This window comes from Streptomyces sp. NPDC057623 (genome assembly GCF_042800355.1).
Lineage (GTDB): Bacteria > Actinomycetota > Actinomycetes > Streptomycetales > Streptomycetaceae > Streptomyces.
The window spans coordinates 1-56,686 of the sequence record NZ_JBHVGZ010000046.1 but is presented as its reverse complement, the minus strand read 5'-3'; the positions used below and the strand labels follow the sequence as shown (position 1 = coordinate 56,686).

The 56,686-nt window shown below is 71.0% G+C and carries 50 protein-coding genes and 2 pseudogenes (1 of these 52 cut by a window edge); 26 read left to right on the top strand and 26 right to left on the bottom strand.

Features of this window, described 5'->3' with window-relative positions; all coding sequences use genetic code 11:
* The 5 genes from tgmC to ACFU95_RS34240 all read right to left on the bottom strand — a co-directional run.
* A protein-coding gene (gene tgmC, locus ACFU95_RS34260) for an ATP-grasp peptide maturase system methyltransferase (RefSeq protein WP_383835931.1) crosses the window boundary here: on the bottom strand, positions 1 to 517 show its 5' portion. 650 nt of this gene lie to the left of the window's left edge; the window shows 517 of its 1,167 coding nt (coding positions 1–517); it begins with the start codon at positions 515 to 517; its stop codon lies beyond the left edge, outside the window.
* Positions 501 to 1,475: an ATP-grasp ribosomal peptide maturase gene (gene tgmB / locus ACFU95_RS34255; protein WP_383835928.1), complete on the bottom strand. Its 975-nt coding sequence runs from the start codon at positions 1,473 to 1,475 to the stop codon at positions 501 to 503. The genes tgmC and tgmB overlap by 17 nt, the downstream gene beginning before the upstream one ends.
* Positions 1,476 to 1,480: 5 nt before the next feature.
* A complete protein-coding gene (gene tgmA / locus ACFU95_RS34250; protein WP_383835925.1) occupies positions 1,481 to 1,738 on the bottom strand; it encodes a putative ATP-grasp-modified RiPP in 258 nt (85 codons plus the stop codon).
* Between the two features lie 126 nt (positions 1,739 to 1,864).
* Positions 1,865 to 2,119, bottom strand: a complete 255-nt coding sequence (locus tag ACFU95_RS34245) for a hypothetical protein (RefSeq protein ID WP_383835922.1) — start codon at positions 2,117 to 2,119, stop codon at positions 1,865 to 1,867.
* Complete coding sequence (locus tag ACFU95_RS34240; protein WP_383835919.1) at positions 2,113 to 2,487, bottom strand: ATP-binding protein; 375 nt, start codon at positions 2,485 to 2,487, stop codon at positions 2,113 to 2,115. Before ACFU95_RS34240 ends, ACFU95_RS34245 begins: the two co-directional genes overlap by 7 nt.
* 299 nt (positions 2,488 to 2,786) lie before the next feature.
* On the opposite strand from ACFU95_RS34240, the gene ACFU95_RS34235 reads away from it, so the two are divergent.
* The 5 genes from ACFU95_RS34235 to ACFU95_RS34215 all read left to right on the top strand — a co-directional run bounded on the left by ACFU95_RS34235 (position 2,787) and on the right by ACFU95_RS34215 (position 6,090).
* Positions 2,787 to 3,209 carry a helix-turn-helix domain-containing protein gene (locus tag ACFU95_RS34235; RefSeq protein WP_383835915.1) on the top strand — a complete coding sequence of 141 codons (423 nt, stop codon included), beginning with the start codon at positions 2,787 to 2,789 and terminating at the stop codon, positions 3,207 to 3,209.
* Between the two features lie 8 nt (positions 3,210 to 3,217).
* Entirely contained in the window at positions 3,218 to 4,054 is an 837-nt protein-coding gene (locus tag ACFU95_RS34230; protein WP_383835912.1) for a hypothetical protein, read from the top strand.
* Positions 4,051 to 4,557, top strand: coding sequence for an NUDIX domain-containing protein (locus ACFU95_RS34225; protein WP_383835909.1), 507 nt, complete (start codon positions 4,051 to 4,053; stop codon positions 4,555 to 4,557). Before ACFU95_RS34230 ends, ACFU95_RS34225 begins: the two co-directional genes overlap by 4 nt.
* A gap of 27 nt (positions 4,558 to 4,584) precedes the next feature.
* On the top strand, positions 4,585 to 4,776 hold the full coding sequence (locus ACFU95_RS34220; protein WP_383835906.1) for a DUF397 domain-containing protein: 192 nt from the start codon (positions 4,585 to 4,587) through the stop codon (positions 4,774 to 4,776).
* Between the two features lie 279 nt (positions 4,777 to 5,055).
* Complete coding sequence (locus ACFU95_RS34215) at positions 5,056 to 6,090, top strand: hypothetical protein (RefSeq protein ID WP_383835903.1); 1,035 nt, start codon at positions 5,056 to 5,058, stop codon at positions 6,088 to 6,090.
* Here the strand turns inward: ACFU95_RS34215 and ACFU95_RS34210 are convergent.
* On the bottom strand, positions 6,069 to 9,080 hold the full coding sequence (locus ACFU95_RS34210) for a glycosyl hydrolase family 18 protein (protein ID WP_383835900.1): 3,012 nt from the start codon (positions 9,078 to 9,080) through the stop codon (positions 6,069 to 6,071). The genes ACFU95_RS34215 and ACFU95_RS34210 overlap by 22 nt on opposite strands.
* A 603-nt stretch (positions 9,081 to 9,683) precedes the next feature.
* On the opposite strand from ACFU95_RS34210, the gene ACFU95_RS34205 reads away from it, so the two are divergent.
* Entirely contained in the window at positions 9,684 to 10,469 is a 786-nt protein-coding gene (locus tag ACFU95_RS34205; RefSeq protein ID WP_383835897.1) for a hypothetical protein, read from the top strand.
* A gap of 7 nt (positions 10,470 to 10,476) precedes the next feature.
* On the opposite strand, the gene ACFU95_RS34200 is transcribed toward ACFU95_RS34205, so the two are convergent.
* A complete protein-coding gene (locus ACFU95_RS34200) occupies positions 10,477 to 12,063 on the bottom strand; it encodes a hypothetical protein (RefSeq protein WP_383835894.1) in 1,587 nt (528 codons plus the stop codon).
* Between the two features lie 386 nt (positions 12,064 to 12,449).
* Here ACFU95_RS34200 and ACFU95_RS34195 point away from each other — a divergent pair, with 386 nt between their 5' ends.
* Together ACFU95_RS34195 and ACFU95_RS34190 are read left to right on the top strand one after the other, a co-directional pair.
* Entirely contained in the window at positions 12,450 to 14,027 is a 1,578-nt protein-coding gene (locus ACFU95_RS34195) for a hypothetical protein (protein ID WP_383835891.1), read from the top strand.
* 55 nt (positions 14,028 to 14,082) lie between these two features.
* Positions 14,083 to 16,149 (top strand): DNA/RNA non-specific endonuclease, encoded by a 2,067-nt coding sequence (locus ACFU95_RS34190; protein WP_383835888.1) that lies wholly within the window; start codon positions 14,083 to 14,085, stop codon positions 16,147 to 16,149.
* 83 nt (positions 16,150 to 16,232) lie between these two features.
* Here the strand turns inward: ACFU95_RS34190 and ACFU95_RS34185 are convergent, their stop codons facing one another.
* The 5 genes from ACFU95_RS34185 to tnpA all read right to left on the bottom strand — a co-directional run bounded on the left by ACFU95_RS34185 (position 16,233) and on the right by tnpA (position 20,169).
* Complete coding sequence (locus tag ACFU95_RS34185) at positions 16,233 to 16,508, bottom strand: ribosomal protein L7/L12 (RefSeq protein WP_383835885.1); 276 nt, start codon at positions 16,506 to 16,508, stop codon at positions 16,233 to 16,235.
* 21 nt (positions 16,509 to 16,529) lie between these two features.
* Positions 16,530 to 17,273: a GAF and ANTAR domain-containing protein gene (locus tag ACFU95_RS34180; RefSeq protein ID WP_383835882.1), complete on the bottom strand. Its 744-nt coding sequence runs from the start codon at positions 17,271 to 17,273 to the stop codon at positions 16,530 to 16,532.
* A gap of 132 nt (positions 17,274 to 17,405) precedes the next feature.
* The gene (locus ACFU95_RS34175; protein ID WP_383835879.1) at positions 17,406 to 18,224 is read right to left on the bottom strand and encodes a TIGR03943 family putative permease subunit; all 819 of its coding nucleotides are present in this window, start codon (positions 18,222 to 18,224) and stop codon (positions 17,406 to 17,408) included.
* Complete coding sequence (locus tag ACFU95_RS34170) at positions 18,221 to 19,225, bottom strand: permease (protein ID WP_383835876.1); 1,005 nt, start codon at positions 19,223 to 19,225, stop codon at positions 18,221 to 18,223. The genes ACFU95_RS34175 and ACFU95_RS34170 overlap by 4 nt, the downstream gene beginning before the upstream one ends.
* A gap of 521 nt (positions 19,226 to 19,746) precedes the next feature.
* Complete coding sequence (tnpA, locus tag ACFU95_RS34165; RefSeq protein ID WP_383835873.1) at positions 19,747 to 20,169, bottom strand: IS200/IS605 family transposase; 423 nt, start codon at positions 20,167 to 20,169, stop codon at positions 19,747 to 19,749.
* An 18-nt stretch (positions 20,170 to 20,187) separates the two neighbouring features.
* Here tnpA and ACFU95_RS34160 point away from each other — a divergent pair, with 18 nt between their 5' ends.
* Complete coding sequence (locus ACFU95_RS34160) at positions 20,188 to 21,420, top strand: RNA-guided endonuclease InsQ/TnpB family protein (protein WP_383835870.1); 1,233 nt, start codon at positions 20,188 to 20,190, stop codon at positions 21,418 to 21,420.
* 118 nt (positions 21,421 to 21,538) lie between these two features.
* Here the strand turns inward: ACFU95_RS34160 and ACFU95_RS34155 are convergent, their stop codons facing one another.
* The 3 genes and pseudogenes from ACFU95_RS34155 to ACFU95_RS34145 all read right to left on the bottom strand — a co-directional run.
* Entirely contained in the window at positions 21,539 to 22,129 is a 591-nt protein-coding gene (locus ACFU95_RS34155) for a tellurite resistance TerB family protein (protein ID WP_383835867.1), read from the bottom strand.
* Positions 22,130 to 22,383: 254 nt separating this feature from the next.
* The gene (locus ACFU95_RS34150) at positions 22,384 to 25,842 is read right to left on the bottom strand and encodes a hypothetical protein (RefSeq protein ID WP_383835864.1); all 3,459 of its coding nucleotides are present in this window, start codon (positions 25,840 to 25,842) and stop codon (positions 22,384 to 22,386) included.
* Between the two features lie 106 nt (positions 25,843 to 25,948).
* A pseudogene (locus tag ACFU95_RS34145) lies at positions 25,949 to 26,005 on the bottom strand (hypothetical protein); the annotation flags it as partial.
* 468 nt (positions 26,006 to 26,473) lie between these two features.
* Between ACFU95_RS34145 and ACFU95_RS34140 the strand changes: the two are divergent.
* Both ACFU95_RS34140 and ACFU95_RS34135 read left to right on the top strand, forming a co-directional pair.
* Positions 26,474 to 27,298, top strand: a complete 825-nt coding sequence (locus ACFU95_RS34140) for an NPP1 family protein (protein ID WP_383835860.1) — start codon at positions 26,474 to 26,476, stop codon at positions 27,296 to 27,298.
* A gap of 233 nt (positions 27,299 to 27,531) precedes the next feature.
* On the top strand, positions 27,532 to 29,508 hold the full coding sequence (locus ACFU95_RS34135) for an Ig-like domain repeat protein (RefSeq protein ID WP_383835857.1): 1,977 nt from the start codon (positions 27,532 to 27,534) through the stop codon (positions 29,506 to 29,508).
* A gap of 16 nt (positions 29,509 to 29,524) precedes the next feature.
* On the opposite strand, the gene ACFU95_RS34130 is transcribed toward ACFU95_RS34135, so the two are convergent.
* Both ACFU95_RS34130 and ACFU95_RS34125 read right to left on the bottom strand, forming a co-directional pair.
* On the bottom strand, positions 29,525 to 31,285 hold the full coding sequence (locus ACFU95_RS34130; protein WP_383835854.1) for a hypothetical protein: 1,761 nt from the start codon (positions 31,283 to 31,285) through the stop codon (positions 29,525 to 29,527).
* 68 nt (positions 31,286 to 31,353) lie between these two features.
* A complete protein-coding gene (locus ACFU95_RS34125) occupies positions 31,354 to 32,550 on the bottom strand; it encodes a PP2C family protein-serine/threonine phosphatase (RefSeq protein WP_383835851.1) in 1,197 nt (398 codons plus the stop codon).
* 109 nt (positions 32,551 to 32,659) lie between these two features.
* Between ACFU95_RS34125 and ACFU95_RS34120 the strand changes: the two genes are divergently transcribed.
* Both ACFU95_RS34120 and ACFU95_RS34115 read left to right on the top strand, forming a co-directional pair.
* Complete coding sequence (locus ACFU95_RS34120; RefSeq protein WP_383835848.1) at positions 32,660 to 33,124, top strand: hypothetical protein; 465 nt, start codon at positions 32,660 to 32,662, stop codon at positions 33,122 to 33,124.
* Positions 33,125 to 33,314: 190 nt separating this feature from the next.
* The gene (locus tag ACFU95_RS34115) at positions 33,315 to 34,241 is read left to right on the top strand and encodes a hypothetical protein (RefSeq protein WP_383836025.1); all 927 of its coding nucleotides are present in this window, start codon (positions 33,315 to 33,317) and stop codon (positions 34,239 to 34,241) included.
* Here the strand turns inward: ACFU95_RS34115 and ACFU95_RS34110 are convergent.
* Positions 34,144 to 35,478, bottom strand: a complete 1,335-nt coding sequence (locus ACFU95_RS34110; protein ID WP_383836022.1) for a PLP-dependent aminotransferase family protein — start codon at positions 35,476 to 35,478, stop codon at positions 34,144 to 34,146. The two genes, ACFU95_RS34115 and ACFU95_RS34110, sit on opposite strands and share 98 nt — an antisense overlap.
* 97 nt (positions 35,479 to 35,575) lie before the next feature.
* On the opposite strand from ACFU95_RS34110, the gene ACFU95_RS34105 reads away from it, so the two are divergent.
* Positions 35,576 to 36,373, top strand: coding sequence for an alpha/beta fold hydrolase (locus ACFU95_RS34105; protein WP_383835845.1), 798 nt, complete (start codon positions 35,576 to 35,578; stop codon positions 36,371 to 36,373).
* Positions 36,374 to 36,568: 195 nt separating this feature from the next.
* On the opposite strand, the gene ACFU95_RS34100 is transcribed toward ACFU95_RS34105, so the two are convergent.
* From ACFU95_RS34100 to ACFU95_RS34090, 3 genes are read right to left on the bottom strand one after another with little or no spacing between them, the layout of a single operon-like run.
* Complete coding sequence (locus ACFU95_RS34100) at positions 36,569 to 37,054, bottom strand: hypothetical protein (protein WP_383835842.1); 486 nt, start codon at positions 37,052 to 37,054, stop codon at positions 36,569 to 36,571.
* Positions 37,055 to 37,072: 18 nt separating this feature from the next.
* Entirely contained in the window at positions 37,073 to 37,252 is a 180-nt protein-coding gene (locus ACFU95_RS34095) for a hypothetical protein (protein ID WP_383835839.1), read from the bottom strand.
* 26 nt (positions 37,253 to 37,278) lie between these two features.
* Entirely contained in the window at positions 37,279 to 38,526 is a 1,248-nt protein-coding gene (locus ACFU95_RS34090) for a helix-turn-helix domain-containing protein (protein WP_383835837.1), read from the bottom strand.
* A gap of 466 nt (positions 38,527 to 38,992) precedes the next feature.
* Between ACFU95_RS34090 and ACFU95_RS34085 the strand changes: the two genes are divergently transcribed.
* The 7 genes from ACFU95_RS34085 to ACFU95_RS34055 all read left to right on the top strand — a co-directional run bounded on the left by ACFU95_RS34085 (position 38,993) and on the right by ACFU95_RS34055 (position 45,044).
* The gene (locus tag ACFU95_RS34085) at positions 38,993 to 39,418 is read left to right on the top strand and encodes a DUF6415 family natural product biosynthesis protein (RefSeq protein WP_383835834.1); all 426 of its coding nucleotides are present in this window, start codon (positions 38,993 to 38,995) and stop codon (positions 39,416 to 39,418) included.
* A gap of 461 nt (positions 39,419 to 39,879) precedes the next feature.
* Entirely contained in the window at positions 39,880 to 40,008 is a 129-nt protein-coding gene (locus ACFU95_RS34080; protein ID WP_383835831.1) for a hypothetical protein, read from the top strand.
* Between the two features lie 93 nt (positions 40,009 to 40,101).
* Positions 40,102 to 40,350 carry a DUF397 domain-containing protein gene (locus ACFU95_RS34075; protein ID WP_383835828.1) on the top strand — a complete coding sequence of 83 codons (249 nt, stop codon included), beginning with the start codon at positions 40,102 to 40,104 and terminating at the stop codon, positions 40,348 to 40,350.
* Between the two features lie 72 nt (positions 40,351 to 40,422).
* The gene (locus tag ACFU95_RS34070; RefSeq protein WP_383835825.1) at positions 40,423 to 40,944 is read left to right on the top strand and encodes a hypothetical protein; all 522 of its coding nucleotides are present in this window, start codon (positions 40,423 to 40,425) and stop codon (positions 40,942 to 40,944) included.
* Between the two features lie 19 nt (positions 40,945 to 40,963).
* On the top strand, positions 40,964 to 41,860 hold the full coding sequence (locus ACFU95_RS34065; protein ID WP_383835822.1) for a JmjC domain-containing protein: 897 nt from the start codon (positions 40,964 to 40,966) through the stop codon (positions 41,858 to 41,860).
* 161 nt (positions 41,861 to 42,021) lie between these two features.
* Positions 42,022 to 43,035: an endonuclease/exonuclease/phosphatase family protein gene (locus ACFU95_RS34060; RefSeq protein ID WP_383835819.1), complete on the top strand. Its 1,014-nt coding sequence runs from the start codon at positions 42,022 to 42,024 to the stop codon at positions 43,033 to 43,035.
* A gap of 50 nt (positions 43,036 to 43,085) precedes the next feature.
* Entirely contained in the window at positions 43,086 to 45,044 is a 1,959-nt protein-coding gene (locus ACFU95_RS34055) for an FUSC family protein (RefSeq protein WP_383835815.1), read from the top strand.
* Between the two features lie 194 nt (positions 45,045 to 45,238).
* Here ACFU95_RS34055 and snpA read toward each other — a convergent pair whose 3' ends face one another.
* A complete protein-coding gene (gene snpA, locus ACFU95_RS34050) occupies positions 45,239 to 45,880 on the bottom strand; it encodes a snapalysin (RefSeq protein WP_383835812.1) in 642 nt (213 codons plus the stop codon).
* 178 nt (positions 45,881 to 46,058) lie between these two features.
* Between snpA and ACFU95_RS34045 the strand changes: the two genes are divergently transcribed.
* Positions 46,059 to 47,003, top strand: a complete 945-nt coding sequence (locus tag ACFU95_RS34045) for a LysR substrate-binding domain-containing protein (protein ID WP_383835809.1) — start codon at positions 46,059 to 46,061, stop codon at positions 47,001 to 47,003.
* 28 nt (positions 47,004 to 47,031) lie between these two features.
* On the opposite strand, the gene ACFU95_RS34040 is transcribed toward ACFU95_RS34045, so the two are convergent.
* Positions 47,032 to 49,104, bottom strand: a complete 2,073-nt coding sequence (locus ACFU95_RS34040) for a PhoX family protein (protein WP_383835806.1) — start codon at positions 49,102 to 49,104, stop codon at positions 47,032 to 47,034.
* Between the two features lie 277 nt (positions 49,105 to 49,381).
* Between ACFU95_RS34040 and ACFU95_RS34035 the strand changes: the two genes are divergently transcribed.
* From ACFU95_RS34035 to ACFU95_RS34025, 3 genes are all read left to right on the top strand, one after another.
* Positions 49,382 to 51,067 (top strand): VWA domain-containing protein, encoded by a 1,686-nt coding sequence (locus ACFU95_RS34035; protein WP_383835803.1) that lies wholly within the window; start codon positions 49,382 to 49,384, stop codon positions 51,065 to 51,067.
* 171 nt (positions 51,068 to 51,238) lie between these two features.
* Complete coding sequence (metG, locus tag ACFU95_RS34030; RefSeq protein ID WP_383835800.1) at positions 51,239 to 52,954, top strand: methionine--tRNA ligase; 1,716 nt, start codon at positions 51,239 to 51,241, stop codon at positions 52,952 to 52,954.
* A 71-nt stretch (positions 52,955 to 53,025) separates the two neighbouring features.
* The gene (locus ACFU95_RS34025) at positions 53,026 to 54,477 is read left to right on the top strand and encodes an ATP-binding protein (protein WP_383835797.1); all 1,452 of its coding nucleotides are present in this window, start codon (positions 53,026 to 53,028) and stop codon (positions 54,475 to 54,477) included.
* A gap of 202 nt (positions 54,478 to 54,679) precedes the next feature.
* Here ACFU95_RS34025 and ACFU95_RS34020 read toward each other — a convergent pair whose 3' ends face one another.
* From ACFU95_RS34020 to ACFU95_RS34010, 3 genes are read right to left on the bottom strand one after another with little or no spacing between them, the layout of a single operon-like run.
* Positions 54,680 to 54,901, bottom strand: coding sequence for a DUF397 domain-containing protein (locus ACFU95_RS34020; RefSeq protein WP_383835794.1), 222 nt, complete (start codon positions 54,899 to 54,901; stop codon positions 54,680 to 54,682).
* Between the two features lie 6 nt (positions 54,902 to 54,907).
* Positions 54,908 to 55,120: a DUF397 domain-containing protein gene (locus tag ACFU95_RS34015; protein WP_383835791.1), complete on the bottom strand. Its 213-nt coding sequence runs from the start codon at positions 55,118 to 55,120 to the stop codon at positions 54,908 to 54,910.
* Positions 55,117 to 55,992 carry a helix-turn-helix domain-containing protein gene (locus tag ACFU95_RS34010; RefSeq protein ID WP_383835789.1) on the bottom strand — a complete coding sequence of 292 codons (876 nt, stop codon included), beginning with the start codon at positions 55,990 to 55,992 and terminating at the stop codon, positions 55,117 to 55,119. Before ACFU95_RS34010 ends, ACFU95_RS34015 begins: the two co-directional genes overlap by 4 nt.
* Positions 55,993 to 56,135: 143 nt before the next feature.
* On the opposite strand from ACFU95_RS34010, the pseudogene ACFU95_RS34005 reads away from it, so the two are divergent.
* Positions 56,136 to 56,611: pseudogene (locus ACFU95_RS34005) on the top strand (ATP-binding protein).
* The last annotated feature ends 75 nt before the right edge of the window (positions 56,612 to 56,686 follow it).

The window sequence follows — 56,686 nt, the reverse complement described above, 5'->3', positions numbered from 1 at the left end:
CGGTCACCGTCCACGTGGAGTATCCGGCCTCTTCCAGGGCCGCGTCCGCACGGGCGGCCACCTGGGAGTCGACCTCGACGGTGGTGACGTTGTCCTCGCCGAGACGGTGGCACATGAGGGCGGTGGAGTAGCCGGTGCCGGTGCCGATTTCGAGGACGGAGTGGCCGTCGGCGACATCGAGCTGTTCGAGCATGCCGACGACGGTGGTGGGGGTGGTGGAGGAGGACGTGGGTACGCCGGTCACCGTCTCGGTCGCCTCGTCGGCGGTGAGGCGGCCGTCGAGCTGAGTGGCCAGCGACTCGTCGCGGTAGGCGATCTGCGCCCACTCCTCCGGGGGCGTGCCGAGGGCGGTGACCGGCTGCCAGCGTCCGCCGTCGACCGGCAGGAATACCCCCGGGTGCAGGAACAGTTCGCGTGGTACAGCTCCGAGCGCCGGCCGCCACGGTGAATCCGGGCGCAGGACTCCGGATGTGGTCAGCCGGTCCGCCAGCGCACGGCGTTCAGGGGCGGTGTCCATCAAGTTCTCCTCGGATCAGCAGATCTGCGATTGCGGCGGACATCTCCAGGCCGGTCTTCTCCTCCAGCCAACCCCACTGGCCGTTCGGGTTCAGCTCCAACCAGTGAAAGTCGCCCTTGCCGTCCAGGGCGAGATCGAAGGACCCGGAGACGAGGCCGAAGTGGTCCAGGAAGGCGAGCAGGACCTTCTCCAGACGCTCCGGAAGGTCGACGACGCTGTAGCAGAGCGCGTCGTAATCCGTGCGCCAGTCCAATAGGCCGGAGTCGATCCGGACAGCGAAGACTCGGCGGCCGACGATCAACACACGCAGGTCTGCGACCTTTTCGACACGGGCCTGGAACAGGTGCGGGGCTGCGCTGAGGGTGTCGTCGATCTCGTCGGTGACCACCGGTTCGGCCCATGAGGTCATGGGGACCCCGTCGCGCTCGTACGGTGTCCACCGCAGCGTCTTGGCAATGACCGGGCCGTACGCGGCGACGAACTGGCGGGCCCTGTCGGGATCGTTGGTGACCAGGGTGGGGGGCACGGTCAGCCCGAGGCGTTGGGCCACAGCGAGTTGGGCGGGTTTGTAGTCGGCGGCGGCCTCTCGGAGCGGGTGGTTCACCCACAGAGGGCCGTCGAGGGCATAGAGGATCCCGCCGAGCCCGTAGCGGACCTGCGCGGCGGCGTAGCGGGCGTCGGCGGCCTCCAGGTACGTGAAGGTCGGCCAGACGGGACGGCGCCAGTACACCGCCCGGACGCACTCCAGATCGGCGGTTCTCGACGGGGCCCGGAGCCGCCCGACCACAGGGGCCGGGCAGACACCGAACTGTGCCGAGACCATAAGGTCCGTGCCGATGTCGGCGGGGTTGAAGCGGACCACCGGAGCACCCTTGCGGTTCAGTTCCGTGATCACCATGTCGGCGGTCAGGTCGAGCGGTTCGGTGGCCACGAGGACGGGCCTGTCCGTCTCGGTCATGCGCGTCAGTCCTGCTGCGAGTCCTGGTCGGACCCCTGGTCGTTCTTCGAATCCAGGTTGGTCGTGGTCGTCGTCGAGGTGGCGGAGCTGGTGCCGTGCTTGCCCATCTCGACCACGTGGCCGTCGGCGTCGCGGAAGACACCGACCTGTGTGTCCGGGTCGACCGTGACTGTGGTGAACGGCAGCTTCACCGTCCTGGGATACGGCCCGAGTCGGCGAAGGCCCCAGGGGCGGTGTGCTGCTGTCCGCGTTGCGGTCTGCATGGTGCTCCTTTCATACGTAGCGAGTGGTGCCATAGGTGACGACGGTGACCCGCTGGGGACGTTTCCTCGTCGCCTTCCGCCCGGTGCCGAATGCCGATTCGTGTTCACGGGCGGAAGTCTGTGGATTCACGCGGGAGCGAAGCGGTCTTGGCGCAGACCCTCCAGGACGCGCTGCAGCAAGCCGACTTCGGGGGCCTGGGCCGCGCGGCGGCGGCGCTCGCGCTCCCACAGCTCCGCGTCCGCCTCGACGATGGCGCGGATCTGGGCCAGCGCATCGCCGGACTCGACATACAGACGGACCAGGTCGGCCGAGGTGAGGGGAAGGATCACGTCCTGCGCGACGAGTTCCACCCCGCCGTCGACCAGCCGCAGTGTCAGCATGCTGCCGGTTCCTCGACGCGTAGCTCCGCCCAGACCGTCTTGCCCCAGCGGTGCAGGTCGTAGCCCCAGCAGTCCGACAATGCCTCGACGAGGACCAGCCCACGGCCTTCCTCGGCGCCTTCGACCGGGCGGCGGTCCATCTCCGGCGGGGTACGGGATGTGTCGGTGACGGAAATGCGCACACGACCATCGCCGGCCCGGGTCACCCGCACCCGCAGCAGACGACACGACGTGTGCTGCACCGAGTTGGCGACCAGTTCGTCAACGACCAGGATCCCGGAGTCAGCCAGATCTCCTATACCCCATGTGTGCAGAGCGGCAGAGACCAACAGCCGTGCACGACGGGCGGATGCCCTCTCAGCGGGCATGTTCTCGGTGTACCCGGGCGCACCTGTCGCGGCGGGTCTCGCAATGGGTCGGGTCATGACGCTCACGGGGTCGTCTCCTCGGGGTGTGGGACGTCCAGCCCACGACAGGGGCATGGGCGGGGCTCTCCTCCACGCCGCCGGGTCGGGGAGTCTGCGGATCGGCGCCCGGCGGCTGATGATCAGTCAACGCCGGTAGGGGGTATGGAGGAGACTCCAGGAGGTGACCCCGAGTTGGAGTCACCACGCGTGCACGAGGGGTAGCGTCGGTGCCCGGTGCACGCGCATGGGGGAGATGACGTATGGACCGCCAGGTACAGGACCCGCGAGAGGTCGTCGCGGGGCTGCTCGACGACAGCCGGTTCCTCGGAGCATGCGCGGCACGGGACATGGGCGCGGTGTTCCGGATACTCAACCACCGTGGGATCAGCACGCGGCGCATCGCGGCGGCCGTCGACATCACCCAGGGGCGGCTCTACGACTACATGAACGGCAAGAGCCGCGTGGAGAAGCTTGTGATCTTCGAGCAGATCGCGGACGCCTTCCACATCCCCGGCCATCTCCTCGGCCTCGCCCGCCGGTCGTGGGAGCCTGCTGTCGATGCGCAGCCCCAGCCCCAGCCGCAGCCGCAGCCCCAGCCGGAGGGGGACGATCTGACGGCCATGGACGCATTCCGGTCTGCCGACCGTCAGGCGGGGGGGGAGGGCGGTTGTACGGGGCCGTAGTCCGGCATTTGAAAGACCGCGTCGCCCCCCGCCTGGTCGACATCTCCGGCGGACACGGCGTGTTCGCCGCTGCGGCGGCCCTGACGGAGATGGCGGGCTGGATGGCGCACGACTCCGGCCAGGATGACCTGGCCCTGGGACATTTCCAGCGTGCGCTTCCGCTCGCGCAGACCTCCGGCGACCTGCCCCTGGCTGCACACATCGCAGCGTCCAGCAGTCACCTCGCTCTCCAGACCGGCGACGTTGCAGGGGCCGTGCACTGGGCTCAGGTAGGGCTCGACCTCGCCGGCCGAGGCCCGCGGATTCCCGCACTGGCATCCCGACTCCACACCATGCACGCCCGAGCCCTGGCCGTGGCCGGGCAGCACACGGTCGCCCATCGCGCCCTTGACCAAGCCCGCCGCGACCTCGTCGCCTCCGCCGACGCCGGACACCCCTGGCTGAGCCCCTTCGATCCGGGGCGTCTGGCGAGCGAGGCGGCGCTGATCCTGGTCGATCTCGGCGAGCACGACGCCGCCCTGGACACTGCCAAGGATGCCGTCGCACTGCGGGGTGCCGACCGTACGCGCTCCCTCGCGCTGAGCCGGATCACCCTCGTCGACATCCACGTCCGGCGAGGTGACCTCGACGCCGCCCTTGACGTCGGCCACGCCCTGCTCAGCACCAGTCCCACCCTTGGCTCCGTCCGTGTCGTCCGCCAACTCGACGACCTCCGCACCGCCCTGGAACCCCACAGGACCTACGGACCGGTGCGGGAGTACCTGGGGAGATTCGACGACGCGCGGAGGGCCAGAATGCTGCTGCTCGCCGATCTCATCCCGTCCCCGGGAGGCACCCGCACATGAAGCCCACACCCGCAGACCCCGACGCCTGGAACGCCTACCTGGCCGAGGGCAACGCCAAGCAGGCCCGTAAGCGTGTGGCGGCTGACGTCTTGCTCCGCGACCGCTCGGGGCGGGTCCTGCTGGTGAACCCGACCTACAAACCGGGGTGGGATCTACCGGGCGGCATGGCGGAGGCGAACGAGCCGCCGGAGAAGACGGCGGTACGGGAGCTGCGCGAGGAGCTGGGCCTGGACGTCGTCGTGCGCGGCCTCTTGGTCGTCGACTGGGTGGCGCCGCACGGGCCGTGGGACGACCAGATCGCGTTCATCTTCGACGGTGGCGTCCTCGACGTGGACGAGGCACTGGAGCCTCACGACCAAGAGCTGTCCGCGGCTGGGTTCTACAGCATGTCCGAGGCCAGCCGGATGGTGCGGGATCGTATGCGGCGGCGGTTGGCTGCTGCGGTGCAGGCTCTGCGTGAGGGGCGGACGGCGTACCTGCACGACGGGGACGCGGTCTGGTGATTTACATCAGGAAGGTGGCGGAGAGCTATGAGCACTGAGCTGTCGTGGTTCAAGTCCAGCTACAGCGATGACCAGGGCGGCGAATGCCTCGAAGTCGCCGCCTGCCCCCACAGCATCCACGTCCGCGACTCGAAGCTCGGCGCTCGCAGCCCCCAGTTCAGTGTCACCTCCGACACATGGACCGCCTTCGTCACGTACGCGCACGACACCGCGGCCTGAGCCCCGGGCGTCGGACCCCGACATTCGAGCCCCTTTTGCAAGGAATGGGCGGGAAGAATTGAACCCACCCTCCCGCCCTCCCCGTGCCGTCGCGCACACGCCAACTCCCGCGCATACCAGCGCACATGACTTTTCGTAACCGGCTTGCGACACGACGTCACGACCCTCTAGCGTTCGCGGCAACAAACAACCCCGGTCGGGTGTTAGCAGCACCCGCCGGGGTCTCACCTCAAGATCGGAACAAGCGATCCCGTGGTTTACGAAAACTCTAACGCCCCCTTGCCCGCGCCCGCAGCCCACCCCTTGGCCAAACCCGGCTACGGCAAGCGCTCCGCCCCGGACCAAGTGCCGCCCCGCGCCGACGACTTCGCCCACCTCCCGCCCCGTGAGGCGTACCTCGCCGGATTCCTCGACCGGCTCAGCGACAACGCGGCCATGGACGCCAAGACCATCGCCAAGGCGCAGCCACTGTACGGCCAGCAAGCCGTTCGCAGCGCACTCAACGAGCTCAGCAGGCACGGCCACCTGCGCCGAGTACGCCGACGCGCCCAGCCCGGTGAGACCGGCGTCGACAACGCCACCCGTTGGGTGTTCCACACGTACTGGTCGCGTACCGCACGTTCCAGCGATTGGTGGGCACGGTTCCTCGCGGGTGACGAGCCGGTAGCAGAAGAGGTAGCTGACGTAAGGCCCCAGACCGCTCCCGGCGGCGTACCCCCGCAGGCCGAGACCGAGCCGCCGCCCAACCCTCCCGCGCGCCCCCACCCCACCCCCGCCTACACCGCCCTCGCCCGGCTCGGCCTCCATGACCCGCGCCTCGCCCTCTCCGCCGCCGACTGCGGGGCCCTGCAAACCCTCGCCGAGGAGTGGCTGGCCCGGGGCGCGACCCCGGATCACCTGACGGGGAGCCTCGTCGCGGGGCTCCCCGACCAGGTTCACTCGCCCCGCGCCTTCGTCCAGCGCCGCCTTCGCGACAAGGTGCCGCCAGCGCTGCCCGCAGCGCCCAAAGAGCCCGCGTCGCCCGGCCCCCGCCGCCTCATGGAGTGCACCGACTGCGGAGTACCGGGCCGCCCGGAAGCCCTTCCAGGGGGTCTCTGCCGGGGGTGCCGGGGCGATGGGATGCAAAGGGCCCGAGGAGGCGAGGGGAGCGCCGTAACGCCTGTAACACCCGAAAGGCTCCTCTCGCCGCCCACCCGCCCCGCAGCGACCCCCGACACCGTGCGCGCCCTCGCGGAGCAGTTGCGGAGCGCCGTACGCGCCAGTCGGGCACGACTATGCCGAGGCCCTGGGGATCAGGTCGGGTCGCCCTCGTAGTCGGGCCGGATGGCGATCCTCATCGGGTCGCCGGGCGGGTAACTGGTCCTTGTGTCCCAGAGTTCGAGGGTGCGCTTCAGGCAGTCGTTCTCGGAGGCCACCTCCATGGCGAGCTGCTGGCCGATCTTGTTGTTCTTCTCGTCCGCCTCGTTGTCCGCGTCCGTACCCGGCCTGCCGGCCTCGTGCGCATCGCCCATTTCGGTCGCGAAGTCCTTGCCCAGCCTCTTGGTGAGCATGCACTGCCAGAAGACGTGACGGACGGAGTTCTGCTTCTCCGGGTCCGTCATGTGCTCCACGACCTTGTACACCTGGATGTGTACGCCGATCCACGGGTAGATCTTGTCCAGGTTCTCCGGCCTGCGGATGACCTCGACTTCCTCCTTGCTGATGTTCTTTCCGATCAGGTACACGGACTCCAGGACGCCATCGAACCCCTGGTTCCGGACCTTGTCGCCGATCTTGCTCACGATGGCGGCGACCGTGCCCATCTTCTCCGCGCTGTCCTTCTTCCTGACGGCGTTGTAGCCCATCCCGACAAGCCCCGCCCCGGCGACGGCGACGGTCAGAGCGGTGGTGACGACCGCCTCGGGAATGAGGACCACGGCGATGGCGACGCCGAGGAATGCCGCGAGGATGTCGCCGCCGACGCTGCGGGGGCCGATCCCGCCGGCCCCTCCGTCCCTCCGGCGGACGGTCTCCAGCAGGGTGTTGTAGACATCCTTGCTCGGAACCGTGTTGCACTCGCAGTGGAACTCGGCGTCGGAGGACACGCTCATGGTCATCGTCCAGTCGCCCGCCTGCGGATCCTTGACGACCACGAGGCGCACCGAGTCGCCCGACATCTTGACGAGTCGACCGGCCTCGTCGACGTCCTTGTCGTACGCGTTCCCGTCGGGGTCCTTGAGGCTCATGACGACCCCCTCGGGGAAGTCGACCGAGTCGTCGTCCTTCGTGACCACCGCATAGAGGAACGGCGCGTCCTCACCGATGGTCATCGTGTTCGTGAGGTTGAACCGCTCCACGTTGTCCCAGCCGTCCGGGGACGGAACGGTGTCGACCTGGCAGTACATGCAGTCGTTCTCACCCCGTGCCTGCTTCGTGGGCGCGGGTACCGGGCTCGGATCGTCGCTGACGTCGAAAATGCCCCAGAGTCCGCCGACTCCCTTGTCCTCGATCTCCGTCGGCTCGTCGAAGTACTGGCCCGCGATGAGCGCCGGGGTCTGCTTCGCGGCCTCTTGCCAGTCGTCGCTGAGGGAGAGGCCCCACAGGCGCGAGGCGTACCGCGTGTACCCGTCGGGCGCCCCGTCCTTCTCTTCCACGTGACCCCAGAACCAGTCCGGGACGTCGTCATTGTCGAGGACGTCGAACTCGCCCCAGAGTCCGAGAGCGCCCTTGTCCACAATGCGCGTCGGCCGGTTGAAGTACTGCCTCTTGACCACCGCCGGACAGTTCTGGGCGACGCTCTTCCAGTCCGCGTCGTCGGGGATGTTCCACAGCCGCGCCGAGAACTGCCGCATGCCGTTGTCCTGGGTGCCGTCGTCCTGGAACTGCAGGGCGCTGGTCGCGTGCCCAAGGAATCCGACGGAGTCCCACAGATAGGAATTGGCCACCGGGACCGGCGGGTCCGTGATGGGCGAGGCCTCGGGGACCGGGTTGCCGGAGGCGAGATAAAGGGCCTTGATGATGCTCTTGCCGTCTTCCCAGACGTCGTTGGAGAGTTCCCAGATGATGACGCCCTTGGCGCCGACCCCCTTGAGGAACTTCAGCTTGGTGACGGCGGTGTCCGGGGTCTCGAAATAGATGTTGTGGGCGTACGGGTACTCGCCCGGAGGAAGGGGTTCGGCGAGCTTGGGGCGGGGTGTCTTCCCGTCCACCTTGATGTTCGCGTCCTCGGCGTCCAGGGCGTCCGGGAATTCGTCCAGGATTTCCTTGTACCGCAGCACCTTGTAACCCGGGGGAACTTCACCGGTCAGGTCGTCCGGCTCCTTGGCCGCGGCGAAGTCATAGCCGTAGACCGGTACGCCGGCGGCGATCTTTCCGCGGTCCACCTCCTGTCCCTTGCCCTGCCAGTTCATGAAGAGCGGATTCGTCCAGTACCAGAGGCAGTCCTCGACCGACAGGATCGGATTGTTCTCCACGGCGTCGCCACCCGGGGCGTCCGAACCAGCGCCCGCCCTGGCCCCCGGCCAGCCGCCCTGCTGTTCGCGGAGGTACGACTCCAGATAGACATCCGCCTCACGGATCTTCGCCGTGTCCTTCCCGCGGATCTTGTGCAGGGCGGAATGCGGACCGACCGGGGACTTGTCCCACGACCCGGTGAGGTCGTAGGTCATCACGCCCACCCAGTCGAGGTGTTCGGCCATGTCCGGGTCGTAGTTGTTCCCGTACCACGACGTGCCGAAGACGGCCGCCGACACGATCTTGTCGGGCATGGCCTCCTTCAGCTTCTTGGCGAAGAGAGTCAGGCCCCGCCCCGCGGGATGCGGGCCGTCGCTCTTCATCCGGCCGCCCTGGTCCTGGGCGCCGGGCCGGCCCCACCAGCACTCCAGGTCGAGATCGACGCCGTCCAGGCCGTTGTGGGTGACGTAGTCCACGACGTTGCGCACGGCCTGGTCGAGCTTCGGCGAGGCCGGGTCGGTCCCGACGGCCGTCATCAGGTCAAGGAACGCGAAGTCGTTCGCGCCACCCAGCGCGACCATGATCTTGGTCCCGTACAGGTTCGCGGCCATGAGCACGTCCGCGAGAACGGAGCCGACCTCCCGGACCGACTTGGGGTCGAACGCGCCGGACTCCTGCTCGCTGAACGTCAAGAACGAAATGATGCCGTGCGTGATGTACTGATACATCTCGCCCTTGCCGTAGTCGAATCCCTCCTCTTTCCGCCAGGTAGGGATGTACGCGATGATGTTCGCCCGCTCGGTCTCCTTGTGCGGGGTCTTGTCGTACAACTCGTCGAAGAAGCGCCAGCCGTTCTTGTTCGGATCCCCCACCCCCGGCTCGTCGGCCCAGAAAGCGGCGCGGAAAATGTTTCCCTCGTACTTGGTGACGGAACCCGTCTTGTAGCCTTGGGGATTCTTTACCCACTTGGGTACGTCAGGGTAGTCCGAGGAATTTCCCACTTGAACTCACTCTCCATGGTGCGGTGTTCGTGCGGTCATGGCCAGCCAACTGGAGGCTATCTCGCCGTGCCAGACCAGAATCAGCCCCGCTGCCGGCTGTGAACAACGTCTCCGCTGGCGCGCCGACTTGAATCGCTTGAGGCACTACCTGCACGCCCCGAGACGGGGACAGCACAGTGCGGCGAAGGGAGTTCTTCAAGGACGACGTTCTCGGCGGCGGCGATACCTACCGCGTCCATCTCGGCGAGTACCACATTGCGGCAGCTCGGCCCCACCGTGACCTACCGGCGGTCGCCGAAGCCCTGGAACGGGCCAGGGCGGGACGGGCAGGGGCGGCGGGGGCGAGAACCTGTCCGGCGTGCACCCACGTCACCCGGACGGCCCGGCGCACTGGTGGTCGCCCCCGTGGGGTGGTGCCTTAAGAACACGTACCCGATCTTGAGGCGCACGCCACCCCAGCCCAGGAGGCCCGAGATGCCCCGTCCCCCGGCCCGAGCCGTCGTCGCCGTGGTGCTCTTGGCAGGCACCCTGCTGACCGCTCCCGCGTGCGACTCCATCGCCGGCCTGGGCAGACCGGTCTCGGCCCCCCGCGGCAGCGCCTCCGCCGCGAGCCCCAGTGCGTCGGCGACCCCCGCGGCCGCCCCCACCCTCACCGAGTCCCAGGCGCGGGCCGCGCTCGTCAGCGAGGCCGACCTGGGCGAGCCCTGGGTCGCCACCGAGGGCTTCGCCACCTGGCGGGAGTCCATGCTCAAGGCGAGTACCGAGTCGGCCGACGCGGAGTGCGGAAAACTGCTCGACGCGCTGTACGCGGAGGAACTCCTCGGGCCCGACGCCACCACGCGCGCGTCGGTCGGCCTGGACGACCCGGCCGACGAGGCCCAGCTGCGCTACCAGGTCGTGGCCCATCGCCCCGACGCCGTGGACCGGACGCTGGCGTGGCTGGGCCGCATGCCGCAGGAGTGCGGCCGGTTCACGGCGACCGCGGGCGGCGGGGAGATGGCCGTCGAGGTCACCGAGGCCGAGATGCCGGAGGTCGGCGATGCCCGGCAGGGCCTGCGGGTCGTCCTCAGCGCCGTCTCCGAGTACGAGGACGCGCCCGTCCTCACCCTCCACGTCGCCGCCGTCCGGGTGGACGACGACGCGATCGTCCTCACCAACGGCGGCCTCTTCGACGTACCGGCCGACGCCACCTGGGCGGCCGTCGAACTGGGCGCCCACCGGCTGACCGAGGTCCACAAGCGGGGACGGGCGGAGATCTGAGCCCGCCCTAGCCGACCGCTGCGACCGCTGTCGCCGGCCCCCCGATCCTGGTCCAGTCACCGCCGGGCGACCAGCGCCACACCGACCCGCCGTCCGCCGCGACCCGGTAGAGCGCGTGGCTGTCCATCGCCAGGGCCGCCGCCCCCGAATCGCCGATCTCCGACCAGATCCACGGCTCCCCCGTGTACTGCCACAGCCGCCCCGTTTCCGGGTTGACGGCGAAGAGGCCGAGTTCGCCACCGTAGATCGCCCGCGCGGGCCCGCCGATGACGTGCCACCTGTCGCCGCTCCCGGACCACTGCCAGACCTGGTTCCGGGCCGGATTGAGCCCGTAGAGGTGGCGGGGGCCGACGACGAAGTGCGCGCCGGGATTGCCCACGCGGGTCCAGGTCTCCCTGGCGGAGTCGTAGCCGATGAGGTGTCCGCCGGAGGGTTCGGTGGCGAAGAGCCCGGCCCCGCCCGCGTAGATGTGCCCGGCGGGGCCGCCGATCGAAGTCCAGCTTCCGGCACGGCCGTTCCAGCGCAGGACCTTGTCGCGCTTCGGGGTGAGGGCGTAGAGGGAGGAGCCACCGAGGGCGAGTTCGGAGGCGGTACCGATGACGGTCCAGGAGTTCGGGGTGCCGTCGTAGCGGGAGACGCGCCCGGTCTTCTCGTCGAGCGCGAAGACGCCGGACTCTCCCGCGTACGGCGCCCCCACCCCCTTCCCGACCGTGGCCCAGGTGTCGCCGGACCCTGACCAGCGCAGCAGGGTGCGGCCGTCGGAGGAGAGGGCGTAGGCGGGCCCGGTGGCGGCGGGGGCGGTACGGGACGGGGGCGGTGCGCTCCGTTCGGTGCCCCGGGACGGGATCGACGCGCCGCTCGGTGAGACGGCCGCCCGGCCGGGGGTGTGGGTGGCGGAGGGCGAGGGCTGACCGGCGGAGGGGCCGGTGGCCGCCTCGGGTCGACGGTCCGCCACCCCGTCGTCACCGCGCTGGAGGACAACGATCGTGCCCGCCGCGACCACGGCGAGGACGACAGCCGCGGTGATCGCGAGCCGGATACGGCGGGCCCGGGAAGACGTTGCGTTGCCGACAGTGCGGGTCTCGGTGGGACTGTCCGGGCTGGTCAACGGATTGTCCGGGGCGGGAGCGGAGGCAGCGGGAGCGGCGGAGCTGCCGGAGCCGGACACACCGGGGCCGTGTGCCAGGGGGGTCTCCGAGCCGGCCGGAGCAGTCCCGACACCAGCCGGGCCGACCGCGCTGGAGCCGTACGCGGCGGAGGCCGCCGGATCGGGGGCGGCGGGCCCGGCGGACACGGCAGACCCGGCCAACCCAGCAGACCCAGCCGAACCGGCCTCGTCGGCAGATCCAGCCGGGCCCCGCGGTGCCGGGGCGGAACTCCCGCCGGATCCGGCGCCCCCGCCCCCACCCGCGACCGCCGCCCGCTGCGCCGCCTGGTGCAGGCGCCGTGCCTCGTCCAGCCTCCCGCTCCGTACCGCCGGGTCGCGTACCTCCCGCTCCACCACCGTCTGCAGCCGCCGCCAGGGAATCACCCGCACCCCCGACCGGTACTCCCCCCACGTCGTCTTGCTGACCTCGCCGTATCTCTCGGCCAAGTCCCGCACGGTCCACCTGTCCGTCACTTCGCACAGGAACCGGGCCAGCGCGTTGGCCGCTTCACTCCGTCCTCTGAACTCACCCCGCTGACGACCGGCCACGGCCCCCGCACCCCCGTTTTTGTCCGGGCGGACAAACCCTGTCCGCCCACTTCCCTCGCTCTGACCTGCCCGGACGAACACACCCCTCGGGCGTCCAATGGCCCGCTCCGCCACGGTGGTTGGCGTGAGGGCGGCACCGCCCACATCACCTCTGGTGCATCGCCAGATCACACCACGTCCGTGCGTGGCCATGACGCCTGATGCGCACAACTCGCCGCACAGGCACGGAATCCAGCCAGCCTGCGCCGGTCAGCCGGCCGGCCCGTCCACTCCAGGAGCTTTCCTTGCCTCACACACGTATGCGTACGACAAGCCTCCGCGTCCTGTACGGGACACTCGGCGCCGCTCTCCTCGCCACCACCGTGGCCTCGAACCCCGTACAGGCGCAGACCGTCCAGGCGAGCGACCGGAAGGCCACCGGCACCGGGACCCTCGGGCGGGGTGCCGCGCCCGGCGGCAAGGTCACCCGCGAGCAGATCATCGAGCGCGCCCAGGCGTGGGTGACGCGGCAGGTCCCGTACAGCACGAACGGGCTGGCCTCCCCGTACAGCTGGTGGTCCGACGAGGCCACCGGCGGGCACTACCGGCAGGACTGCTCGGGCTTCGTCTCGATGGCCTGGCAGCTGCCGTACAGCCGCTCCACGTACACCCTCCGCGAGGTGTCGTCGAAGATCGGCAGCGCCGAGCTGAAGCCGGGCGACATCCTCGACTCCGACCAGCATGTGCTGATCTTCGGCGGGTGGACGGACCGCGCGGGCCGGGAGTTCACGTACTACCAGCAGAGCAGCCGCAAGCGCCCCGCCAACCGGGCCGAAGGCGACCTGGACGACGCCACTCTGTCGGGCCATCCCACCGGCGACTACGAGGCCCGCCGCTACCACAACGTGGTCGACACCCCCGCGAGGCCGTCCGACCCGGGCCCGCAGCCGCCCGCCCCGGCTCCCGAGCGCGCGGCGCCCCAGCCGGCCGCCAGGCCCACCGGCAAGTCCAACGCCAAGCCTGCCGCCAAGCCCGCCGCCGAAGCCAAGCCCGCCGAGTCCGCGCCTCCGCGGGCCGCCACCCGCAAAGCCGTCCGGCTGGGCGCGCTGGCGGCCCACAACCGGCGGCTCTACGCCCTCGCGGAGAACCGCGGCGCGGTGTACGAGCGGAGCGGCGGCGTCTGGCGGCGCGTCGGGGGCCCGGCCGGACGCCTGTATGCCGGCGGAGCCGGGGTGTTCGCGACCGACCCGGAGGACGGCCGGATCTTCAAGTACAACGGCACGCCGGGCTCCTGGACCTGGATCGGCACGTCCGGGGCGGAGTTCACGATCGCCGGAAACGCGCTCTACGGGCTCACGCCGAAGCGCGACGCGGTGATGCGGTGGACGGGGAGCGGGAGCCGCTGGACGAGGGTCGGCGGCCCCGCGCGGCACATCCACGGTGGCGGGGCGGGCCTGTTCGCCACCGACCCGGACGACGGGAGTGTCGTCAAGTTCCTCGGCCGCGCGGGTGCCTGGAAGCGGATCGGCGGGATGGGCCTGGCCTTCGCCGTCGACGGGCGCACGGTCTACGGGATCAGCCCGGACGGCTCGGCGGTGTACCGCTGGACGGGCTACGGGACGACGTGGACCCGCGTGGGCGGCCCGGCGGTGCGGCTGTACGCGGGCTGGGCCGGAGTCTTCGCCACGCACCCGAAGAGCGGGGACCTGTACCGCTTCGACGGGAGCGCGGACTCCTGGACGAGGGCCGGCGGCCCCGGGGCCACGTTCGCGGCGGGCGCGGACGGCGAGCTGTACGGACTGAGCCCGGACGGGCGGGCGGTCTTCCGCTGGACGGGCGGCGGGTCGGTCTGGACATCGGTGGGCGCACCGACGAGCGCCTGAGACCGGCCCCGCATCCCGCACCTCCGAACCCCTCCGAGAGGAGACGTGACCAGTCATGTCCAGAATCAACCACCGCATGGCCCTGCTCGTATCCACAGCAGTCGCCGCGAGCCTGCTGACGGCGGTCCCCGCGAGCGCCGACCCCGGGGAGCCGGGCGGACGGGCGATGGGGCAGGCCCGCGTGACACAGCCCGCGGCCTCCGCCACTGACCCCGTCGCCACTGACCCCGTCGCCGGCTCCGAGTCCGACCCGGAGACCGACCCCGCGCCCGACTCCGACCTGGGATACGGCGCGGAGCTCGCCGTGACCGGCAAGGGGGCCGTATACGCCCTCGCCGCCGACCACGGCAGCGTGTGGGAGCGGGAGGGCGACGGTACCGACTGGACCAGGATCGGCGGCCCCGCCGACTCCATCCGGGCGGGCCGGGCGGGCCTCTTCGCGATCAACCCGCAGACGCGCGAGGTATTCAGGTACGGGGGAGAGCCCGACGCCTGGACGCGGGTGGGAGACCCGTCGGCGGACCTCGTGGTGCACGGCGACGACGTCTACCGCACGGCCGCCGACCACAGCGGAGTCTTCAAGTGGTCGAAGAAGAGCGGCGACTGGGAACGGATCGGCGACTCGGCGAAGCGCCTGTTCCTGGGCGGCCCGGGCCTCTTCGCCACCAGCCCGGTCGACGGCTCGATCCACAGGTACCGCGGAGAGCCCGGCGAGTGGGAGCGCATCGGCGGCCCCGGCTCCACGTTCGCCGTGGACAACGACGACCTGTACGGGGTTTCGCCGGACGGCGGCGCCGTCTTCCGCTGGAAGCAGGACAAGCACGACCGTACCGCCTGGGAGAGGATCGGCGGCCCGGCCCTGGATCTCTACGCGGGCGGCGCGGGCCTCTACGCCACCAGTCCGGCGGACGGCTCGATCCACAAGTACGACGGCGAGCCCGAGCGGTGGCTCGCCGCGGGCTCGGCCGGCGCCGTCTTCGCCGTCAACGACAAGCACGCGATCGGGCTCTCGCCGGACCGCGGGGCGTTCTTCCAGAGCGGGGACGACGGCGAGCCCTGGAAGTACATCGGCGGCCCGTCGTCCGAACTCCAGGAGCTGAAGGACGAGCGGACACTGCTCCAGGAGCGCGGGCAGGAGTACGTCGACGAGTTCCGCAGGGCCAGGGACCTTGAGCGGATGTCGCTCAGCGGATGGCTCAAGGACCAGGGACTCGGTGTCCTGCTCGACGTCATCGGCGTCAATGACGTCGAGCAGTGTCTCTCCGCCGCCACGTCGTTCGACGTGGACGTGAGCAGCCTCTTCGCCTGTCTGTCCTCCGCGGTGAAGCCGGTCGGCGTGATCCGCGCCGTCACCAAGGCGGACAAGGTGGGCGGCGCGGTGAAGACGGCCGTCAAGAAGCTGCCCCACTACTCCAAGGACACGGCCAGGGCCCGCAACACCGTCAATGAGGCCCGCAAGATCCTGGACAAGGTCAAGGAGAAGCCGCAGGAGCGCGACTACAAGCCACCGATGTTCGACTGCCGCAGGGACGGCAGGGGCTGGCAGGACCCGGGTGCCACCGACCCGGCCAACGGTGACCGGTCGACCGGCAGGACGGCCTGCCTGGACACGGCCTACCTGGCGGAGGGGCTGGGTTCGGACGCCAAGGAGGTGAAGCCCCCGGGTTACTTCTGGGCGCGCCGCGCCATGGCGTACCACGGCAACTTCCCGCTCGGGTACTGGATCAACAACTGCCATCTGCTGGGCAGCCAGCTCAACGGCAGCGGTCTCGACCTGAAGAACCTGTCGACCTGCACCCGTGCGGCCAACGCCCAGAGGCAGGCCGGCACCGACCCGGGGCTCCCGCAGCACATGCTGACCTTCGAGACCCAGGTCAAGAACGCCGTCGACGCCGGTCAGGTGGTGTGGTACCAGATCACGCCGAAATACTCGGGAGCGCGCACGGTACCCGTCGCGTACGAGATGACCGCACGGGGTCTCACTCCGGACGGCAGGACGGGCCTGGTGCTCGACCAGATCGTCCCCAACTCCGCGTACAGCAACAAGTTCAAGAGCTACTTCAACCTGGGCCTGGTGACGGACCAGGCCGGTCTGCCCGTCCCGCTGGCCCCTCTTTCGTAAGGAGCCGGTACGTTCCGTTCGCTCGCGCAGCTCCCCGCGCCCCTTCCGGGGCGCGGGGTTCGGAGCATGTGGAGCAGCGGCGGCTAGCCCAGCCGCTCCACCGCCTCCTTGGCGTCCTTCAGGCCAGCCCCGGTGATCTCCCGGTAGACCTTGATGGCCTGGATCTTCTTGCCGGTCCGCACGAGCGACACGACCTCGCCCATGCGCGGGTCCGCGCCGTTCAACCCCAAGTGGTCGAGAACGAGGTCGAGTTTGCGCTCGACACGGGCAACTCGCTGATCCGCCTGGGAAATCCGGCCCAGGAGGGTGACGATGCCCCAGAAGGCGGCGAGCACGACGAAGAGAACGGCTATATCCATGGTCGGCGATCCTAGACGCCGCTAGTCCACGTCGAACCGCAACCGGTGCTCCACCACGTCCCGCGCCACGGCCACCGCCGTTCGCGCGTTCGCGAACGCGTGGGCCCGCAGCCGGGCCAGCGCCTCGTCCGTGCCGACGCCCAGCTGGGCCATGATCATGCCGGTGGCCTGGTAGACCTGGTCCTGGTCGACGGCGAGGCCGCTCAGCCAGCGTTCGTCCCCCGGCTCGCCCGCCTCCTCCACCCGCGGCAGTGCCATCAGCGCCACGGTCATCATCCCGGCCACCACCCGCGCCGTGCGCAGGTCCGGGTCCGTGAGGTCGCCGGGGGTGTCGCGGTAGAGGTCGAGCGTGCCCACGCACATCGTGTCGTTGCCGAGCGGCAGCGAGTACACCGCCCGCACGCCGACCGCCGTGGCCTGCTGAGCGAAGACCGGCCAGCGCAGTACGTCCTGGCCCGCCGTCAGGTCACAGGCGAGCACGGGCGCGCCGCTCTCCGCGGCGGACTGACAGGGCCCGTCGCCCAAGGTGGCCTGGATCTCGGTCACATACGCGGCCCGCGCACTGCTCGCGCCCAGCTGTACGGGCATGCCGTCACTGTGCAGCGACACACTCGCGCCGGTCACGGGCAGCAGCTCCACGGCGACATCGCACAGCCGCGCCGGGATCTCGCCGGGCCCGACACCGCGTACGCCTTCGGCGATGGCGTCCGCGGCTCGCTCCCGCCCGTGCTCACGCTCACCAGGTGGATCGTCTCTGGGCCGCACGGCTGCCTCCTCGTTCCGGGCGCGGCCTGCTGGTTCCGGGGTCCGACGGTCCTCTCAATCGCTCGCCCACGGACGACGCCCGACTACCCGCAACCCACACCGCAAAACCCCGGCCCGGTGGTCCCGGCCCTCCTAGCGGAGCGCCTCGTACGGGTTGGCCGGCTGCGTGATCCGCCGTACCGCGGCGGCGTCCAGCACCGGCGGCCAGGCCCCGTCCGTGCCGAGTTCGCCCTTGGGGCGCCAGGTGCCGGTGACGGTGACCCAGGCGTCGGCGGGCGGCGCGTCCGCGTCCCGGATCTCGACCTTGCTGGTGGTGGCGTCGGCGGCGCAGCAGGCGACGATGAGGCGGTTGACGTACCAGGTGCCGTCGTCGTCGCGGGTGACGAAGCCGGTCAGCCGGACCGTACGTCCCGAAAGGGAGCGTCCGCTGTCGTAGATCGCCCGGGAACTGAACTGCGCCAGCGTCAGCTCCACCGGGTTCCCGGCCGGCAGCGCGGGGAAGTGCCCGATCCCCTGCGCCGCGCGCTGCGCCGCCTCGCGCTCGGCGCTGTAGGAGCCGAGGGCCGGGGGCGGGAAGAGGAGGAGGGCGAGGGCGGGGAGGGTGAGGAGCCAGGCGACGCGGGGGCTATGGTGACCGCCGTGCTGATCGTGGGTGTGGGGATCGTCGTCGTGCTCTGCGTGCTCGCCGTGCTCGCCGTGCTCGCGTTGCTGATCGCGGCGGGCGTGTTCGCCGTGCTCTGTGTCCTGGCCCTGCTCGGCGTACGGTTCCTGTTCCGGTCGCCCGACGACCGCCGCGGCCACCGCCAGCAGCACCAGCAGGAACCCGGACACGACCAGGTACGGCCGTAGTCCCGCCTGCACATACCGCAGGTACAGCTCGCTGAAGAGCGAGATCCGCAGGATCGCCGCGCCCGTCAGGAGCAGCAGTACCGCCGGCCCGTACCGCCTCACAGCAGCCACCACCCGACGAGCACGCTGCTCAGCACGGCGACCACCCAGGTCACGGACGAGAACCGCACGGCGAAGGACCGCCCGAACGTCCCCGCCTGGAGGGCGATCAGCTTCAGGTCCACCATCGGGCCGACCACCATGAACGCCAGCCGTGCGGTCGGCGAGAAGCCGCTCAGGGAGGCGGCGACGAACGCGTCCGCCTCGCTGCACACGCACAGGACGACCGCGAGGAGGGCCAGCAGCAGTACCGACATCCAGGGGGAGCCGGTGAAGAGGTCCAGGACCGAGCGCGGGACCGCGATGTTGAAGGTCGCCGCGGCCGCCGCGCCGAGCACGAGGAAGCCGCCCGCGTGCAGGAAGTCGTGCTGGAGGCCGGCCGTGAAGGCGCGCAGGCCGGTGGCGGCCGGGCCGGTGTGCCGCTCGGGTGGGCGCAGCCACTTCTCGCGGCCGAACCGGGCCCACAGCCAGCCCATCACCACCGCCGTGGCCAGCGAGGCGACGAGCCGGGCGAGGACCATCTTCGGCTGCCCCGGGAAGGCGACGGACGTGGCCACCAGGACGACCGGGTTGATGGCGGGGGCGGAGAGGAGGAACGCGAGGGCGGCCGCCGGGGCGACGCCGCGCCGCATCAGGCTCCCGGCGACCGGCACGGACGCGCACTCGCATCCGGGCAGGACGACACCGGCCGCCCCGGCGACGGGTACCGCGAGCGCCTGGTTGCGGGGCAGCAGCCGGCTGAAGACCTTCTCCGGTACGAACGCGCCGATCGCCGCCGAGACGATGGTGCCGAGCAGCAGGAAGGGCACGCCCTGCACGGCGATCGCCGTGAAGACGGTCCACCAGGCGGCGACGGGCGGGGTGTAGAGGTCGAGGGCGAGCATCGGCCCGAGGACCGAGAGGACCGTGGCGATGGCGAGGAGCGCGGCGCCGCCGAGTACGGCGTACACGAGCGCGCGTATGACGACGCGCAGCCCGTCGGCCACGGTCCGCTGGTTCTGCACGCGCCTGTCCCACCTGTTCGAACCCGTCCGAATACCCCCGCGCAGGTTAGCCGGTGGGACCTGTGCGCAGCCTTGGGTTCGGCTCGGGAAGTGCTGTGGCCGGCTTCCCGCCTCCAGGCCGGAGATGTGAGCGGCGTGTACGCCGGTTCCGCCAACTGCCTCCGCGTCAGCTCGCGGTCGGCCCGCGACTGGTGCGCCCGCCGCCCGACCGTCCAGGGATCAGCACGCCCGGACATCACTCAGCCAACTCCCCCGCTGCCCCAACTCCCCCTGAGCTCTTGTCGTTCGAGTCCGACAGCTCCTAAGTTGAACCGCGTATCACACGTGGTCGACGCATGGCTGTTGCGAGGTAGCTGTTGCGAGGTAGCCGTGCAGGAAATCAGCAGCACCACCGAGCGCTACCGGGATTCATTCGCAGTGCACCGGGGTTTACCCCGGTGGTGAAGCGAATCTGATCGTGTCGGTCCCGCTCGGCCGCGGAGTGCGGTGAAAGCCGGGTTCCGGCGGAGCCGGAACGATGCTCACACGGGCCGGTTCTGCTGTTCGATGTACTGCTTGACGATGCTGAGCGGGGCACCGCCCACGGTCCCGGCGAAGTAGGACCCCGACCACAGTTTGTTGGCCCGCCAGTAGTGGCGTACCAGGTCCGGAAACTCCTGGCGCAGACGGCGGGAGGAGACTCCCTTGAGCGAGTTGACCAGTTTGGTGACGGCGACCTTGGGCGGGAAGTTCACCAGGAGGTGGACGTGGTTGTCCGCACCGTTGAACTCCACCAGCTCGGACTCGAAGTCCGCGCACACCGACCGCATGATCTCCTCCATCCGCACCAGATGGGCATCGGTGAACACCTGGTGCCGGAACTTGGTCACGAAAACCAAGTGAACATGCATCACGAAAGCGCAGTGCCTGCCAGTTCTGATCTTTGTATCTCGGCCATAACCCAAGTATTCATCGTGGCAGTCATGCAGCTCAGGTACTCCTTCCGCCTCACCCCCACGCCGGGGCAGCGCACCGCGCTGGCCCAGGCGTTCGGGTGCGCGCGGGTGGTGTACAACGACGCGATCACCGCGCGTGAGGCGGCCCGCGCCGAAGGGCGCAAGGCCCCCTCGATGGCCGAGCTGTCGGTCACGCTGATCACGCGGGCGAAACGGACGCCTCAGCGGGCCTGGCTGGGCGAGGTCTCCGCCGTCGTACTGCAGCAGTCCCTGCGCGATGTGGGCGCCGCCTACAGTGCGTTCTTCGCCAGCCTGAAGGGCGAACGCAAGGGACCGAAGATCGGGCCGCCGGCCTTCAAGTCCCGCAAAGACAACCGGCAGTCCATCCGCTTCACCAAGAACGCCCGATGGAAGATCACCGACAAGGGACGTCTCGCCCTGCCGGGCGTGGGTGAGGTACCAGTGCGCTGGTCACGCACCCTGCCCTCCACCCCTTCCAGCGTCACCGTGATCAGGGATGCGGCCGGGCGGTACTTCGCGAGCTTTGTGATCGAGACCGGCCCCACCACCGACCCGCGCGCCGCTCCGGATACCGAGGGCCTGCCCGCCGTCGGCATCGACCTCGGCCTCAAGCACTTCGCGGTCCTCTCCGACGGCACGAAGATCTCCTCACCGAAGTTCCTGCGCCGGGCGGAGAAGCAGCTCAAGCGCGCCCAGCGCGAACTGTCCCGCAAGCAGAAGGGATCGAAGAACCGGGCCAAGGCCCGCCTGAAGGTCGCCCGTGCCCACGCGAAGGTCGCCGACGCGCGCCGTGAATTCCAGCACCAGATGTCCACCCGGATCGTCCGCGAGAACCAAGCGGTCGCGGTGGAGGACCTGGCGGTGTCCGGGATGGCGCGTACACGGCTGGCCAAGAGCGTGCACGACGCGGGCTGGTCGGCGTTCGTCGACATGCTCCGTTACAAGTGCGAGCGGTACGGCCGGGCGTTTGTGAAGATCGGCCGGTTCGAGCCGACCACCCGCCGCTGCTCGGTCTGCGGCCATGTGGACGGACCCAAACCCCTCCACGTCAGGGAGTGGGACTGCCCGGCCTGCGGCACGCACCTGGACCGTGACGTGAACGCCGCAGTGAACGTGAAGAACGCCGCTGGACGAGCGGTGCATGCCTGTGGAGCGCCCGGAAGACCATGGCCGAAGGTCATGGCGGGGTGCGAAGAAGCAGGAAGCCAAGGAATCCATGCCGGAGCCCGCGCCGCGTAGCGGCGCAGACTCCGGATCGGAAGGCCAGAATCCTCTCCCTTCAGGGAGAGGTTGCACGTCAAACCCGAGGTCTCGCGGTGCGCGCGCCGCAGACGCCGCTGCGGCTGTCAGGTCGTCGTCAGAGCTGGAACTCCGCCGGGGAGACGCCCAGGGCCGCGCAGGCCTCCTTGAGGACCGCCTGCTCCGCCTGGGAGAAGTAGCCGTCGGCGCCGGCGATGACGATGCCGGTCTGGATGACCGCGCGGGCCTCGGTGGGCTTCTTCGCGGCCTTGGCGATCTCCTGCATGGCCTCGGTCTTGCCCTGCGGGAAGTTGCGCGTGAGCTGGTCCACATGGCGGTTGAAACGCTGGCGCAGCTGGTCCGGCGGGAAGTTCTGCAGCACATCGTTGCTGAGGATCATCGACTCCATCTGCTGCCGCTCGGACGGGTCCACATGGCCGTCCGCCGCCGCGACCAGGGCGCACATCGCCATGCTGGCGTCCCGGTACGCGCCGGACTTCAGCTCCGTCTTCAGGGAGCCGAGCTGGGTCTTCACCAGGCCCACCAGCTGGGCCTTCGAACCGCCCCGCGAGCCGCCGTGCGAACCGCCGGCCGCCGCGCCGCCGTGGCTGCCGTGACCGCCCTGGCCGCCGGTCGTGCCGTGGCCGCCGCCCTGGACCTGCTGCTGGAGTTGCTTGGCCTGGTCCTTGAGCCGGTCGAACAGTGCCATTGACGTCACCTCGGTATTCGTCGGGTCATCCGGGTCATCACTCGCGACCCGATCGTGCACGCTCAACCGGATCAACGCCCACCCGGGAGCAAAGGTTCCACCAAGACGCGGCGGACCGTGACGCGAGCGGAGGAGGTTGCCCACGCCAGGGCCCGATCGAGGGTGACAGGGGCCGGAATTGATCAACAGCCCCTCTCATCAGGGCGATCAACCGGGCGATCCGCCGGGTCGGGGCCCAACCGGGTCGGGGCCCCTCAGCGCGCGCACACCTTCCGGTACGGGGCATCCGGCACGTACGTCTCCCACTGCGCCCGCGTCAGCTGACCGCCACCCGCCCGGGCGCACACCCGCTCGACCACCCGGTCCGGGTCGATGACGTACCGCTGGAGCGGCACATGGGTCCCGGCCGCGTACACCGTGCCGCTGTCCTCGCTGAACGCCACCGAGACGATCTCCCCGCCCGCCGTCGGCAACGGCCCGCCGAGCGGCTGCTGGGTGGCCACGTCCCACAGCTGGAGCGTGCCCGAGCCGCCGCCCACGGCGAGCGTGCGGCCGTCGGGGCTCAACGCCAGCGCGCCGACGCCCTCAGGGGTGTCTCCGAGCCGGGCCGGGAAGACGTTCCGCAGCACCCCGGCCCTGCGCCGCAGCTCACCGTCCCACAGCGCGACCCGGCCGGTCCCGTCGCCCACCGCCAGCCGTGAACCGTCCCCGCTGAAGGCGACGGCGCCGATCTGCTCGCCCTGGACCAGGTCCCTGCCGACCGCCGGCCCCTCGGGAAGGCGGGCGGCGCGGTTGTCGCCGACCAGCAGGCCGCCGTCGGGCCGGACCGCCAGGTGGACGCTGTTCAGGCCGGTCAGCACCGAGCGGCGGCGGTGGCTCGCCGTGTCCCAGACCTCGTTCTCCACGTCACCGACCGCTGGCGTACGCGCGGCGTACAGGGTGCGGCCGCCGGAGCCCAGGGCGAGGCCGATCACCGGCCCGGTCGAGCCGGAGCCGGCCAGGTCCAGGGTGTCGCGGACCCTGGCGTGCCGTACGTCCCAGATCGTGATCCGTTGCGGGGCGGCCTCCCGGCCCGGCGCCGAGACGCCGTACGCGAACAGGGCGCCGTCCGGGCTGAACGCCGCCAGCGCCAGGGTGTCGCCGGGGACGACCGGGTCCGTGCCGGCGCGGGCGACGGGGGCGGGCGGCGACGGCAGGGTGCGCGGGACGCGGCCGTCGCCGGTGTCGCGCAACCGGAAGCGGTAGCCGGTGCCCGTGCGCTCGGCGGTGGCGAGGGTGCGGCCGTCCGGGGCGAGCCGGACGCCGGACAGGCCGTCGTCGTGCCAGGCCGACGTCACCGCCGCCGACACGTCGAGGGAGTGGACCGTGCCGCCCTCCAGGTAGCGCAGGACGGGGTGGCCGGGGACCCAGGCGAGGCCGCCGTACACGTACTGGTTGTTGAGGGAGTGCCGGAAGACCGGGGCGTCGGGGGACGACAGCCGCCACACCTTGATCTCCGTGCTGTCGACCGCCGCCAGGTACTTCCCGTCCCCGCTGAAGGCGGTGTACTCGACGGCCGGGGCGGTGAGGTCGGCGAGCAGCTTCCCGGAGCCGGTGTCCCAGACGCGGAGGCCGGCCGGGGAGGCGGCGGCCAGCCGCCCGCCGTCGCCCATGGCCGGCGAGAAGTCGTCGTCGGCGCAGGCATCCTTGTCCCGCGTCCACGCGCCGGGCAGCTTCCGGTGGCTGCCGACGTCCCACACCTGGGGTGTGGCGCCCTGGCCTTCCGCGGGGCAGAGGGCGACCGTGCGGGCGTCGAGGGCCATGTCCGCGCGACCGGCCGCCCGCGGGCTCTCGAAGAGGATCGCCCCGTCGGTGCGGGAGCGGACGCGCGCCCGTTCGTCCTCGCTGCCGGTCACCAGGTAGGCGTGGTCGCCGACCTCGACGTCCGAGAACGCGGACCACGGTCCGCCGCCGGTCCAGCGCCCCGTGGCCGTGTCCCACAGCCGGATGCCGTCCCGGCCGGACAGCGCGATCACCTTCCCGTCGGGGGAGACCGCGACGACCTGGTCGCCGACGACCGGCAGCCGGCCCGAGCCGGTGCGGCGGTGCGTGGCCACGTCGTACGTCCGCCAGGTGCGGCCCTCGACGCTGAGCAGGACACGGCCGGAGGCGGTGAGGAAACGACGCGGCGTCTCGCCGGGGGCGGGGTCGGAGAAGGTGTCCTGTTCGGGCTGGGCGAGGGCGCCGAGCAGGGCCCGGCGGGACTCGGGGAGCGGGGAGACCCGCCAGGCGGCGACGCCCAGCAGCATGGCGGCGCGCGGGTCGGTGGTGCGCAGGGAGTCGGCGACGGCCGCGATCCGGCGGGCGGCGGTGTCGGTGCGCTGCCGCTCGTAGTCGCGGTGCTGGTGCCATGCCGCGAGGCTCACCACCAGCGCCACCACCAGGACGGCGGACAGGGCGCAGACCAGCACCCGGGACCTGCGGGCGGTCCGCGTGGCCGTCTGCCGCTCGGCCTCCCGGGCCTCCAGCGCGGCGAGGAGGAACGCCCGCTCCGACCGGGTGAGCGTGCCGTCGTCCCCGAACAGTTCCTCGGCCCGCGCCAGCCTGCTGCCCCGGTACAGCCCGCCGGGGTCGCGGTCGTGCTCCAGCCAGGCGTGGGCGGCCTCGGTCAGACGGCGGTGGTCGCGCAGCCGTTCGCGGTCCTGCTCCAGCCAGCCGGACAGGCGTGGCCAGCAGGTGATCAGAGCCTCGTGGGCAAGCTGGACGCCGTCCCCGTCGGTGGTGAGCAGACAGGCGCGCGCCAGCCGCTCGACCACCTGCCCCACCGCCGGATCGGTCCACTCGGCCAGGTCGGCGCGGGTCAGCGGGCGCCGGGTGTCGGGGGTGCCCCGGCCGGGCTCGACCAGCCGCAGCAGCAGCTGCCGGGCGATCCGCGCCTGGTCCTCGGTCAGCTCCTCGTACACCTCCTCCGCCGTCGCCGCGATGGCGCCGCGCACCCCGCCGGCCGCCTGGTACGTCGCCAGGGAGAGCACCCGGCCCTTGCGCCGCCGCCAGGTCTCCAGCAGCACGTGCGAGAGCATCGGCAGTCCGCCGGGCCGGCCGACGACCTCCTCGACGATCCGTGCGGTCAGCTCCCGTTCCACCAGCAGCCCGGCGGCCTGCGCGGGCTTGGTCACCGCGTCACGCAGTTCGTCGGCCGTCATCGGCCCGAGCAGCAGCCCTGCCCCCGACAGCGCGTCGGCCAGGCCCCGGTGCTCGGAGCAGCGGGCGTAGAAATCGGCCCGAACGGTGATCAGGACGCGCAGCCGGGCGGCGGGATCCCGGGCGGCGAGCAGCAGGTCGACGAAGCGGGCCCGCTCCTCGGGGTCGTGGCACAGGGTGAAGGCCTCCTCGAACTGGTCGATCACGACCCAGCTCTCGGGCTCGCCCTCGGCGGGGGCCAGCAGGTGCCCGTACGACTGCGCGGGCCGCTCGCCCGGGGTGAGGACCCGCAGCACCGCCGGGCTGCCGCACCGGGCGATCTCCTCGCGCAGGGCGGGGATCAGCCCCGCGCGCAGCAGGGAGGACTTACCGCTGCCGGACGCGCCGAAGAGCACCGCGAACCGGTGGTCGCGCATCAGCCGGTTCAGCTCCTCGACCATCCGTTCCCGGCCGAAGAACAGGTGCCGGTCGTCGGGCTCGAAGCGCGCCAGGCCCCGGTACGGGGGTGCGGTGTCCGCCGACTCCTCGCGCACCGCCTCGGCGGCCTCCGCCTCCGCCTCCTTCCAGCGGAGCTCCCACCGCGGGGTCGCCGTCGCAGGCCCTGACGTATCCGCGGACGACGGCGAGCGACGGCAGCCGTTCGCCGGCCGCGGCCTGCGACAGCGTTGTCGCGGAGAACCCGGCCACCTCGGCCATGCGCCGGTACGAGGGGCTGCCAGAGGCCCTGCGCACCTCGCGGAGCTCCTGGGCGAGCCGGGCTATGGGACCGGCCGCGGGGTCCAGGGGTCTTTCGGGACGACCCATGCGCACGTACCTCCAGACAGCTGACGAGGCCGGGGAGGCGCACGCCGCTGACGCAGCTGACGAAACAAATCACCACTGATCATGAAATTTTGATTGTCCTGACAAAGGAGATGGGGCAATCAACGTTCCGGTTCCAGAAAGGCCGCGGGGGTCGGCTGCGCCCCGACGACCACAAGAACGCGAGGTGAAGGGCGCACGACGGGTCAGGAGCGGGTGATGGCGGCCAGGAGAACAGTGCCGCCGGACAACCAGCTCGATTGATTGCCCTGATCGGACAGGGCTGCCGATCAACTCCCGGCTCCCCAGTCTCGGTCTCGCCACGCCGGAATCCCGGCAGACCGAGCCCTGGAGGAGACCCGTATGTCGCAGGCAGTCAGGACCAGGAAGATCCCCCGCCTGGGCAGGGCCGCGATCGTCGTCGGCAGCGCCGCCGCCGTGACCATCGCCCTGACCGGCAGCGCCAACGCCGCGATTCTGAACCCGATCAGCATCGACAAGGTGTGGGAGAAGGCACCGACGCAGGAGATGTTCCAGCCTCTCTTCGACTACGACTCCGACAGTTGCCTCCCCGCTGCCGCCGTCGAGTCGAACGGGAGACTGAACGGCGGTCTCCAGGACACCGGATCGATCACCGGCGGCTGCCGCACCAACCACCTCGGCCAGGCCAACACCTACTCGCGGTCCAAGTGCGACAAGAGCTCCGGCTGGTGCGGCATCATCTACACCCTGTACTTCGAGAAGGACCAGAACGCGGCCGGCAACATCGTCGGCGGGCACCGCCACGAGTGGGAGTCCGCCGTGGTCTGGTACCACGGCAAGGACCAGTGGCCCAGCTACGTGTCCGTCTCCGCGCACGGCAACTACACCACCAAGCGGTTCAACGACGTGGAGCGTGTGGGCAAGCGCTTCAAGGTCGTCTACCACAAGGACGGCGGCCTGACGCACTCCTTCCGCTTCGCCAAGGCCGGCGAGCGGGCGGTGGCGCGGGGGAACGGTGACTGGGACCGTCCGGCCCTGGCCCCCTACGACATCCTGTGGAGCAGCTACCGCAGCGCGTGGAACGCCCTTGAGGGGTCCTCGTGGGGCAAGGCCAACTTCCCCCTCCAGGACAAGGACGACCACTTCCGGAAGGACCTGAACGAGGCGAAGCCGTCCGGCATCCAGTTCAACGCCTGGAGCAGCTGAACCCGGCCCCACAGCCGCCCCCGGCGGGGACACTCCCCCCAGTCCCGCCGGGGGCTCTCCCCTGTTCTCACGCCCGCGGTTCTCCCGCCCGCTGTTCTCACTCCCCTCTTACGTGCCACTTCACCCGGCTGTCAGTGCCATGACCTAGCCTTCGATCACTTACGGCGAGACGCGTGTCCGCTTCTGCCGCGTCCGCCCCCATTTCTTTTTCGTTCCGGGGGGTTCGAAAAACCGTGCGCAGACGCACTCTCCCTGCCGCGACAGCACTCGCGGTCCTCTTCAGCTCGGTCGCCCTCGTCGCGGCCGGCGCCGGGTCGGCGGCCGCCGACTCCAGCACGTCCCTGTCCCTGCGTTCGACCGGCGACATCGTCGTCGACGGGGTCCACCAGCGGGTCTTCATCAGCGACCCGACCGCCGGACAGGTCGTCGTCACGAACTACGCCGGCGCGGTCGTCGGCACCGTCGGCTCACTGCCCGGCGTCCTCGGCCTGGAGCTGTCGCCCGACTCGGGGACCGTGTACGCGGCTGTGGGTGACGCCGACGCGATCGTGGCCATCGACACGGCGACGGCGACCGAGGCCCACCGGTATTCCACCGGGACCGCCGACCCGCAGTACCTCGCCGCGACCGGCGGCAAGATCTGGTTCGGCTACGGCGGCGCCGCCGAGGGCAACATCGGCTCGCTGGACCTGAGCGGCACCGACCCGGTCGTCGCCCTGAACCAGGCCCCCGTCAACGCCTGGTACTCGGCCCCGATCCTGGACGCCTCCGCCGGCGCCCCGGGCACGCTCGTCGCGGGCGCCCCCGGCCAGAGCCCCGTCGTCCTCGCGGTCTACGACGTCTCCTCGGGCACGCCGAGCCAGACGGCGTACGCCTTCGACCCCGGTTCCACGGGCGGCGGCAACCTGACGGACCTGGCGGTCACACCCGACGGCAAGGACGTCGTCACCGCCAGCGGTGCCCCGTACTACCAGGCCGTCTACAAGCTCACGGACCTGTCCAAGGACGGCAAGTACGTCACCAACCCGTACCCGAACGCGGTGGACATCGCGCCCAACGGCGACGTCGCGGCGGGCACCAGCTCCACCGACGAGCCCGACGTGCACGTCTTCAAGCCGGGCACCTCGATCGCGCTGAAGGACTACACGTTCGGCTCCGACCAGCTCACCGCGCGCGGGCTCGCCTGGGCGCCGGACAGCAGCAAGCTGTTCGCGGTGTCCCGCACCGGCACCGACGCCTACGCCCTGCACGTCTACGACGACCCGGCGAAGACGTCCGCCACCCTCACGGTCGACGCCCCCGCCACGGCGACCCGCGCCAAGGCGCTGACCCTGACCGGCAAGCTGACCTCGACCGCCGCGTTCCCGGCCGACACCGAGGTCTCGGTCACCCGCACCGACGACGAGTCCCCCGCCGGCAAGGCGCTCGGCACGGCGACCGTCGCGGCGGACGGCACGTACGCCTTCACCGACACCCCGCCGGCCGGCGGCAAGGTGACGTACACCGCCACGTACGCGGGCGATGCCGGCCACGCGGGTGCGACGGCCGCCGACCCGGTGACCGTCGCCAGGACGGCGACGACGCTGACCCTGAACAACAACACCAAGGTGTACGGCTACAACAGCGACGTCACCTTCACCGCGCACCTCGGCACCACCTACCGGAACCGCACGGTGGAGATCTGGGCCGACCCCTACGGCTCCGACAAGCCCAACGCCCTGGTGAAGAAGGGCACGGTCGACGCGCGGGGGAACCTGACGGCGACCGTGCGGCTGACGCGGGACGCCAAGGTCAGCGCCAGGTTCACCGGCGACACCCGGTACGCGGCGCGGACGACGACCAGCTCCGTCTACACGAGGGTGGCCGTCTCGACCTCGCTGAGCGGCTCGTACAAGACGGCCACGGCCTGGAACCAGAAGTACTACTACTTCCGCCAGGCCAAGGACCCCGTCCACAACACGGCGATGACGAGGTACCCGGGCCGCAAGTACCAGCTCCAGGTCCAGCGGTTCTACGACGGAGCCTGGCACACCACGCACTCCGAGTACTTCGCGCTCGACACCTACGGCAAGGACTCCGTCACCCTCGACGGCACCCCGCCCGTCGGCCCCCGCTTCCGGATCCGCTCGTCGTACGTCGACCCGACGTCGGGCGACAACGTGAACACGACGACCTACGGCGCCTGGAAGTACTTCGTCTTCACCAGGTGACCGCCCGCGTCGGGGCTCAGGTCTGCGTCTGCAGCTGCTGAAGCTGCCGAAGGACGTTCTCCAGCGCACCGCGCCGCCGCCCCGGCACTCGGCCCCGCAACTCCGCGAGCGCGGGGCCGAGTTCACGGGCCGCGGCGGTGTCCTTGATCTGGCCCCACTGGTGGTGGGCCCGGTCGACCGCGGCCTCCACCGCGGGCGCGTTCGCCGCCTGCCCGGCGGACAGCCGAGCCGAGGCCACCATCAGCCAGGCCCGGCAACTGCGCACCGGGTCCCCCGCCATCATCGCCAGGTCGGCGCGCACCTCGATCCAGTGCAGCGCCTCCTCGGAGGCCGGGCCGTGGGCCCGCAGCGCGCCCTGCTCATAGTGGGCGGCCAACACCTCGGCCTCACCGTGCCGACCGGACTCCACGGCGGCGGCGATGGTGGCATGGGGGTCGCTCGGCGCGGGGCTGTGCGCCGGGGGCGGCGGCACACTCGCCGCGGGGCTCCGCACAGGCAGCGGCAGGACCAGGGTGGCCTCGAACTCGGTGCTCGGCGGCACAGCGACCGGAGCCGCGCTCGGCGCGGAAGCCGACGGCGAAAGCAGCGCCGCAACCGGCGGCGAGCCCTGCGCGGGGCTCTGCTCGGAGCTCGGCGGAGCACTCGGCGCAGGGGCCGACCGCTCGGGGCCCTGTGCGGAACCCGGCGCATGGACCGGCGCCGGACCCGACGAGATGTCCCGCGGTGGCAGCGGGGCGGGGAGCGGCACAGGGACCGGAGTCGGGCTCGACGGCGAGGGCTGCGGCGCGACCGGTGGGGAATCCTGAGCCGGGGCCTGCGCAGGCAGTGGCTGGGCGCTCTGCGCGGGACCCGGCGCCGGGTTCTGCGGCGGAAGGGGCGGGGAGGCTGTGGCCCGGCCCTGAGCCGGGAGGGGCGCCGCCACCGACGGGACCGTGTCCTGTGCGGGGAGCGGCGCAGAACCCGGAGCGGGCGGGGAACCGTACGCCGGGATCTCCCCGGGCAGCGGCACAGAAACCGGTGCCGGGGCCTGGGCGGGGTTCGGGTCGTAGCCCCGCACGGACGTGGGCACGAGGAGCGGGGCCGGAGCCTGGGCCTGGACGGGGGCCTGGGGCGAAGGCCGGAGCCGGGGCGGGATCCGGGGTGGGGCGTACGCCGTCAGCAGGATGTCGGTGGCGGCCCCGCCGTCGGGGGAGACCCGGGTCAGTGCCTGCTGGTGCAGCTGGTCGAGCGGGGGGCGGTGGCCGCTGCGCAGAAGGGTCGCCACGGCCTTCATGTACGCCGGTCCCGCAACCGTCCGGCGGCTCGGCGGCGGGGCGATACGGCCGTAGACCGCGCTGTTGCGCCCCGAATCGAGGGGATGGGCGCCCAGCCACTCCCAGGTCTCGGCGTCGGCGTGCAGGTCGAGGACGAGGGACGTCGAACCCGGTGCGCGCAGGCGCAGTTCCTCCCGGAACCAGTGCCAGGGAAAGCCGGTGTAGCGGACGGTCGACGGCGTCGTCCGGGCCAGCGCGAGGTGGGGCAGGTGCTGGCGGCGGTCGAGGTGCAGCTGGCCCGTGACGAAGACGGTCAGGGGGGCCGGGGACGCCGCGGCGGCGCGCAGGCGGGTGAGGACGGCCTGCGGTTCCAGGGGGTCGGCGAGTTCCACGACGTTCGCCGTGTCCGTGCCGGACAGCACCGTGGGCGGGACGGCGGCGAGGACGGGGAGCACGGAGGCGGCGTCCACCAGACAGCTCTTGCCCGCCGGGGCGGCGGCCAGCAGCAGCACGGTTCCGGGCATCGGTCCCTCCCCATCCCCCGTCGATCACGTAGGCAGCACCGTAACCGCTGCGGCTGCAAAGCGGGATCTCAGGACTCTTTACGCCCGATTCCGTCCGTATTCCCCACACCAGTTCTCCTCCGCCGCACCGCGAACACCGTCGTGTCGTCGGCCAGATGCCCGTCGCAGTGGCGCAACGTGCCGTCCCGCACGAAGGCGACCAGTCGCCGGGGCTGGGCGAGGTCAGAGTCGGCGGCGACGGCGGCGGCGACCTCGCCGGCGAGCGGGTAGAAGACGTCGTCGTCGTTGCGGGCCTCGGTCACGCCGTCCGTGGTCAGGAGCAGGGTCTCGCCGGGACGGAGGGGCACCCGGTGCACGGGCGGCGGGCCGTCGGCGGGGTCGAGTTCGCCGAGACCGAGGGGAAGGCCGTGGCCGGGCGGCAGGGACCGTACGCCGTCGGGGCCGACGACGAGCGGGCACTCGTGGCCGAGGACCACGGCGTCCAGCGCGTCCTGCTCGCCCTCGGGGAAGCCGAGCAGCACGGCGGTGGCGAACCGGTCGCCGTCCTGGCTGCCGAGGGCCTTGCGCATACGGATCTGCCGCTGCATGCGCACCTCCAGGCGCTCGGCGACCGTCGTCAGGTCCGGCTCGTGGTAGCCGGCCTCCCGGAACGTGCCGAGCAGCGCGGCCGCCGCCTCCACCGCCGCCAGCCCCTTGCCCTGGACGTCGCCGAGGATGACGCGGGTGCCGTACAGGCCGGTCTGGATGTCGTAGAAGTCGCCGCCGACCCTGGCCTCGCTGTCGGCGGCGAGATACACGGCCGCGTGGTCGAGGCCGCCCCAGCCCGGTGGCAGCGGGCGCAGCACGGTGCGGCGGATGGTCTCGGCGACGTCCCGCATGTGCACCATCCGCTGCTCACCGCGGACCCGGACCACACAGGCCAGCGTGGCGAGGACACCGCCGATGCCGGCGAGGACGAGGTCGGGGAGGCCGGCCTGGTACTCGTGCGGCAGGGCGGCGTCCGCGGCGAGGTAGGTGGCGGGCGCGAGCACCGCGAACGCGGCCGTCCCCCACACCCCGCAGATCGCGGCGGCGATACCGGGCACCAGCACGATCCAGGACAGGATCCGGAAGTCGCTGCTGGTCCTGAAGTCGACCGCCACGATGCCGATGAGCAGCAGCAGCGGCGGCACCCAGGCGACACTGCGACCGCGTACGCGCAGCAGCTCCGGCCGGCGGGCGCCCTCGCCCCGCGGGCCGGCCTCCCCGCCGCTGACGGCCCTCATGGGCCTCAGCCAAACACGCCGTTCAGCGAGCCGCATCCGGGTGCCGACTTGCCTGCGGCCCGCTTCAGGTGTGCCCTGGATGGCGGGGCGAGGAGAGAGGAGTGCTCTCATGGCTCATGCGGCACCCGCGCCCGGCAGGCGGGCGGTGACGGCGAGACCGGGCACGGCCGGCACCAGGGGCCTGCCCGATGTGTTCAGTGCGCGCACCCACCGCGTGATGAGCGTGGCCGTACCGGTCGTCCTCGGTCTCGTCTACGGCTACTGGGCCGCGGCGAACCGGCGCTCCGGCGGCGAGATCACGGGCTGGAACCTGCTCTTCGGCTTCGTCACCGCGATCGCTTTCATGGTGCTCTACGTCGCCGTGCGGTACGTCGCCGCACGCATGATCCGCGAGGTCCACGCCATCATGTGGGGCGCCTTCGGGGGCGGCACGTTCGGGTTCCTGTACAGCCAGACCGACGCGTCGGTCCTGAGGTCCTCGCTGATGGGGCTGGCGATCGGCGCGGTCTGCTTCGTCGTGCTGTTCTACCGCTACTACACGCACGAGGACGCCCAGGGACACCGTCTCGCCTGACGTGCACGGGTCGGCCCCGGCTGCCGATGGCGCCGGGGCCGGCCCGTTCCCCTTCATCCCTTCATCCACCCGTGCTCCTGTGATCCATGAGACACCCGTTCGGGTGAACGCTCCACCGGAGAGCGGAATCGTGCGGCCGTATGCAGGCACATCACTGGCGTCCACGCCCCGGTGATCCTTGCCTGAGAGGGTGCTCACCCGGCTGCGGAACGCCCTGTCGGCAGCGCTGATCGCGCTGTCGTGCCTCCTCGTGCCGTTCGGCGCGCTCGCGGCATGGGTGACGTACGGGCTGGCGGACACCGGGCGCTATCTCACCGCGATGGCGCCGCTGGCCGCCGATCCGGCCGTGCAGGGCGCGGTCGCGGACACGGTCGGGGCCGGGATCATGCGGGAGATCGACCACCGGATGGACGCGGCCCCGGCGTCCCCCACGTCGCCCGAGCCGGGCACCGTGCGGCCCTTCGCGCAGGACGCGGTGCGTTCCTTCACCCGGACCGATGCCTTCCGGACGGCGTGGGAAGCGGGCAACAGGGTGGTCCACGACGCCGTGCTGAGCGCTCTCCAGGACGGTCGCGAGCGGGCGGTCACCGTCGACCTCGCCCCCGTCACCGCCCAGATCAAGCGCCGGCTCACCCGGGACCACGTGCCGTTGGCGCACCACATCCCGGTCGAGCACACCGAGGTCGCGCTGCTCCCGGCCCATGAGGTGCACCGCCTGCGGAAGGGGTACGAGGCGCTCGAAGTCGCCGGCTTCTGGCTGCCCGTCTCGGCGGCGGTGCTCGCCTCGGCCGGCATCGCGATCGCCGCCTGCCGCCGCCGCGCGGTCACGGCCACCGCACTGGGCGCGGCCCTCGGCGGCGCCTTCCTGCTCCTGGCGGTGGCGATCGGCCGCCGGCTCACCCTGGCCGACCTGCCGGACCCGGCCCACCGCCCGGCCGCGGGCGCGGTCTACGACGCCCTGACGGCGACCCTGCGCGACGTGTCCTGGCTGCTGATCGCCCTCGGCCTGACCGTCGCCCTCATCTGCCGCCTGACGGGACTTCTCGCACGGCGCCGACGAGCCGGCGCAACGCCCGCCGCAGATCCGGCTCAGGAACCGAGCCGAGCCCGAGCCTGACCGCGTCCGGGGTGCGGTTCGGATCGACCGCGAAGGCGGGCCCCGGTGTCACCGCGATGCCCCGCGCGGCCGCGGCGGCCGTGAAGGTGTCCGCGCGCCAGGGGGCGGGCAGCTCCCACCAGGCGTGATAGGCGCGCGGGTCGGACCGGACGGTGAACCCGCGCAGCTCCTGCGCGGCGATCCGCTGCCGGCGCGCCGCGTCCGCCCGCTTCGCCGTGACCAGCCGCTCCACCGTCCCGTCCCCGATCCACCGCACGGCCGCCGCCAGCGCGAACCGCCCCGCGCTCCACCCACCGGAGCGGACGGCCGCCGCCACCGCCTCGACGCGTTCCTCCGGTACGACGACGAAGCCGACGGTGAGGCCGGGCGCGACGCGCTTGGAGAGGCCGTCGACGACATGGGTGAGGCCGGGCGCGTGGACGGCGAGGGGGTCGTCGTCCGTGAGGAAGGACCAGATGCGGTCCTCGACGACGGGGATGTTCAAGTCGGCTGCCGCGCACGCCAGTCGGCGTCTGCGTGCGGGGCTCGTCGTCACCGACGTCGGGTTGTGCAGGGTCGGCTGGAGGTAGAGCGCGGCCAGGGGCGCCGTGCGGTGGGCGGCGGCGACGGACTCCGGGCGCGGGCCCTCCTCGTCGCCGGCCAGCGGCACCAGGGTGATGCCCAGCCGGGCGGCGATCTCCTTGACCACGGGGTAGGTCAGCGCCTCGACGCCGAGCCGGCCGCCGGGCCGGACCAGGGAGGCGAGGGTGGCGGCGACGGCCTGGCGGGCGTTGCCGGTGAACACGAGGCGGCCCGGGGCGGGGCGCCAGCCCGGGGTGGCGAGGAGGGCGGCCGCCGCCTGACGGGCCTCGGGCGTGCCGGTGGCCGCGGCCGGTTGCAGGGCCTCGGCCAGGACATCGGGGCGCAGCAGCGGGGCGAGGGCCGGGGCGAGGAGCTCCGACTGGCCGGGCGCGCAGGGGTAGTTGAGCTCCAGGTTGACCGGCGCCGCGGTCGCGGCCTCGACCAGCGCGCGCTCACCCGATCCCGTCGGCGCGGCCCGCACGAAGGTCCCGCGGCCGACCTCGCCGACGACCAGACCCCTCCGTACGAGTTCGGCGTACACCCGGCCCGCCGTGGACCCGGCGATCCCGCGCCGCCGTGCGAACACCCGCTGCGGGGGCAGCCGTTCACCGGGCTTGAGCCGCCCGGCGGCGATGTCGTCGGCCATGCGGTCGGCGAGACGCCGGTAGTCGTCCATCCGGTTCACGAACTCCCCCAGACACAGGTCCCCCGGATTGCACCGAGAGCAAAGATCTTATTGCACCGAGCAGTTGGGCCGATCTAGGGTCGTCCACATGAGCCCCTTCCTCGCATACGAGGACAAAGGCGTCGACACTTCCGCGACCCCCCTTGTCCTGGTCCACGGCCACCCCTTCGACCGCACGATGTGGGCCCCGCAGATCGAGACCTTCTCCGCCACCCGCCGCGTCATCGCCCCCGACCTGCGCGGCTACGGCGCCTCCCCGGTCGTCCCGGGCCTCACCCCGCTCTCCGTCTTCGCCCGGGACATCGAGGCCCTGCTGGACGACCTGAAGGTGGACACCTTCGTCCTCGCCGGCCTCTCGATGGGCGGCCAGATCGCCATGGAGTGCTACGCCCGCTTCCCCGGCCGCGTCCGGGGCCTGGTCCTCGCCGACACCTTCCCTGCGGCGGAGACGGCGGAGGGCAAGCGGACGCGCGGCGCCATGGCGGACCGGCTCCTGCGCGAGGGAATGCGCGGATACGCCGACGAGGTACTGGAGAAGATGGTCGCGCCCTACGCCGACGCCCAGGTCAAGGCACACGTCCACCGCATGATGACGTCCACCCCGCCCGAGGGCGCCGCGGCGGCCCTGCGCGGTCGCGCCGAGCGCCCCGACTACCGCGACCTGCTGACCCGGGTCACGGTCCCCGCCCTGGTCGTCGTCGGCGCCGACGACGCCTACACCCCGGTGTCCGACGCGGAGGCGATGCACGCGGCCCTCCCGGACTCGACCCTGCGGGTGATCGAGGGGGCGGCCCACATGCCGAACCTGGAGCGGGCGGGGGAGTTCGACGAGGCGCTGGGGGAGTTTTTGGCGCGCGTCGACGACGACCGACACAGAGTACGGTGACGCACACGCCCGAAAGGCTGCCCGTCCACCCCGTCCGCCGTGGGCAGAGCGGCGACAGCCAAAGGACCGTGCCCCCCACGAGAGCCGACACCATCCTCCCCTAGCCGAGCGTTTCGCCAAGCTTCTGGCCACAGCCAGTTGATCACTGTGTTGCGACGACCCTTGGATTGCGCCTGGGCGGGAGGGGGCCTTCCGTCATACCCGGCGTGCAGCCCCGGCGGGCCAGACGACATCGACGGGCAGGCCGGCGTCGCGCGCTTCCAGGATGGTGTCCGCGGTGCCGCCGCCCTTGGGACTCGGGGGCGAGCCGTTCCACACCGCGACCAAGCGCTCGGCCCGCTTCAGCAGCGTCCTGTTCGCGTCTTCGTACGCAGAGCGGTTCGCGGTCTCGTGCTCCAGCACCATGACTTCGGTTGCGGCGGCCAGGAGTCGGTCAAAGGTCTCTTCGTGGTCGGGTTTGACCTTGTTCTGCCGGTAGTCCTTCGACGGAATCACCACGACGAGACGGCCACCGAGCTCGATGACGACCTCAGCGAAGATCGAGTCGGAACCTTTCGCAATGCACGAGACACCAGTCAGGTCGTCGGCGTACGGCTTCAGCGTCTCCCGCAGGGCGTCATGCACGAGGGGCACGCTGGCCTCGTTCAGGTCCATGTGCCCAGTGACGGCGATCGTGGTCACGTTGCTCTCCTTGCTCTTTCAGCTCGACAGGACTTCGCGGATTCTCGCCCGCGCCTCGCCGACCGTACGCGTTGCCGAGCGGCCCACGGTGTACGGGTACAGCTGGGCGAGCTGCGTACGGACGCGGTTTGACTGGGTCTGCCCGGCCGCGTCAGCGGCGTGGTGGGTGTACTCGACAGCGCTGGTGAGGTCGCCCATCAGGAAGTGGCACTCGGCCAGGCCGATCAGGTCGAGGGCGTAGCTTCGGCCCGCCTCGGTGCCGCGAATCGCCAGGGCACCAAGGATGCTGGTTGCGGCGGCTTCAGCGTGCTGTTGCGGATCTTCGCGGGCCAAGTCAAGCAGGCGGCCGCCGGTGACTCCGGCCAACTCGGCGTCGCCGAAGTAGGAGATCCAGTATGGACCTTTCGCCGGGTCGTCGGCATCGGCGAGGGCTTCGGTCGCCTCTTTGGTGGCGCGTGTGTGAAGGCTGCGGCGCGCCCCATAGCTGCATAGGCCCAAGCCTCCCGGGTGTGCAGCATGGCATGCAGTCGGGGCCCGGCAGTCTTCCTTGCGCCCTTCTGCGCAAGGTGGACGAGCTCGAGGGCGTCCTGCGGACGATCCCGGTAGAGCATCTGCCGAGCCATGCCTGCCAGCACGTTGGCGCCGAACGCGGCGGCGCCACCTGCATGTGCCGCGCGCAGCGCCAGCATGTAGTAGTTCTGGGCTCGCCGCTGAAGCCCCGAGTCCCAGGCCATCGTCGCGGCCGTGCCGCTGAGGTAGGCCATGACCCGGAACAAGCCACGCTCGATGTCTGCTGCCTGGTGCTCTTCGAGATGGCCCGCAACCTCGTTGAGCTGCCCGACCACAGCCTTCCGGCGCAGGCCTCCGCCGAACTGGTGGTCCCACGCGCGAAAGGCGCGTGCCGTCGTTTCGAGCTCCCGGACTTCCCGTCGCCCGAGACGGCCCCGGGGACGCTCGGGTTCACGGGCTGATGCGGGCTCACCGAGCCAGCTTTCCAGGGGATCGAGCAGGGCTGCCCCGGACAGGGCGGCGCCTGCCAGGGCGCGCGTGGCAGCGCGACGGTCCATCACGAGATCGCTCCTGGTCAGGTCTGCTGCCAGGCCTACCGTGGCCACGGGTTCCCAGTGGGCGTGAGCGGATGTCCGCATGGTCGGCGGCGCTGGCAGGTCCGGGGCTGCGGGCTGTCTCTCCCAGGGCCGGTCGGCGAGCCCGACCATGCGCCCGGGGATACGGAGCCCGTCGGCGATGCGGCAGATCACTTCGAAGCTGGTTACCTGCGTCTGCCCGCTGATGATCGTGGAGACCTTGCCGGGCGTCAGTTGGCAGGCCACCGCAATGCGGTTCTGGGACAGGCCGCCCCACTTCTTGATGAGGGAGAAGGCCGCGGAGAAGTCGTGCTCTGCCAGGGCTCGCTTCACGTCGTCTCGTTCGAGGACCTCGGGAGCGAGCGGGCCGGGGGTGGTGGCATCCATGGGGCCAACTTCCGGTGTGATCGTATGCGCTTCGTTGCGCCGTTCCGGGCAGGGAACGAGTGTCTTACCGCCTCGGTAACACCTGCCGGTTATACCGGAGTTGCACGCCAGCGACGAACCTCGATGCATGACAGATCAGGCCCCGGCGACCGCGCGAACGGTCCCGGGGATGGCCAACGCTCGAACCCGAGAGGGAGCGTCGACATGCCGAAGGTTAAGGCTCTGGCACGGCCGAGGGTCAAGATGACGATCCGCGTGTACACCGTGACGCGGGAAGGCATCGTCACGACGGACAGCGGTACTGAGAACGTTCGGGATTCGGAGTGGAAGCCGCCGATACAGGACTCGTACCCGGCATGCAAATGCCCGCGTTGTCACGCTGAGCAGGCGGTGGGCCAGTGAAGGCCACCCGCGCCGAAGCAGAGAACCAAGTCGTCGGCAGCGGTTCGATGCGCTCCGCGGCCACATGGTTCATCGCCCAGTCCGCGCCCCCACCCACGTGGTTATCAAGGGATTTGAGACGGACTTCCGCAGCTTCCTGGACGACCTGCTTGTCCCTCAGATCGCGAAGCTTGTGAGCGGCCGTCCTGAGGGCGCCGTGCCCGCAGCGGCGGCCCAGGCAGGCGTCGACGAGGCTCGTCGACGCCTGGCATTGCCGGAGCGGCCCGGTTCGCTCGGCGAGTTCGAGCGTGTGAAGCGGCTGGCCCGATCCGTCGTGGCCTTGTGCGACCACTGCGACACGCTCGCTGGCATCAGGGTGTGCCGGGCCTGTCACTCGGAGATCAAGGACTATGACGAGGCCCTGCCATCCGACTCGGCCAGTTCCTCCGGAGGATCCCTCAGTGCGGGCTACGTCCATGCCAAGTGCGCCAACAAGGTGCGCCGCGCCTGATGGCAACCGGCCACATCGCCACACAGGGCCCCGCACCAGAGCGAGCAGGGGCCGCATCACCTGCGGCCGGAATGCCGAGGCTCCACCAGCTCAGCCTGAAGCAGCAGATAGCCATCTGCTGCGCACGCTGTGGCCGACACCTCGGAGCGAGCGGCCGCAGGTGGGGCGACCTCCAGCATCGGGTCCACGACAGCACCTTCATCTTCACGCTGTGGGTCTGCGAGAACAGCTGTCAGCCAATCCATCTGGCTCCTAGATGAACGACCACCTGGCGCCGGAGACAAGCGCCCGGCGCCAGCGGTACAGATCCCGATCCGCCCCGGACCGATCAGGAGCGCCCCCGGGGGGGGCGGAGCCTGGATATCTGCCGCCACCAACAAAACTCAGGAAGGGCAGCACTTGCCGAACGGGAGTGGCCCACCGGAGTCTGCTGGCCCGGCCGCGAGCGCGCCAGCCTGCCGATGACCTGTCTCGGGCTGGTCCAGTGGGACGGCCGGCACGTCCCGTTCCTCGCCCGCGCGGACTGCCTCGACCGCCTCATGTACCAGGCCCACCCCTACTTCATGCAGCGGCACCCCGCCGTCGCATGAACTCGCCCTGGCGAACAACGGCAGACCGATCGTCGGGGCGCGTGCACAACGGTGCGGAGACCGCCTCTCCGAGCAGGATCACAGGAGGTCGATATGGCCATCACTCAGAACCTGTACGAACTGTCGGCAGCCGCCGACGCGCCGACCCGGAACTGGTGCGGCGGCAACCTCGGCGGCGACAACGAGACGTGCGTGACGACTGTCCCTCTCGCCGGTACGGCGGACTCGTTCGCCGTCGGTGACTCCAAGCCCGAGGGGGCTGGCCGCGAGCTGCGCATGACCGGTGCGGAGCTCGACTCCTTCGCCCTCAATTGGGCTCGCAGCCGGTGCCTGGCGCTCTAGGCTGACCCGCCCTCCGCACACACACCGCGGGCCGTCCCGCCACCCAGGGGCGGCCCGTCCTGAAGGAGCCTTGTGACCACCACCGCACCCGAACAGCCGAAGCTCACGAGCCAGAATTGGAACGGTCACTGGCACGGCTTCGGCCCCTGGGTCGGAGCCCCTGACCGCTACTCCAAGGAAGGCGGCAGGCGGCCGCCGCACCCGATCATGCCTGACTCCGGCGCGGAGAACGCCACCCGATATCGCGAAGCCGCATCCGAGTTCGCCACTGGCGGGGTGCCCCCGCTGATGTCCGGGCACTGGCTGTTGAAGCAGGGACAGGCCGCCCGTGCCCGCACCTGGACGAACGTTACCGACGCCATCGAATGGCTCCGCCAGCAGTACACGGAAAGCCCGCCGTTCGAGCGGGCCGACGGCCTGCGGGCCTACGTCAGCCTGGAGGTGCAAGTCGCTGGCGCCCTCGACGTCCTGCCAAGGGGAGTCGACATCAGCTGGGTCCACCACACCGGGTCCCAGAACCTGTTCTCCGCCTCGGTCGTGTGTTGCCCGAACCTCTTCCACCCACACCTCGCCTGCCCGCTGCCGCCCTCCTGAACCGTGAGGAGACACCCTCATGTCGCTTCGCTTACTGCTGCCCCCCGAGGGAGTAGCCGACCTCCTGTCCACGTGGCCCGACGAGCCACGCGTGTACGACCGCGGGCGGACCGAGGTGGACAAGGCCATGAGCCTGGACGCCTTCACCGAACTGATCGACACCGGCTGTGTGCCGCCGGGCGAGATCGCCGTCATCAAGGCCGGCCCCTCCAACCGGACCGCGTTCCTGACGAACGGGCGTACCGATGCGGCCAAGCTGCGCCTCCTGGCAAGCCAGGGCTACACCATCCGGCTGGGCAACATACAGCGCTGGCTCCCGGCCTTCCAGCAACTCTCGCAGAGCATCCAGCACGAGACCGGCTACTCGAACTACATGCACGCATTCCTCACCCCCGGGGGCGAGCAAGGACTACTGCACCACTGGGACCAGCAGATGGCCGTCATCGTGCAGGTCTCGGGCCTCAAGACGTGGAACCTGTGGGCGCCTCCGGTCCCGGCTCCCATGCGTGAGTACAACGAGTCCTTTCGCGTGTGGCACGAGGACTTCATCCCGCAGTGGGAGGCGGCAGGACCGGACCTGACGATCGAGTTGATGGCCGGCCAGACGCTGTTGCTGCCCCGGGGCTGGGTCCACAATCCTCACGCCCTGGGCTATGCCGAGCCAAGCCTGCACCTGACCTTCGCCATCAGGGAACGCACCCCGCTCTGGCTCGCCGAACAGCTCCTGGCACGCGCGATCGAGCAGCCGGAATTCCGGCGCGTGATCCTGCCAAACGATCTGGAGGAGCCGGTGCTGGCCGACCGGCTGAGCGAGACCAGGAGCGCGCTCATCACGTTCCTCGGCGAGCTGGACATGGCAGAGGTTGCACGTCTGGTCCGTCGTGCAGCCGTCACGGAGCTGGAGTACACCACCTGACATGACTTGGGTCTACGGAGCGGGAAACATGCCGAACCCTGGAGCGGGCGGGGGGAGCATCGGCGCGCACCGCCGGGACCCCACCCGCGCAACCTTCCCCCCGTGACCCCCGTCTTTGAGGGAGGATTCGGGCATCCCACCCATGATCGGAAGGCCGGGACTTGGACACTGCGGCTGCCGAGTGGACGGCGCACCCGGACGGCAGGCACGGACGACGGGCAGGGCGGCGGTTCGGCGCGTGGGCGGCCGGACTGCTGTTCCTGGCCGTCAGCGTGGTCGTCGGCTGCCGGGCCGCCGACACCGACGGCGTCACCCCCGTCCCGCAGTTCCTCGCCTTCCTGCCGTGGCTGCTCGTGCCGACCGGCCTCGGGCTGCTGCTCGCCGTGGGCGCGCGCTGGTGGTCCGGCGTCGTGTGGGCCGTCGTCCTGCTCGGGCTGCTGGCATGGTTCATCGAGCCGTACGGGAAGACCGGTCAGCCCGGCGGCCGCCCGCTCGCCTCCTTCCGGGTGCTGACGTCGAACGTCGAGTTCGGGCAGGCGACCGACGCCCTCGTCGCCGCCGTCCGCCGCGAACGGCCGGACCTCGTGTTCGTCCAGGAGTGCGAGTACACCTGCGACGCCAGGCTCAGGGAGGCCCTCGGCACCGACTACCCGCACCGGGCGGCACAGGTGGCCGCGGGCTCGGCGGGGTCGGTGATCCTGAGCCGCTTCCCGCTCGCCGCGGCCGAAGCGGTCACCGGCACCATGGCCATGCCCGGCGCCGTCGCCGACGTGCGCGGGCACGCCGTACGGCTCCAGCTCGCGCACCCCATGCCGCCGCTGCCCGGACACGTCGACCTGTGGCGCCGGGAACTGGGCGAGCTGCGGCACTTCGCCGCCGAGAGCGTCGGCAGCGACGGCAGGACCCCCGTCATCCTCGCCGGTGACTTCAACGCTTCCCAGGACCACGCCGCCTTCCGCCGCGTCCTCGACACCGGACTGCGCGACGCCGCCCGGCTCACCGGCCACGGCCGCGACCCCAGCTGGCCGGCCCGCACCACCCCGGCCTTCGGGGCGCAGATCGACCATGTGCTCCTCTCCACCGACCTCTCCGCCCGCACCGCCCGCTTCCTCGACCTGGCGGACACCGACCACCGCGCCCTGCTCGTCGAGGTCACGCTTCACCGGCGCGGATGAGACGGATGAGGCCGACGCCGCGCTGAACAGGGGTGCTCATAATGGGGCGCATGTCCCGCGAGTTCCCCATCGGCCTCACACCTCCCGACTGGCTGGTGCGGAACCTCCGGGCCCAGCCGGCCCCCGTCAACTGGCCGGCCGCGGTCCGCGCCGCGATCGCCATCGCCCTCCCGCTGGCCGTCGGACTGGCCGTCGACCGCCCCTTCTACGGCGCCCTCGCCTCGATGGGCGCCCTCAACGGCGTCATCAGCGACACCGCCGCCGCCTACCGCGTCCGCATCCCCACCATCGCCATCCCCCAGCTCTTCGGCGCCGTCGGCATCACCCTCGGCGCCGCGGTGTACGGGCACGGCTGGGTCGCCGTCGCGGCCGTCACCGGCGTCGCGCTGGTCTCCGGGATGATCTCGACGATCGGCGCGGTCGCCTCCGCGGCGGGCCTGGTGCTGCTGCTGACCTCGGTGGTCGGTGCGGGCCTTCCGATGCCGGGCGCCTGGTGGCTGGCACCGCTGCTGATGTCCGGCGGCGGCCTGCTCGTCCTGCTCCTCGCCCTGCTCGCCTGGCCGCTCAGGTCCGGGGTGCCCGAGCGGGCCGCGGTCGCGGACACCTACCGGACGGTCGCCGAGCTGCTGGCAGCCGGGGGAAGCAGTGACAGCCCCGGCGCCACCCTGGCCTACGACGACGCCCGGCACGCCGTCACGCAGTCCCTGAACCAGTCGTACGACATCATCCTCGCCCACCGCGCCCACCATCACGGCCGCAGTCCCGAACTCACCCGCCTGCTGGCCCAGTTGAACGCCATCACCCCGGTCGTGGAGGCCGCCCCCGCCGCCCGTCTCAGCGGCCGCCCCCTCCCGCCCGAGGTCCCGCAGGCGGTACGGCACCTGGCCTCCGCCGTGGAGACCGGCTACACCGGCCCGACCGGCCTGAAACTCCCCACCCCGACCACCGAAACGGCCCGCGCCGTCGACCATGCCCTGCGGCACGCCGCCGAGGTCGTGGCCAGCCCGGACGTCGACCCGCGCGGCATCGACGACCGCCTGGGCCGCCCGGCCGCGCTGAGCAGCCGCGCCGCCCGCGCCCTGCGCAACGTGACACTCTCCGCCGCCTCCTGGCGCTACGGCCTGCGCCTCGCCCTGTGCATCGGACTGGCCCAGACCCTGGTGTCGATCATCCCGGTCGCCCGCTCCTACTGGGTCGCCCTCACCATCACCTTCGTCCTCAAGCCGGACTTCGGCTCCGTCTTCTCCCGCGCCCTGCTGCGCGCCCTCGGCACGGTCGCCGGGCTGGTGATCGCGGCGGCCGTGCTCTCACAGGTGCCGCGCGGATGGTGGGACGTACCGGTGCTGCTCCTGCTCGCACCCCTGATCCCGGCGCTCACCCCGCGCGGCTACGGCTACCAGACGGCCGCCATCACGCCGGTGATCCTGCTCCTGTCCGACGTCCTGAACCGCCAGGGCACCGCCCTGCTGCTGCCCCGCCTCGTCGACTCCCTCATGGGCTGCGCGATCGCGCTCGTCGCCGGATATCTCCTCTGGCCGGAGAGCTGGCACACCCGGGTCGGCGACCGGCTCGCGGACGCGGTGGAGGACACGGCCCGCTACGTGGAGGGCGCCTTCGGCCCGGACGCCGTCGACCCGCCGGCCCGCGCCCGCATGCGCCGCCGCCTCTACCGCAACCTCTCCGCCATCCGCACCGAGTTCCAGCGCGCCCTGACCGAACCCCCGCCCACCGGCCGGCGGGCGGCTGCCTGGTGGCCCCTGGTGGTCGCCGTGGAACGCATCGTCGACGCGACGACAGCAGCCCGGGTGAGGGTGAAACACGGCTCGGCTCCCCCCTCGGCGGCCGAGGTGACCCAGGTGGCCCTCCAGCTGCGGGAACTGGCGGCGGGCGTACGGGAGGCGGAGACCTTGTACGAGGTCCGCACCGACCTCACCGGCCCGGCGGGCAGCGTCCTGGAGCCTCTACGCCAGGAAGTCGCAGCAGCACGATCAATCGCCTCGCCTCATTAGAGGTTGGGGCGCCTGTTTCAGGGCGCCTGCGCGGCAACGCCCCAGGGGCGCGGGGAACTGCGCGACCAGCCCCCCACAACCCGCAGCCGCCCACAAAGAGAGACCACCCGAGCTGTCAGGCGCCCAAAAAAGCCGGCGCGGCCGCCCCGTGCAGGGGGGCGACCGCGCCATGTGGGGGGTGGAACCGAGAAGCCCTATCGGCCGACCTTCTCCAGCGCCTTGTCCATCGCGGCAGCGAACCCGTTGGCCCACAGCTGGTTCACGCGAGCACGCTCGTTCGCGTCCGGGACGGAGTTCGTGCAGGAGGTACCCGGCCCGCCGCCCGACATCAGCTCACTGCACGGCCCCTCGTAGTGGTCCGGCAGCCCCAGCACATGCCCCGTCTCGTGCGCGGTGACGCGAGTCGAGTCGTACTCCTGGTTCTGCTGGTAGTCGAGGAAGATGTAGCCGTTGCCGTGACCGTCGGTCGAGGCGTAGGAGCCGCGCGAGTCATTGCCCTCGCGGTAGGTGAAGTCGGCGTTCGAGCCCTGCTGGAGCTTGACGTTGGACACAGCACCGTTCCATATCTGGGTGCTGCGGGCTATCTGCGCGCTGAACGTCGGCGCCGCGGAGGCGTCGTAGGTGACGGTGACGGCAGCGGCGCTCGGGTTCGCGGCGCGCTTCTCGGCGACGGACAGCAGGACCGCCTCGAAGAACGCCCGACTGGCGTCGGACTCCGCGGACTTGGCGACGTAGCCGGCGTGGACGGGGGCCGCCGTCGCCGGAGCCGCCGTACCCAGACCGAGGGCCGCGACACTGAGACCTGCTGCTACCGCCGTACGGGCGGTCATGGACATACGCACTGATGACTCCTAGGTGGGGGGTGAGTCGTCAAGGCGAGTGTCGGCGCCTGTGGGGCCGCTGTGATGATGGCAATCGGTGATAGCACGGCCCTATCAGGGCCCCAATTGGCAGGGGTCCGGGGGGTTTTGTGCGGCTGGTGAAACGCGTTGTCGCGCCTTAGTCTCCGAGGGCATGGACCTTGAGGTCAGACACCTCCGCGCGCTGTGCGCCATAGCCGACACCGGCAGTCTGCACCGGGCCGCCCGCCAGCTGGGCGTCGCCCAGCCATCGCTCAGCACGCAACTGCGGCGGATCGAGCAGGAACTGGGCGGCGCGCTGTTCGTGCGCGCGAGATCCGGCTGCCGCCCCACCCCGCTCGGCCGTCTGGTCCTCAGCCGCGCCCGCCCGCTGGTGGCCGATATGCGCGCCCTGGTCGCGGAGGCGCGGGCGGCCGCGGTGGGCGGTCCGCAGTTGCGGGTCGGTTCGACGGCGAGCAAGGCCCTGGCTGGCTGGCTGCGCCGGCTGCGCGGTCACGGCCAGGACCCGTCCCTCCATATGAACGTCTCCCCGAACGCCCTGCTCCGGATGGTCGCCGACGGCCAGCTGGACGTCGCCTTCGTGCACGAGGTGGAGGGCTCCCCGCTGCGCATCCCACCCGAGCTCCGGCTCCGTGTGCTGATGGAGCGCGAGCCGCAGTTCGTGTCGCTGCCGACCGACCATCCGGCCGCGGCGAAGGCGGAGGTCACCCTCCCCGACCTGGCCGACGACCGCTGGATGGTCGACCCGACGGTGGACGGCGAGTGGGACGCCGTGCAGCGCATGTTCCGCACGGCCGGGGTCAGCCCCCACGTCCTGCACGGCGACTACTACACGGCCGACGCCCTGGTCGCCACCGGCGAGGTCGTCGCCGTCTGCCAGCCGACCCACGCCGACAGCCCCACGATGGCGGTACGGCGCCTGCGCGGCGACCCGCTCGGCGTACGGCTGTTCCTCGCGGCCCGTACGGAGACGGACCTGGACGGCGTCTACCCCGCGCTGGAGGAGGCGTACTGGGAGGCGGCACGGCAGGCACCGGCGTACCGGGAATGGCTGGAACACGACGGCGAGCGGCAGCCGCCGGTCCCAGCACTCCCGTAACGGCACCGACACGGGCACCGACACCGGCTCAGACGCCGATGTCGCAGCCGTCCTTGCGCCAGACGGCGACGACCGCGGGCCGGTTGATCTTCCCCGCTCCGTCGGGCCAGGCGCTCAGCGGCTTCTCGGCCGTCGCGCCGTCGATCTCGCCCGGGTGCTGCACGGAGACGAGCACACGGCGGTCCTGGATGACCGGGCCGCAGGTCTCGGCACCGTTCGGCATCGTCAGGAACTGCTTGAGCTCACCACGCCGTTCACCGCGCGTAGCGACGCCGAAGAGGCCGTCGTGCGAGCCGAGCTGGTTGCCGTCGGTGGAGATCCACAGGTTGCCGTACGAGTCGAAGGCGACGTTGTCCGGGCAGGAGATCGGGGAGACGTCCTCCTTCGGGAACCCGGCGAAGTAGGTGGCCGGGTCCTCCGGGTCGCCCGCCACCAGGAACAGCGTCCAGGCGAACCTCTTGCTGTCGGCGCGGTTCCAGCGCTCGGTCAGCTCCAGGACCTGACCGTGCTTGTTGGCGTTGCGCGGGTTGGCCTCGTCGGTCTTGGCGTTGGACCCGACACCTCGGTTGGTGTTGTTGGTGAGGGCGACGTACACCTTGCCGGTGTGCGGGTTGGGCTCGATGTCCTCGGGCCGGTCCATCTTGGTGGCGCCGACCTTGTCCCCGGCCAGACGCGTGAACACGAACACCTCGTCCGCGGTCATCCCCTCGACGTGCGAGACGGCACCGTCGGCGGTCGCGGTGGCCAGCGGGATCCACTCACCGCTGCCGTCGAACTCTCCGTCGGCGGGAAGCTTGCCGCTCCCGTCGATCTCGATGGCGGGCGAGTCACCGGTGAGCTTGGCGACGTAGAGCGTCCCCTCGTCGAGCAGCGAGAGGTTGTGCTCGCGCACGGCCCGGCTCGACCCCTTCTTCATCCGCTTGCTGCCGATGAACTTGTAGAAGTAGTCGAAGCGCTCGTCGTCACCGGAGTAGACGACCGGACGCCCGTCCTCGGTCAGCCGGACCGTGGCCCCCTCGTGCTTGAAGCGGCCGAGTGCGGTGCGCTTGCGCGGCTTGGAGGTGGGGTCGTAGGGGTCGAGCTCGACGACGAACCCGAACCGGTGCGACTCGTTCGGCTCCTGGGCGACGTCGAACCGCTTGTCGAACCGCTCCCACTTGCGCTCGGTCGCCCCGGTCCCGAGCCCGTACCGCTTGTCCGTGGCCCGCGTGGCATTGGCGAAGTACTGGTTGAAGTTCTCCTCGCCGTGCAGCGTGGTGCCCCACGGGGTGACACCGCCGGAGCAGTTGTTGAGCGTGCCGAGGGCCTTGGTGCCGGTGGGGTCGGCGGAGGTCTTCAGCAGGTCGGAGCCGGCGGCGGGGCCGGTGATCCTGAACTCGCTGGTGGCGGTGACCCGCCGGTTCAGCGGGTGCCGGGATACGGCGGTGAGCCTCCCGCTCCCGCGGTCCCCCTCCACCACGACGGCGGAGAGTCCGTGCGCGGCCCAGGCGACCTCGACCTGCTGCCTGGTCGGGTTGGCGGCGTCGTACCCACGGAACATGAGCACTTCGTCGGTGTACTCGTGATTGGCGACGAGGATCTGCCGGTTCCGCTCGCCCGGCAGCGGAAGCAGGGCGAGGAAGTCGTTGTTGTACCCGAACTGCTGGGCCTGGGCCTCGCCGCTCTGGTTCTCCGGGTCGAAGGCGGGCGCACCGCGCAGGATGGGCTCGCCCCAGCGGATGACGATGTTCTGCGCGTAGCCGCCCGGGACGGTCACGGTGTCGGCGGTGTTCGGCGCGACGGGGCTGAAGCGCAGACCGCGGGCACCCCGGGAGGACCCGGTCCTTTCGGACACGGCGGCGGCCTCGGCGGCGTCCGCCTTCGGCGCGGCCACGGTGACGGTGCCGCTCACGGCGGCGGCCGCGGTGACGACGGCGGCGGCGCGCAGCGTCGTGCGGCGGCTGACGGCCTCGGCGATGACGTCACCTACGTACGGGTTCGTGGTGGTGTTGGGCACCTCGTGGAAACAGGCGTCACCACAGCGGAACCGGCAGGTCAGGGCGGCCCGCCCGCCCGGGTGCGAGTCGCTGTTCGTCCTGATGATCGGCAACGGAATGCGCATGGTGTCTCGTTCTCCCCTTTACTTCCCCTTGAATGCAGCGTGGGGGACGCTAGGGGCACGTTTGTGCGGGAGCGGGGCGACCGCGTGAACTACAGGTGAACCAGAGGTAGCTGTACCGAAGTTGGGCCTCCGCCCGGACTCGGCGCGATGCAGCCCTTGACGGACGAGGGGCTTCGGTGTCAGCCCCTCCCCAAGATCGCCATCTGGGGCCGCTAACCTTACGTGTCCGTCCTGGCCAGGGATCTACGGGCATCAACTCACGCGAAGGGTTGCGCACATGGGCATTCTCACTCTCCTGCGGAATGCGTTCGGCCGGTCACGCAAGGGGCGTACCGCCGAAGCAGAGGGTGCGACTCCCGCGCCGGAACCGCAGGTGACCGTCCCGTCACCGTCCCCGGAACCGCAGCCGGTCGCTACCGCGCAGGTGCCGGAACCGCGGGTACCGGACGCGACAGAGGACTCCGAGGGAACCGCAAAGTCCAACAAGTCAGACAAGTCGGACGGCAGCGAGCACGAGCTGGTCTCGGCCGCCTTCAACAACGTCACGGTGCCCGCACCGGCAGAACCGGTGGAGACCCGCGAGGAGACGCCGGTCGCCGAGGAGGCCGTGGCTGAGACGCCGGTCGCCGAGGAGGCCGTGGCTGAGACGCCGGTCGCCGAGGAGGCCGTGGCGGAGACGCCGGTCGCCGAGGAGGCCGTGGCGGAGACGCCTGCTGCTGAGGAAGCCGTGGCGGAGACGCCTGCCGCCGAGGAAGCCGTGGCGGAGACGCCTGCCGCTGAGGAAGCCGTGGCGGAGACGCCTGCCGCCGAGGAGACGTCGGCTGCCGACGAAGCCGTCGCGGAGACGCCGGTCGCGGAGGAGCCCGTCGCCGCAGAGGTGGTCGCCGAGGAGACGCCTGCTGCTGAGGAGCCGGTCACCGAGACCCCGGTCGCCGACGAGCCGGTGGCCGAGGAGCCTGTCTCCGAGACGCCGGCTGCCGAAGAGGACGTCACGGCAGAGCCCGTCGCCGAGGAGCCGGTCGCCGGGACGCCTGCTGCTGAGGAGCCCGTCACGGCGGAGCCCGTCGCCGAGACCCCGGCTGCCGAAGAGCCCGTCACGGCGGAGCCCGTCGTCGAGGAGCCGGTGGCCGACCAGCCCGCGCCGGTGGCGGCGGCCGAAGCCCCTGCCCCCGAGCCCGAGGCGACGGCCGAGGTCACGCCCGAGCCCGAGCCGACCGCACCGGAGCCGAAGCCGAAGCCGGTCGCGGCGCACGACGAAGCCGCAGCCGAGGTCGAAGCCGAAGCCGAGGTCACAGCACCAGCCGCACCCACCGACGCGGCCCCCGCCGCCGCGCTCCCCCCGGGCCTGCTCACCGCGTACAAGTCCGCCGGCACCGCGCTCGACAAGCTCGGCCTCACCGGCACCCGGGCCAAGGTCTACCTCGTCCTCGACCGCTCCGCCTCCATGCGTCCGTACTACAAGGACGGCTCCGCCCAGGCCCTCGGCGACCAGACCCTCGCGCTCGCCGCCCACCTCGACCCCGAGGCCACGGTCCACGTCGTCTTCTTCTCCACGGAGCTCGACGGCACCGGCGAGCTCACCCTCGCCGAGCACGAGAACAAGATCGACGAGCTGCACGCGAGCCTCGGCCGCATGGGTCGGACCAGCTACCACGCCGCCGTGGAGGCCGTGCTCGCGAACCACGGCAAGGAAGCCCCCGGCACCCCCGCCCTGGTCGTCTTCCAGACCGACGGCGCCCCGGACGCGAAGACCCCCGCCACCCAGGCCCTGACCGACGCGGCGAAGAAGCACCCGGAGGTCTTCTTCTCCTTCGTCGCCTTCGGTGACCCGGAGAACAAGGCCTTCGACTACCTCCGCAAGCTGAAGCTGGCCAACACGTCCCACTTCCTGGCCGGCGAGGCCCCGAAGGAGCTCACGGACGCGGAGATCTACGAGGGCATCCTGGCCACCTGGCGCCCGTAACCCCGAAAGCCTCGAACCGCCTCGCACCACCCACGAAGATCACACCCGGGCCGCCCCTTCCCACCCCGTAAAACGGGAAGCGGGCGGCCCACCCATGTCGGCTACGATTTCAAGGTTCGCAAAGCACCAAGAAAACCAACCGGACCGACCCGACCTGGGAGCAGCCCCGCGATGGCTCGACACCTCATCACCAGCGCCCTTCCGTACATCAACGGAATCAAGCACCTGGGCAACATGGTGGGGTCCATGCTCCCGGCCGACGTGTACTCCCGGTACCTCCGCCAGCGCGGCCACGAGGTCCTCTACATCTGCGCCACGGACGAGCACGGCACCCCGGCCGAGCTGGCGGCGAAGGAGCAGGGCCTGCCCGTGGCGGACTTCTGCGCCCAGGCGCACGACGCGCAGAAGGCGGTCTACGACGGCTTCGCGCTGGCCTTCGACTACTTCGGCCGGAGTTCCTCCCCGCAGAACGTCGAGATCACCCAGCACTTCGCCCGCAAGCTCCACGAGAACGGCTTCATCGAGGAGCGGGCGATCCGCCAGGTGTACTCGCCCGCCGACGGCCGCTTCCTCCCGGACCGCTATGTCGAGGGCACCTGCCCCCACTGCGGCTACGACAAGGCCCGCGGCGACCAGTGCGAGAACTGCACCCGTGTCCTCGACCCCACCGATCTGATCAACCCCCGCTCCGCGATCTCCGGCTCCACGGACCTGGAGGTCCGCGAGACCAAGCACCTCTTCCTCCTCCAGTCCAAGCTCCAGAACGAGGTCGGGGAGTGGGTCGCCCGCCACGACGGCGTGTGGCCGCACCTGGCCTCCTCCATCGCCCACAAGTGGCTGACCGAGGGCCTGCACGACCGCGCGATCACCCGTGACCTGGACTGGGGCGTCCCCGTCCCGGCGGACACCTGGCCGGAGCTGGCGGCCGAGGGCAAGGTCTTCTACGTCTGGTTCGACGCCCCGATCGAGTACCTCGGCGCGACCAAGGAGTGGTCCGACCTGGACCCGGAGAACCGCGACTGGAAGTCGTGGTGGTACGACGTCGACACCGACGTCCGCTACACCCAGTTCATGGCGAAGGACAACGTCCCCTTCCACACCGTGATGTTCCCGGCCACCGAACTCGGCATCCGCGAGCCGTGGAAGAAGGTCGACTTCGTCAAGGCCTTCAACTGGCTGACGTACTACGGCGGAAAGTTCTCCACCTCCCAGAAGCGCGGCGTCTTCACCGACCAGGCCCTGGAGATCCTCCCCGCCGACTACTGGCGCTACTTCCTGATCGCCAACGCCCCCGAGTCGGACGACTCGTCCTTCACCTGGGAACACTTCACCGCCACGGTGAACAAGGACCTCGCCGACACCCTCGGCAACTTCGTCAACCGCGTCCTGTCCTTCTCCAAGAAGCGGTTCGGCGAGGAAGTCCCCGCGGGCGCCGAGGCCGGCGAGGCGGAGGCGAAGCTGGGCGAGCAGATCGCCGAGCTGCTCGCCGAGTACGAGCAGCACATGGAGGCCCTCCAGTTCCGCAAGGCGGCCGCCGCCCTGCGCGCCCTGTGGTCCGCGGGCAACTCCTACCTGGAGGAGAAGGCCCCCTGGCTGGAGATCAAGACCGACAAGGACGGCGCCGCCCTCACCCTGCGTACGGCGATGAACCTGATCCACCTCTACGCGGTGGTCTCGGAGCCGTTCATCCCGTCGTCGGCGGCCGCCATGCGCCGGGCGTTCTCCCTCAAGGGCGACACGGCGACCTGGGTGAGCGCGGCCGAGGCCCGCGCCCTCACCGCCGTCCCCGCCGGCACCCCCTTCACCGTCCCCCCGGTCCTCTTCGCCAAGCTGACCGACGAGGACCTGGAGAACTACAAGGAGCGCTTCGGCGGCGACCCCGCATAGCAGCGACCCCGCATGGCATCTCCTATGTAGAATGAATCTACGTAAAGTGGAGCTACATTCCGGAGTCCCCCGTGCCCACTCCTTTCGTAGGCCGTCGCACCGAGCTGGCCCTGCTGCAGAAGCGGCTGGACCGGGTCGGGTCACAGGGGGTGGGCAGCGCGGTTGCCCTGCGAGGCAGGCGGCAGGTCGGGAAGTCGCGGCTGGTGCAGGAGTTCTGCAACCGTGCGGAGCTGCCGTATGTCTTCTTCACGGCGACCAAGGGTGCGTCCGCTCTGGAAGGCATCGCCGACTTCATGACGGAGCTGCGCGAGTCCTCGCTCCCGGCGGACCCGGAGCTCGTGCCCAAGGCCGCTCCCCTCAACTGGCCCGACGCCTTCCGAGCCCTCGCCTCCGCGCTCCCCGCCACACCCTGCATCGTCGTACTCGACGAACTGCCCTGGCTCGCCGAGCAGGACCCCGTGTTCGACGGAGCACTCCAGACCGCCTGGGACCGGCTGCTGGCCACCCGTCCGGTGCTCCTGCTCCTACTTGGCAGCGATCTGCACATGATGGAGCGGCTCACCGCCTACGACAGGCCCTTCTACGGCCGCGCCGACAGCCTCGTCCTGGGCCCGCTCAATCCGGCCGAGGTGGGAGAGGCACTGGGGCTGGACGCGGCGGACGCCATCGACGCGCACCTCGTCTCCGGCGGCCTGCCCGGCATCCTGCGCGCCTGGCCGCACGGCACCCCGGCGCTCGACTTCGTCAAGGCGGAGTGCGCCGACCCGGCCTCGCCGCTCTTCGGTGTCCCCGAAGCAACCCTCATGGCCGAGTTCCCCGCCCCGGACCAGGCGCGACGTGTCCTGGAGGCGGTGGGCAGCGGCGACCGTACACACGCCAACATCGCGGCAACGGCAGGCAGCCAGAGCGGAGCTCTGCCGTCCGGAGTGCTGTCGCCTCTCCTGCGCCGTCTCACCGACGAGAAACGGGTCCTGGCCTCAGATCAACCTCTCTCCACCAAGCCCGGCAAGCCCGCCCTCCACCGCATCTCCGACACCAGCCTGCGCCTCTATCTCGCCGCCACGCGCTCCGCGCAGGAACTCTCCAGGCGAGGCCGCTCCGACGCCGCCTATCGGGTGGTGGAACGCCGGTGGACCGCCTGGCGAGGCCGGGCCGTCGAACCGCTCGTCCGAGAGGCGCTCGAACTCGCCGCCGTCTGCGAGGACTTCCCCTGGCCCGGCACGGAAGTCGTCGGAGGCTGGTGGAACCGCCGGTTCTCACCGGAGATCGACCTGGTCGGCAGCGATCGTGCCCCCGTGGCCGGGACCGTGTTCTTCGCGGGTTCCGTGAAGTGGCTGGCCACCCCTTTCGACCAGGGCGACCTGACCGCCCTCGCCCAGGGGTCCGCCGAGATCCCCGGATTCGCCGCGGACCCGGCGAGCCTGGCCGTCGTTTCCCTGTCCGGTACGACGGCCGCGGTGGCGGCCGGCGGAGTCGGACTGGTGTGGGGGCCACGGGATGTGGTCTCCGCGTGGCAGCCGTGACACCTGCCGGCCACGAGGGTTGGTGATACCGCAGCCGGGCAAAGGGGAGTTACCCATGCTGCTGATTCGGACGAGTGGGGGGCGATCGCGGCGCCGGGAGAGACCCGGCCTGAAACGGCTTCGGTTCTGCTCAACCGCCCCTGAAAGACCGCAGCCCCCATCAGGTCCTGAAAGTCGATCTAACGCACGAGCCCGACTGAACCTAACTCCTGAGGCAGTTGCCGGACGCATACATCACGAAGTCCGACCACGTCTCCGGGGCGAAGCCCAGGCGGGGACCCCGAGCGTTCTTGGAGTCGCGGATGTGGATGGTGCCGGGGGTGGCGGCGACCTCGACACAGGAGTCGCCGTCGGGACCGCTGCTGTAGCTGCTCTTGAACCACGCCAGCTCGGAGGCGTCACCGGCGGAGACCTTGCGGATCACGTTTTCTCAGCTCCCCGAGGCGTACGCCACAAAGTCCGCCCAAGCCCCCGACGCCAGCGCGAGACGCGGGCTGGCGTCGCGGTACTTGGAGTCGCGGACGTGGATGGTGCCGGAGGTGGTGGCGACCTCAACGCAAGAGTTGCCGTCGCCGCTGCTGCTGTAGCTGCTCTTGAACCACGCCAGCGTGGAGCCGTCCCTGGTGATGGGGTTGCCGCTCATGTTTCTCCAAGCATCTGCTCGATGAGAGCCCGCGACTCTCGGGGCGTGAGCGCCTGGGCCCGGATCATGCTATAGCGCAGATCAAGGATGCGGATCTGCTTCGGATCGGTCACGGGCCGACCGTTGAACGCCCCCTCAGAACGCCCTACAGCCGTACCGTCAGAGAACTTCAGCACCTCGATCAGGCCGCCCGTGCCGAAGTGGTCCTCGACGTCTGTTGGCATCACCTGGATCGACACGTTCCGCAACCTTCCCAGCTCCAGCAGACGTTCAAGCTGCTGACGCCACACCATTCTGCCCCCGTTCGGCCGCCGGAGCGTCGCCTCTTCCTGGACGAAGCTGAGCGTCGGCGCAGGTGACCGCTCGAAGATCGAACGGCGAGCCATGCGCGCGGCCACCATGCGCTCCGTCTCCTCGTCCGAGTAGGCGGGAAGCCACACACCGAAGAGCGCCCTCATGTGCTCCTCGGTCTGCAACAAACCTGCGATGTTGCTGTTCTCGTACACCCCGATCTCGACGGCCCGCGCCTCCATCTGGGCCAGATCCCGCACCTTCTTCGGATACCGGACCTTCTTCACGTCCTCCCAAGCCGCCGAGACAAGCCCATCCGCCTCCAACACCCCGTCGGCCTTGTCCAAATACTCCTGCCGAGGAATCCGCTTCCCGCCCTCGATCTTGTAGACGAGATCCTCGCCGTACCCGACAGCCTTCGCGAACTCGGGCACCCGCATCCCCACCGCCTCCCGCCGCAGCCTCAACTGCCGCCCCACGGTCGCGATGACGGCCACACCCCAGTCATCGTCCGGATCCACCTCCCAACCCGGCTCGTCCGCCTCGCTCCTGAGCCGTCCAACCTCCGCGTCCACCGACATCCCGCACCCCTCCGTCGTACGACCGTGCCGCAACGCCCCTACCCGCACGCCTTCTGGACAGCCTGGACACCTCTGGACAAGCCCTGGACAGTCGCTCTACGTACCGGCGTCATCACTCATCACGGTAGGCGCGTTCGGCCACGCTGAGTGACGTGATTCAGAACTTCAGCATCCTGCTGTCCCCCACCCCACCCCGCGCGGCGCCCGCCTCGCCCGTCTGCTCGCCACCGAGCAACTCCGCACCTGGGGCGCCCCATTGGACCCGGCGAGGCTCGTCGTCGCCGAACTGGCGAACAACGCGGCCACCCACGGCCGCGTCCCCGGCAGAAGCTTCCAGCTCCTGCTGTACGTGGTCGGCGAAACCCTCCGTATCGAAGTCACCGACACACGCGGTGACCGACTCCCGGACCCCCAGCCCACCGCCCCCGAGCGCGAAGTCGGCCGCGGCTTGACCCTCGTAGCCGCCCTCGCCGACCGCTGGGGAGTGGCCCCGGGCCTGCCCCCACGCAAGACGGTCTGGGCCGAACTCCGACTCCCCGCCCGACCCCACGGGTCACCGAAGCCTGACGCCCCATACTCCGGTCCGACCTGCGCTCCCTTTGACTTCTCCCCCTCCTGAAGGAGGGGGATTCTTACGGCTCGCGCCGTGAGGGTTTCTGCTTCGTCGCCGACTGCCCGCCCGGAGTTCTCCGTT

What these genes read in the sequence shown, in the direction of transcription:
- ACFU95_RS34155 (WP_383835867.1), bottom strand. Translation starts at nt 22,129, where the DNA reads ATGGCACTGTTCGACCGGCTCAAGGACCAGGCCAAGCAACTCCAGCAG.
- ACFU95_RS34110 (WP_383836022.1), bottom strand. Translation starts at nt 35,478, where the DNA reads ATGGACGACTACCGGCGTCTCGCCGACCGCATGGCCGACGACATCGCC.
- ACFU95_RS34090 (WP_383835837.1), bottom strand. Translation starts at nt 38,526, where the DNA reads ATGGATGCCACCACCCCCGGCCCGCTCGCTCCCGAGGTCCTCGAACGA.
- ACFU95_RS34055 (WP_383835815.1), top strand. Translation starts at nt 43,086, where the DNA reads ATGTCCCGCGAGTTCCCCATCGGCCTCACACCTCCCGACTGGCTGGTG.
- ACFU95_RS34065 (WP_383835822.1), top strand. Translation starts at nt 40,964, where the DNA reads ATGTCGCTTCGCTTACTGCTGCCCCCCGAGGGAGTAGCCGACCTCCTG.
- ACFU95_RS34105 (WP_383835845.1), top strand. Translation starts at nt 35,576, where the DNA reads ATGAGCCCCTTCCTCGCATACGAGGACAAAGGCGTCGACACTTCCGCG.
- ACFU95_RS34235 (WP_383835915.1), top strand. Translation starts at nt 2,787, where the DNA reads ATGGACCGCCAGGTACAGGACCCGCGAGAGGTCGTCGCGGGGCTGCTC.
- ACFU95_RS34045 (WP_383835809.1), top strand. Translation starts at nt 46,059, where the DNA reads ATGGACCTTGAGGTCAGACACCTCCGCGCGCTGTGCGCCATAGCCGAC.
- ACFU95_RS34035 (WP_383835803.1), top strand. Translation starts at nt 49,382, where the DNA reads ATGGGCATTCTCACTCTCCTGCGGAATGCGTTCGGCCGGTCACGCAAG.
- ACFU95_RS34120 (WP_383835848.1), top strand. Translation starts at nt 32,660, where the DNA reads ATGGCTCATGCGGCACCCGCGCCCGGCAGGCGGGCGGTGACGGCGAGA.
- ACFU95_RS34220 (WP_383835906.1), top strand. Translation starts at nt 4,585, where the DNA reads ATGAGCACTGAGCTGTCGTGGTTCAAGTCCAGCTACAGCGATGACCAG.
- ACFU95_RS34240 (WP_383835919.1), bottom strand. Translation starts at nt 2,487, where the DNA reads ATGCCCGCTGAGAGGGCATCCGCCCGTCGTGCACGGCTGTTGGTCTCT.
- ACFU95_RS34185 (WP_383835885.1), bottom strand. Translation starts at nt 16,508, where the DNA reads ATGGATATAGCCGTTCTCTTCGTCGTGCTCGCCGCCTTCTGGGGCATC.
- ACFU95_RS34010 (WP_383835789.1), bottom strand. Translation starts at nt 55,992, where the DNA reads ATGTCGGTGGACGCGGAGGTTGGACGGCTCAGGAGCGAGGCGGACGAG.
- ACFU95_RS34225 (WP_383835909.1), top strand. Translation starts at nt 4,051, where the DNA reads ATGAAGCCCACACCCGCAGACCCCGACGCCTGGAACGCCTACCTGGCC.
- tgmB (WP_383835928.1), bottom strand. Translation starts at nt 1,475, where the DNA reads ATGACCGAGACGGACAGGCCCGTCCTCGTGGCCACCGAACCGCTCGAC.
- ACFU95_RS34190 (WP_383835888.1), top strand. Translation starts at nt 14,083, where the DNA reads ATGTCCAGAATCAACCACCGCATGGCCCTGCTCGTATCCACAGCAGTC.
- ACFU95_RS34075 (WP_383835828.1), top strand. Translation starts at nt 40,102, where the DNA reads ATGGCCATCACTCAGAACCTGTACGAACTGTCGGCAGCCGCCGACGCG.
- ACFU95_RS34040 (WP_383835806.1), bottom strand. Translation starts at nt 49,104, where the DNA reads ATGCGCATTCCGTTGCCGATCATCAGGACGAACAGCGACTCGCACCCG.
- ACFU95_RS34160 (WP_383835870.1), top strand. Translation starts at nt 20,188, where the DNA reads ATGCAGCTCAGGTACTCCTTCCGCCTCACCCCCACGCCGGGGCAGCGC.
- ACFU95_RS34085 (WP_383835834.1), top strand. Translation starts at nt 38,993, where the DNA reads ATGGTTCATCGCCCAGTCCGCGCCCCCACCCACGTGGTTATCAAGGGA.
- ACFU95_RS34095 (WP_383835839.1), bottom strand. Translation starts at nt 37,252, where the DNA reads ATGGGCGACCTCACCAGCGCTGTCGAGTACACCCACCACGCCGCTGAC.
- ACFU95_RS34130 (WP_383835854.1), bottom strand. Translation starts at nt 31,285, where the DNA reads ATGCCCGGAACCGTGCTGCTGCTGGCCGCCGCCCCGGCGGGCAAGAGC.
- ACFU95_RS34140 (WP_383835860.1), top strand. Translation starts at nt 26,474, where the DNA reads ATGTCGCAGGCAGTCAGGACCAGGAAGATCCCCCGCCTGGGCAGGGCC.
- ACFU95_RS34015 (WP_383835791.1), bottom strand. Translation starts at nt 55,120, where the DNA reads ATGAGCGGCAACCCCATCACCAGGGACGGCTCCACGCTGGCGTGGTTC.
- ACFU95_RS34125 (WP_383835851.1), bottom strand. Translation starts at nt 32,550, where the DNA reads ATGAGGGCCGTCAGCGGCGGGGAGGCCGGCCCGCGGGGCGAGGGCGCC.
- ACFU95_RS34205 (WP_383835897.1), top strand. Translation starts at nt 9,684, where the DNA reads ATGCCCCGTCCCCCGGCCCGAGCCGTCGTCGCCGTGGTGCTCTTGGCA.
- ACFU95_RS34245 (WP_383835922.1), bottom strand. Translation starts at nt 2,119, where the DNA reads ATGCTGACACTGCGGCTGGTCGACGGCGGGGTGGAACTCGTCGCGCAG.
- snpA (WP_383835812.1), bottom strand. Translation starts at nt 45,880, where the DNA reads ATGTCCATGACCGCCCGTACGGCGGTAGCAGCAGGTCTCAGTGTCGCG.
- tgmA (WP_383835925.1), bottom strand. Translation starts at nt 1,738, where the DNA reads ATGCAGACCGCAACGCGGACAGCAGCACACCGCCCCTGGGGCCTTCGC.
- ACFU95_RS34080 (WP_383835831.1), top strand. Translation starts at nt 39,880, where the DNA reads ATGACCTGTCTCGGGCTGGTCCAGTGGGACGGCCGGCACGTCCCGTTC.
- metG (WP_383835800.1), top strand. Translation starts at nt 51,239, where the DNA reads ATGGCTCGACACCTCATCACCAGCGCCCTTCCGTACATCAACGGAATC.